Raw genomic sequence first — 42,158 nt, 5'->3', positions numbered from 1 at the left:
ACGCTGAGACACGAGACGAACGCACTACGGTGCGGAAGCCATTGATGCCCTGCTTCCAGGAAAAGCCTCTAAGCTTCAGATTACAAGTCATCGTACCCCAAACCGACACAGGTGGTCGGGTAGAGAATACCAAGGCGCTTGAGAGAACTCGGGTGAAGGAACTAGGCAAAATAGTACCGTAACTTCGGGAGAAGGTACGCTCTTGTTGGTGAAGTCCCTTGCGGATGGAGCTGACGGGAGTCGCAGTGACCAGATGGCTGGGACTGTTTATCAAAAACACAGCACTCTGCAAACACGAAAGTGGACGTATAGGGTGTGACACCTGCCCGGTGCCGGAAGGTTAATTGATGGGGTTAGCGCAAGCGAAGCTCTTGATCGAAGCCCCGGTAAACGGCGGCCGTAACTATAACGGTCCTAAGGTAGCGAAATTCCTTGTCGGGTAAGTTCCGACCTGCACGAATGGTGTAACCATGGCCATGCTGTCTCCACCCGAGACTCAGTGAAATCGAATTCGCCGTGAAGATGCGGTGTACCCGCGGCTAGACGGAAAGACCCCGTGAACCTTTACTACAGCTTGGCACTGAACATTGAACCTACATGTGTAGGATAGGTGGGAGGCTTTGAAGGCGTGACGCCAGTTGCGCTGGAGCCGTCCTTGAAATACCACCCTTGTATGTTTGATGTTCTAACGCAGGCCCATGAATCTGGGCCGCGGACAGTGCCTGGTGGGTAGTTTGACTGGGGCGGTCTCCTCCCAAAGAGTAACGGAGGAGCACGAAGGTTGGCTAATCCTGGTCGGACATCAGGAGGTTAGTGCAATGGCATAAGCCAGCTTAACTGCGAGACGGACAGGTCGAGCAGGTACGAAAGTAGGTCATAGTGATCCGGTGGTTCTGAATGGAAGGGCCATCGCTCAACGGATAAAAGGTACTCCGGGGATAACAGGCTGATACCGCCCAAGAGTTCATATCGACGGCGGTGTTTGGCACCTCGATGTCGGCTCATCACATCCTGGGGCTGAAGTCGGTCCCAAGGGTATGGCTGTTCGCCATTTAAAGTGGTACGCGAGCTGGGTTCAGAACGTCGTGAGACAGTTCGGTCCCTATCTGCCGTGGGCGTTGGATGATTGAAGGGAGTTGCTCCTAGTACGAGAGGACCGGAGTGAACGAACCTCTGGTGTTCGGGTTGTCACGCCAGTGGCACTGCCCGGTAGCTAAGTTCGGAATCGATAACCGCTGAAAGCATCTAAGCGGGAAGCGAGCCCTGAGATGAGTCATCCCTGACCCCTTGAGGGTCCTAAAGGGCCGTTGGAGACCACAACGTTGATAGGTGGGGTGTGTAAGCGCGGCGACGTGTTGAGCTAACCCATACTAATTACCCGTGAGGCTTAACCATACAACACCCAAGAAGTGTTCTAAGGCTTGTAGCAAATACGAACGAATTACTTACATCAGCTTTTTCAGATTGAAGATTTTTGCCTGGCGGCAATAGCGCCGTGGAACCACCTGATCCCATGCCGAACTCAGAAGTGAAACGCGGTAGCGCCGATGGTAGTGTGGCATTCGCCATGCGAGAGTAGGACACTGCCAGGCACCTAATTAGCAATAAGCTAGCCGAATGCGGAGCGGTAGTTCAGTCGGTTAGAATACCGGCCTGTCACGCCGGGGGTCGCGGGTTCGAGTCCCGTCCGCTCCGCCACTAAATAGAAGGCCTTCCCGATTGGGAAGGCCTTTTTGCTATGAGCGATTTGCCCGTTGGCTACGGCGCTGCACGCCTGAATAGACAGAAAAGCCCGGTTATCAGACCGGGCTTTTGCATTTTCAGCATCCAGCAGCCACTGAACAGTAGCTCTTGCCTGATGGCGGGGCGCACTGGCAGGCCCGCTATTCCCTCCTTTTGGTGTGTAATTGCGGTCATTTTTGGATGATTCGCAACCATTGGTACTGGATTACTCGTGGCCACCCGCCGCCTTCAATCAGATTTTGCCCTACAGAGAAGGGCCATATTGACCACACCCTCCTCCATCTGGACATCAATGGTAAAGCCGAGTCGCCTGGCGAGGGTCACCATGCCGCGATTGCTCGGCATGGTCATGCCTGATAAATCTGCGTAGAGCAAACAAATAGGCCTTCCCGTTGGGAAGGCCTATTTTCTTTATCTATCAGGAGATTGGGACCACTTTGTCGACTAATCAGGGTTTCTCTTTCTTGCCGAGGCTTAGACCCAGCTTGATGGAGAGTGCCGCCAGCAGCAGCAGCATCATGATCAGGGAGAAGAAGTTGCTGCCGAGTTCCGGGTATTGCACCTTGAGCAGGGCCGAGTGACCGAAGGCGCCGATAAAGAAGCAGAGCAGGGTGCAGATGGGGGTATTGCCCACCATGGGTTCGTGGCGATAGTGCTGGAACAGCTGATAGGCAGCCAGCCAGAGAGCGATCAGCGGAAAGAAGGAGAAGGGTACGACCGCGTTGGTCAGCACCGCCAGAGACGCGTCGCCACAGATGCCGATTAGCATCGCCATGGCGAGCGGTTTTTTGGGGATCACAAGCTGTTCAGTCATATCGTTCTCCGTCCTGTGGTCATGGATGGGGCTCACGGCGTTTCTGGTTCTGTACCTCGGCGCCCATGGCAATCATCCGCAGTTGGCGAATAGTGCGATCGGAGAGTGCCCGGCACTCTTCGCTGGTCATGTCGAGCGCATCGGCACCGGCGCTGAATACGATGGTAACCATGGCCTCGGCCTGGATATAGGCATCTTCCCGCGGTGCCTGGGTGGTGGCCTCCAGATAATCGGTCAGCTCGGCAATAAAGTGCTGGATCTCGCGAGCAACAGCCTGACGAAATGCGGCCGAGGTGCCGGAGCGCTCTCGCAGCAACAGCCGGAAGACGTTGGGGTTGTTCTCGACGAACTCCATGAAGGTCTGCACCGAGGTGCTGATGACGCTGCCGCCACCGGCAATGCGCTGGCGTGCCTGGCGCATCAGCTGACGCAGAGTCAGACCGCCCTCATCGACCAGGGTCAGGCCCAACTCTTCCATATCGCGAAAATGGCGATAGAAGGAGGTGGGGGCGATGCCCGCTTCACGAGCCACTTCCCGCAGGCTGAGATTGGAGAAACTCCGGTTGGCGCACAGTTGGCTGAATGCAGCATCGATCAATGTACGCCGGGTTTTTTCTTTTTGTTGAGCGCGAATACCCACGAAATCAGTCACCTTCAGCTTAACGAGGACAAATGATAACCCGAAGGCGCCTCAGGATCAGGTTTGTATCCTACTTTTTTACCATTGACCCTGGCGAAGTCGCCATGGAAAATGGCTAACAGCTGTTCGCTGAAAGGATGCAAGAAGATGGCTAGACCCCCGATTATTCTCACCAATACCCTGTTGTTCTCTCTCTCCGGACTGGTGGCGCTGGTTGCCGTGCCCTGGTATGGGATGAGCCACGGTTACGATCTCTGGCAGTGGGCTACGTTCCTGCTGCTGTTCTGTTTGAGCGGGCTCTCGATCACGGCGGGTTATCACCGCCTCTGGTCACACAAGGCTTACAAGGCTCATCCGGCGTTGCAGTGGCTGTTTGCCATCGGTGGTGCGCTGGCGTTGCAGAACTCGGCGCTGCACTGGTCGGCGGATCATCGCCGTCATCATCGTCATGTGGATGACAACGATAAAGATCCCTACAGCGCGGGGCGTGGCTTCTGGTACTCCCATATCGGCTGGATGCTGCGAGAGTATCAGGGGGAACAATATGGTGATTACAGCAATGTGCGGGATTTGCAGAACAACCCTGTGGTCATGTTTCAGCATCGCCACTATCTGGCGCTGGTGCTGGCGACCAATTTGGGCCTGCCGCTGCTGTTTGGCCTGATCCACGGAGACCTGCTCGGCATGTTGCTGCTGGCGGGCGTCTTGCGGATGGTGATGACGCACCACACCACTTTCTTTATCAACTCACTGGCCCATATCTGGGGCAGCCAGCCCTACACGGATCGCAATACCGCCCGTGACAACGGCATCCTGGCCTTTTTCACCTTTGGCGAGGGGTATCACAACTTCCACCATCTGTTCGAGAACGATTACCGCAACGGTATACAGTGGTGGCAGTTCGATCCGACCAAATGGCTGATCCGGTTTGCCTCATGGTGCGGGCTGGCGAGAGATCTGCGGTCATCGCCGGAGGAGCGTATCGAACAGGCCAGGCTGGAGATGCAGCTCAAACGGGCGCAGGCAAGGCTTGTCAAACAGGATGATCGCGAACTGTGGCAAGCACTGCTGCAGGAGGAGTACGCCAAGCTGAGTCAGCAGTTGCAGCACTACTATGCCAGTCGCAAGCGGCTGCTTGAGCTGCGCAAACGCAAGGCGCTGGCGCGCTATGACCGCCTCAAGCTGCAACTGGAGTACCGAGCCCTGCGGGACGGTTTCATCGCCAGCAAACGCAACTGGAGTCGCCTGCTGGCAGGTATTGCCAGAGCCCCAGTGTAAACAAGCAGAAAAGAGAAGACCGCCACTCGGCGGTCTTCTCTCTGGTGGAGCCTGCGCGCCGGTTTGGCGCCAGCATCTCTACTTATTCGGGGTGATCCTGCTCTTGCAGCTGGCTCAGGGTCTGTTGTTCCAGCGGGTTGAGCCCCAGTTGCTCGCACGCCTGCTCAAAGCTGATCCCCAGATGGCACATCATGATATCGATGGCGGGCAGATAGTTTTTCATAGCTTCTTCCATGGTGATCCTCCAGACCCGTCTCTTATGCCCTGAATGGTATGGCGCGGCAATTAGACTTTAGGCTTAGTCTCACCCTTTGATCCGCCCCCTGCCACTCGGTGGGGGAATTTGTTACCCTGCACCCAGATATAAAAACGGTTGCCGTATGACAGCGAGCAACGGGTGAGGAGCAGGGCATGTTATTGAGTTTCTTGATCATCGCTTCCGGTTGGTGGCATATCCGCGCCGCCTATGGTTCAGACAGCCGCCAGTTCTATATCAGCAAGCCGCTGACCATGCTGCTCATCATCGCGCTGGCGTTTGGCTATCAGGGCTATGACCACGATGGTTCCCACGCCTGGATCCTGCTCGGTCTCTGCCTCTCGCTGGCGGGCGATGTGCTGCTGATGCTGCCAAGCGACCGCTTTATTCAGGGCCTGGCGGCATTTCTTGTCGCGCACCTCTGCTACATCGTCGGCTTTGCCCAGGGGCCGCTGGTGCTCAATCTGGTGGATGGCTTGCTGCTCCTGCTCATCGCCGCGCTGGTATTTGGCCTGCTGTGGGGCAAGCTGGGAGAGATGCGCATTCCGGTCTTCTGCTACATGCTGGTGATCATCGGTATGGCCTGGGTGGCTGCGGGTGCCTGGCACGCATCGCTCACCGCAGGCAGTGCGGCTGCGCTGGCTGGTGCCCTGATGTTCCTCTTCTCCGACAGCATGCTGGCACTCGATCGCTTCCGCCGCCCTTTCCCCCACGCCAGAGCCTGGGTGATGAGCAGCTACTTTGCCGCCCAGTTCCTGATTGCGGGGTCGCTGGCGGGATGACGCCATGCAGTTGAATACAGGCAACAGATAAAGAAAAACGGGCGTTGGCCCGTTTTTCGTTTTATTTATCAGCTGCTTTTCACGCCTCTATCGGCTCGGCATCCGCTGCCCGCGGGGCGGGGGATTTGAGCAGCAGCATCAGACCGCTGGCGACCAGCAGGAAGATCCCCATGATGTAGAAGACCTGGTTGTAGGCCATGATGGCCGCTTCCCGGTTGATGGTGTTGGCGAGTATGGCGTGCGCCTGCTGCTCGGCCAGCTCGGGGCCGGAACCCTGTGCCATCATGCTCTGGGCCAGCTGCAGCAGATAGGTTTGTCCCTCGATACTGCTGGCAGGCAGGGTGCTGCCGATCTGGAGCATATGGGTGCGGGTATCGTTGTCGAGCATGGTCGCTATGATGGCGATACCAAAGGCGCCACCCAGGTTGCGCAGCACGTTGAGCAGGGTGGAGGAGGAGGGAACCTCATCATGACTCAGACTGGCGGTGGCGACCAGGGAGAGCGGCACCATGATGAAGGGCTGCCCAAGTGCCCGCACGATGAGCGCCTGAATAAGCTGCGGCCCGGCATAGTCGGCACTCATGTTGACGTTCATAAAGCAGCTGACGGCGAAGATGAAAAAGCCGAAGCTCACCAGATAGCGCGGATCGACCTTGTGGGTCAGTTTGGGCACCAGCGGCAGCACCAGCAGCTGGGGCAGCCCCATCCACATCAGCACTTCGCCAATCTCCAGCGCGTTGTAGTTGTGGATCTGGGTCATGTAGAGCGGCAGCACATAGATGGAGCCCATCAACGCCATCCCGAGGATCAGATAGGCGAAGCAGGCGAGGGCAAAGCGCGGGTTGTGCAGCAGCCGCAGGTTGACCAGCGGGTGGCGGCGCAGCAGCTGGCTGATGACGAAGAAGACCAGTGAGACGACCGAGATGATGGTCAGGCGCACGATGAAGGTCGAGCCGAACCAGTCCTCCCGGTTACCCTCCTCCAGCACCACCTCCAGCACGCCCAGGCCAAGCGCCATGGTGACGATGCCGATAAGGTCGACCCGCTTGATCACCTCCCAGTCCACCGCCTTCTTGTCCAGCCCGTGCGCCAGCATGGCCATCACCAGCAGCCCCGGCGGGACGTTGAGATAGAAGATGTAGTGCCACGACATCTGCTCGGTGAGCCAGCCGCCGAGAGTTGGGCCGATGGCCGGGGCGAAGGTGGCACAGAGACCGAACAGCGCCATGCCGGTAGCCCGCTTCTGCAGCGGCAGCAGGGTAACGATGAGGGAGAAGGCCATCGGAATAAGTGCCCCGCCGGTGAAGCCCTGCATCGCCCGGAAGACGATCATGCTGGTGAGGTTCCAGCTGAAGGAGCAGAGCACGGAGGAGACGATAAAGGCGCCCGTGGTCCACAGCAGGTAACGGCGCACGCTCAGCCCCCGGCTCAGCCAGCCACTAAGGGGGATGGCGATCATCTCCGCCACCAGATAGGAGGTGGAGATCCAGGAGCTTTCGCTCAGGGTGGCAGAGAGCGCCCCCTGAATGTCCTTCAGGGAGGCGTTGGTTATCTGGATATCGAGGATGGCCATGAAGGCGCCGATAAGGCCGCCGATGACCGCGATCCAGTGGCGACGTGGAATGGGTTCCATCAGTTGGCGGCCGTCATGGCATCAGGAGTACGGGTATCTACCGTTACTTCGCTGGAGAGACCCGGCAACAGCTTGCCGGCGAGCTGACCCGGCTCGGGGATACGGATTTTGACCGGTACCCGCTGCACAATCTTGGTGAAGTTGCCGGTGGCGTTCTCCGGTGGCAGCAGGGCGAACTTGGCCCCTGTGGCTGGCGCCAGACTGTCGATGACCCCCTCGACCGGCTGATCCGGATAGGCATCAAGCACCACTTCGACCTTCTGGCCGGGCTGCATATGGGCGAGCTGGGTCTCCTTGAAGTTGGCCTCGACCCACACTTGTTGCAGCGGCACCAGACTGGCGACCTGCATGCCGGACTGGACGTAGAGCCCCTCCCGCAGGCTGCGCTTGCCGATGATGCCATCGGCTGGTGCCCGCAGCTCGGTGTAGCCGAGCTCCAGCCTGGCCTGCTCCAGTTGTGCTTCACTCAGGGCCAGCTTGGCCTGATTCTGCTTGCGCTCGGCATCCAGTACCAGCAGTCGCTCACGGGCTGCCTGCAAGGCCGCTTTGGCTTCTTGTGCCTGTGCCTGATTGACCTGCAGACCAGCCCGCACTTCATCCAGACTGTCTTGCGAGCTGTAGTGGCGCTGGTTGAGCTGGCTGATCCGGGTTACCTGCTGGCTGGCGCGCAGCTGCTCGGCCTTGGCGGAGGCAACCTTGGCTTCGGCCTGCTGGATCAGGCTCAGCTGCTGGATGCGGGTAGCGGCCAGATTCTCGGCGGTTGCCTGATTGAGGCGCAGATCGGCCTCGGCCTCCGCGACCTTGGTCTTGTATTCGCGATCATCGAGACGGGCGATGAGCTGGCCCGTTTTGACCGGCTGGTTGTCGGTCACCAGCACTTCGCTGATATAGCCGGGCAGCTTGGAGCTGATCCCGGTTACCTCGCTCTGGAGATAGGCGTTGTCGGTGCTCTCGAAATAGCGGCCGTGGAGATACCAGTAGGCGGAGAAGAGGAGAGCGAGCAGGGCCAGGATCATGGCGGCCAGGAGAGGGATTTTCTTGTGTTGACTCATTTTGGAGATTCCTGAACGTAAGGGGCGCAGGCTAACACTGCTCGACTGTTTCGATTAGTATTGGTTCACGAGATATACAGTTTCACAGGTGCAACAATGGACCTAAATGCTGCGTTAATTCTGGTACGAATTGTCGACAAGGGCTCGTTTACTGCCGCAGCCCAGGAGCTGGGGATGACCAAGGCGATGGTCAGCCGGCGGATTGCCGAGCTGGAACAGAGGCTCGGGGTGCGGCTGCTTTATCGCTCCACCCGTCAGCTCACCCTGACCGAGGAGGGGGAGAAGTACTATCGGCACTGCAGCAAGGCGGTGGAGGCATTGACGGAAGCGGAGCTGATGTTGAGCGCCAGCCAGCAAGAGGTGACCGGCACTCTCAAGATGGCCGTGCCCATAGAGACGGGTCAGTTGGTGGTCGGGCGCCTGGTCGCCAAGTTTTTACAGGCCTATCCCGGCCTGCAGGTGGAGCTGGAGCTGACCAACCGGGTGGTTGACCCCATCAGCGAAGGGCTGGATGCGGTGGTGCGGATCGGCGATATGAGCGATTCCAATCTGGCCGCACGCCGCCTATGGAGCACCGGGAAGCTACTCTGTGCCAGTCCGGCCTATCTGGCGCGCAGCCCGGCGATCAAGCGGCCGGAGGATCTGGCCAACCATGAGCGGGTGACGGTGAGCAACGGCTTTCTCGCTTCCCACTGGTGCTTCGAGCTGGATGGCAAAGAGGTGCTGGTTGACCCTCCCTCCCGTTTTCGGGTCAATAATATTACCTGTGCCCGCGAGGCGGCCAAGGCGGGTCTCGGACTGGCCTCGATCCCGGCCATGCTCTGTCAGGAGGAGCTGGCCAGCGGCGAGCTGGTCGCGGTGCTGCCAGAGTGGCAGCAACCCAAGGTGTCGATCTACCTGCTGTTTCCGGAGCGACAACTTATGCCGCGTAAATTGCGGGCGTTCATCGATTTCATGGTGGAGAACGGGGCCGAGTTCGGCATCGACAAGCTGCTGTAAGGGGGAGCTATGGATAACTGGATCAATCTCTATCGCGCCTCTCACACTCTGGAGGCTCATGCTCTCAAGGGGGCGCTGGAGGCGGAAGGGGTGCCGGTGCGCCTCAATGGCGACGGCCTGTCAGGGGCCTTTGGCGAGCTGGCGGCGGATCTGCTGCAGGTGACCCTGATGGTGCGTGCCGAGGATCGCAGCAAGGCAGGGCGGGTGATCGAACGCTATCAGCAGCGCCAGGGTAACGGCTGGCTGTGCGGTCAGTGCGGGGAGGAGAACGGCGCCAACTTCGAAGTGTGCTGGCGTTGCCATCACGATCCCCACGACAACTAATCCTCCCTAGCGTAGGGGGACGTCGATATCTTCCCCGGCGTGTTCATCGTGATAGGTCGCCAGATCCAGCTCGTTTTCGCTGCGGGCGATCAGTACGGAAACCAGAATATCCCCCGAGACGTTGACCGCGGTGCGCGCCATGTCGAGCACCCGGTCAATCCCCGCAATCAGTGCAACCCCTTCCAGCGGCAGTCCGACCGCGGTCAGCGTGAGCGTCAGCAGCATCAGCCCGGTGCCCGGAGTGCCTGCGGTGCCGATACTGGCCAGGGTGGCGATGCTGATGATGGTCAGGTAGTCCACCAGATGCAGATCCACCCCAAATGCCTGTGCCACAAACAGGGCTGTGACCCCCTGATAGAGCGCCGTGCCATCCATGTTGATGGTGGCGCCGATGGGCAGCACTTTGGCGGTGATGGCGGGTGAGACCCCGAGCCGCTTCTCGGCACAGGCGAGGCTGATGGGCAGGGTGCTGCTGCTGGAGCTGCTGGTGAAGGCCACTGCCTGGGCATCGACGATGCTCTTGAAGTAGTGGATCGGATTGAGCCGCGCCAGCAGGAGCAGCAGGGTGCTGTAGACCCCGAGTACATGGAGCAGACAGCCGAGATAGACGGCGCCGATTACCTTGAGCAGGGGCAGCAGCAGGTCGATGCCATATTTGCTGGTCATCCAGGCCATCAGGGCACAGACGCCATACGGAGCCAGCGCCATCACCATCTGGGTCAGCTTGAACATCCCCTCCGCCAGCGAGGTGAAGAAGAGGATGGCGGGGCGGCCGCGGCGGCCACAGGCATTGAGTGCCACCGCCAGCGCCACGGCAAAGACGATCACCTGCAGGATCTTGCTGTCCACCATCGCCTCGACCGGATTGCTCGGCACCAGATGGCTCAGCACGCTGGCCAGAGTCGGTGGTGTGGTCATGCCGGGTCGTTGGTAGGGGCCCATGTCGGCTCCCATGCCGGGCTCCAGCAGCCAGCCCATCATCAGGCCGATGCAGATGGCGATGGCGGTGGAGCAGAGGTAAAGGCAGCTCGCCTTGATACCTATACGATCGAGCGCCTTGCCCTTGAGCAGTGAGGTGAGACCGGCGATGACCGAGCAGAAGATCAGGGGCACCATCAGCATCTGGATGGTGTTGACGAAGAGCACGCCAATGGGTTTGAGCTGCTGAGCCTGCTCCTCGAAGCCGACGCCAAGGGCGACCCCGGTCAGCATGCCGATCAGGGTCTTGAGCCAGAGCGGGCGACGGGTCCAGATCTGCCAGGGTTTGCTTGCCTCTCCATGGAACAGCATGGCGCCAATATCCTTATCAAATGTCTGCGGTGACCAAAAATGGGGCGCTAGTGTAGCGATCCCTGCAGTGGGTTGCCACATTATCGACAAAGCGGCGTCGCTGGCCACTCTCGCAGCAGGGTAATCCGTTATTTATTGGCCTATATCAAGATCCCTCCTGACGGGAGAGGATTTAATTGACATTAAATATGTTCATTATTGAGGTGCAAGATGTCGCAATCGGTACATGGTCACGAAGTGATGGAGATGATGCTGGAACAGGATGGTCAATTTACCCGTGCCAGCCTCAAGCAGGCGATGGCGCAGCGGTTCGGTGCCGATGCCCGTTTTCATACCTGCAGCGCCAGCGAGATGGATGCCGAAGCGCTGATCGACTTCCTGGCCGCTCGCGGCAAGTTCATCGAAGCGGGCGAGGGTTTTCAGACCCGTGCCGACAAGATCTGCAATCACGGATAACCCCCTTGGCGAGCGTGTGATGGCGCTCGCTCAACTTCTCGCCCTTTGCTATATTTCGCCCCCTCCCATTTCCCAATTCAAGGCGTAGCCCGGGCGTTGTATGGATACTTTTTCTGCCGCAGTCATGCTGTTTCTGATCATGGACCCGCTGGGCAACCTGCCGGTCTTCCTCTCCATCCTGCGCCATATCGATCCCAAGCGGCGGCGCAAGGTGATGGTCCGCGAGCTGCTCTTCTCGCTGGCCATCATGATGCTCTTCCTCTTTGTCGGTCAGCAGATCCTCGGCTTCCTCAACCTGCGGCAGGAAGCAGTCAGCATTGCCGGCGGTATCATCCTGTTCCTGATCGCCATCAAGATGATCTTCCCGAGTGAAGGGGGGGTGACCGGACTGGCGGCGGGCGAAGAGCCTTTCCTGGTGCCGATGGCGATCCCGATGATCGCCGGCCCCTCGATCCTCGCCTCTTTGATGCTGCTGGCCAATCAGGAGCCCACCCGGATGGTGGACTGGTCGCTGGCACTCTTCATGGCATGGGCCGCCAGCGCGGTGATCCTGATGTTCTACGAGGTATTCAACAAGCTGCTGGGTGAGCGTGGACTCACTGCGGTAGAACGGCTGATGGGGATGCTGCTGGTGATGATCTCGGTGCAGATGCTGCTGGACGGGGTTCACCACTACTTGCAGGTAACGGGCACCCCTTGATCGGCGCGTGACTCCAGCTGACTCAGGATCAGGGTCAGCAGGGTCTCCCGCAGCCAGCGATGGCCGGGATCTTCCTCATGACGCTGATGCCAGATGAGCAGGTGCGAGATGCTGTCCAGCTCGATGGGCAGCGGCAGTTGCAACAGTGGGTAGACCTGGGTCGCGTGACGTGCATAGAGCTTGGAGAGGGTAACGATCATATCTGAGTGCATGCCCATCCGCAGCGCCGCCTCGAATGAGGGAACACTCGCCTCGATACGCCGGTAGAGATCGTGCTCCGCCAGCTTGTGATCCAGCATCCAGCGATCCCGCCCTTCGCAGTAGGTCTGGACATGGGGATAGCTGAGGTAGTGGTCGAGATCCCAGCGTGGCTCCTGCAGAGCGGGGTGGTGCTGTTGCACCAGACAGGTGAGGCCATCGATGGCGAGCAGTCGCTGGCAGATGCTGCCGGGCAGGGTATCGAGACGGTAGTCTGAGTCGATGCAGTTCTCCCGCACCGTGAAGGCGATATCCACCTGCCCCTGGCTCATCTCGGTCAGGCTGTTCTCGGTCCACTCCTCATAGCGCAGCCGTAATCTGGGGGCCTGTCGCTTCAGTTCGCTCAGGTAGAGCGGGGCAAACAGGGTGAAGGCGCTGTCCATGCTGGCGATGACAAACTCCCGATCCGAGTTGGCCGGGTCGAACTCCGGCGGCTGGATCAGGTTGTCCAGCGACAGCAGGATGGGTTGCAGCTGCTGTTGCAGCACCAGTGCGCGGGGGGTCGGTTCCAGCCCGTAAGCGGAGCGGATAAAGAGCGGATCGTCGAAGGTTTCCCGCAGTCGGCCGAGCGCCTTGCTGACGGCGGACTGACTCAAATGCAGTCGTCTGGCTGCCTTGCTGCCGTTGCGCTCCTCCAGCAGAACCTGCAGGATAATCAGCAAATTGAGGTCGATGCGACCCAGTTGTTCCAGCAGCATGATATGAATCCTCTTCAATTCTAAGATGAATTTATACCATTTGTTTTCATATCTTGGCGATCTTATCCTCAAATTGTCTCTGGCTCGGATGAGCCACTGGTACAGGATGTAGCTGTTGAGGGGACACGTAGCACAATCAATATGGCGACCTTCGGGTCGCCCTATTTTTTGTAGTGATTTATTTGCTCACTTGCACCCGCCTTGATTTTGCCCAACAATTCTTGCGCTCTGTTTTGATACAACTGATAGATATCTCTCTTTGAGGAGCATCCCTATGGGACTCGGTGGAATTCATATCTGGCACATGTTGATCCTCTTGCTGGTGGTTGTGCTGGTGTTTGGCAGTAAGCGTCTGGCCAGTGCGGGTGAGGATCTGGGAACCGCCATCAGGGATTTTCGTAAAGCCATGCGTGACGATGAAAATCATCCGAAATAAGCAGTAGGAGTAAAAGTATGTCTGTTGACGAGAAAGTTGAACTGAACGAAACCTGCGACAGCTGTGGTTGTTTTGCCGAGATCGGCACCATCATCGGTGAAGGCGATGATGTGATGGAGCTGGTGATCGAAGCCGCTGCCGAGGCTGATGCCCGTGCCAAGCTGGCTGCCTATGAAGCTCTGGCCAAGCAGGTGACTGCCGAAGCCAAGAGCAGCAGTGAACTGACCCAGGGCGCCAACGGCGTGATCCTGAAAGCCCGCCTGCAATTTACCTGCACCGCTGAAAAACTGATCTTCGAAATGCGGGCCCGCTCTATCTGAGCCCTCTGATGACGCGGCAGGCTGGTCCTGCCGTGTTGACCCTTCTGCTGTGGGTCTGCGTTCTATAGTTACTCTATCCCACAGACGGTTTTGCCCGGCGCGAGTCGGCCAACAGAAGGCGACAACATCATGATGCGGCACTGGATCTGGGGCCTGCTGGCTCTCTGGTCTCTCCCCCTGCTGGCGGCCGATCTCAAGCCTCAGCGTCTTCCCCAACCCGGGGATCTCGAATCCATTTTGCAAAAGCGCGAACTCAGGGCTCTGGTGGTCTATGAGCGCGGTTTCTATTTCCTCGACAAGGGTGCCCAGTACGGCATTTTGGTCAATCAGCTGCAAGGGTTCGAGCGCTGGTTGAACAAGACCTATCTTGCCAGGGAGAAGGTGCCGCTCAAGGTGGTCTATATCCCGGTTCGGCAGGACAAGCTGCTCGATTATCTGGCGGAGGGGCGTGGCGATCTGGTGGCGGCCAATATGACGGTAACTCCCACCCGGCGCGAACAGGTGACCTTCTCCCGGCCGCTGATCTCCTCCATCGAGGAGTGGGTGGTCAGCCAGAACACGCTGCCCGCCTTCAACCGCATTACCCAGCTCTCCGGCCGGCGGGTTTGGGTGCGCGCCAGCTCAAGCTATTGCGAGAGTCTGCGCCAGCTCAACTGGTTGTTTCGCGAGTTGGGGCTGCCTCCTGTCTATATCGAGACGGTGCCCGAGTATCTGCAAGATGGCGATCTGCTGGAGATGGTGGCGGCCGGCATCATTCCGCTGACGGTGACCGACAGCTACAAGGGGCGGATCTGGCTGGGGGGGATGATCTCCGGCCTCAAGGCGCACAAGCTGATCCCCCTGCGCAGCAAGGGCACCAGTGCCTGGGCGCTGCGCAAGAACAGCCCCGACCTCCTTAAAGCGGTCAACCGCTATCTGGCGGGGGCCAGTCGCAACAGTCTCTATAGCGACATGACCCTGCGCCGCCTGCTGGCGCGCAGCGACCAGATGAGCAACATACTGGCACCTGACCCCATGGGGCGGCTGGCAACCATTCGCAAGGTGCTGGAGAAGTATGCCAAGCAGTACGAGCTGGACTGGCTGATGCTGGCGGCGCTGGCATACAAGGAGTCCGGCCTCAACCCCGCTATCCGCTCCGAGAAGGGGGCTGTCGGCATCATGCAGCTGCTGCCCAGCACCGGTCGCGAGGTCAATATCACGGGGGCCAGACTGACGACGCTGGATGGCAACGTCGAGGCGGCCTGCCGTTATCTGCGCCTGATCCTCGATACCTACTTCAACGATCCCAATCTGGATCTGCTCAACCGCCACCTCTTTGCGCTCGCGGCCTACAATGCCGGGCCGAACCGGGTTCAGGCCCTGCGGGACAAGGCGGGCAAGCTGGGGCTGGATCCCAATGTCTGGTTCGGCAACGTGGATCAGCTGGTGGCCAACGAGGTGGGGCAGGGGCCGATCAACTATGTCGGCACCATCTACAAGTACTATGTTGGCTATCGCTTCAGCCTGCCCCAGATCGAGGGCAAGGCTGCGGCTATCGAAGCGGCTCAGCCATAAGCCGATTGACCGGCTGAGCCTCCGGCGTGGTCGGTAGCGGCCAGCCACCATCCCTGTGCAGCAAGAACCAGTGGGCCGACTCGGTGCCGGGTGCTTGATCTGGCTGGTGGAGCTGGCCCAGATAGCGCAGCATAGGGGTATCGTGCAGTTCCATAGCAACTCCCTGTTTCGAGATACGAAAAGTGTCGATATACGAAGAGGCTTGCTGCGTTATGACACCTGGCCATGACAGCAGGATGACAAGATGATCCCCGGATCCTTTGCCCTGATCGACAACCCGGCCCTGGCGCTCAAGGTGCGCTGCCACTGGATCCGCTCCGCCCGCGAGCAGATCCAGGCGCAGTATTACAGCTGGGAGGAGGATAGCAGCGGCAAGCTGCTGTTGGGCGAGCTGCTCCATGCCGCCCGGCGCGGGGTCAGGGTACAGCTGCTGGTAGATGACCTCTATGCCGGAGACAACCGCTTTCTGGAGATGGTGGCTCACTGTCCCGGTATCGAGGTGCGGCTGTTCAACCCCTTCTGGTTAAGGGGTTGGCGGCCGCTGGCCCTGCTGCTGGAGGGGCTCTTCACCTTTCGCCGCATCAATCACCGGATGCACAACAAGCTGCTGCTGGTGGATGGCAAGCTGGCGCTTATCGGTGGCCGAAATATTGGTGATCGATATTTCGGGCTGGATCCGGATGCTCCTTTCGTGGATCTCGATCTTGCCTGTCAGGGAGCCATTTGCGAGCAGATGGCGGCGGGGTTTACCCAATTCTGGCAGAGCCGCTGGAGCCACCCGATCCGTCATCTGCTGCGCCGAAGATTGCAGCCCGCCGAAATTCGTGTGGTCAACGATTTCCTCCTCACCATGGCGGATCCCGCGGTCGCTGCTGCTTATGATCTGCCTGCCTCGCTGTTTGACGGCAACGAGCCTGCACTTGCATGGCATACTGGTCGGGCCGAGGTCTGGTTTGACCGGCCCGGCAAAGGGCTGGTTTCCCGCCCGGTGACCGCTCGCCAGCTCTGGCGACAGTTGGCTGAGGCTCCCTCCACGCTCCGCATGGTGACTCCCTATCTGATCCTCACGGGCGGTTTTCGGCGCCGTTTGCAGCGGTTGCGTCGGCAGGGAGTGGTGATCGAGATCCTCACCAACTCGCTGGCCAGTACGGATGTACCGCTGGTGCATGGGGCTTACCAGCGTCACAGGGGCTGGTTGCTGCGTCAGGGGATCCGGTTGTGCGAGTTTGATGAAGGGCATAGCAGCCTGCACGCCAAGCTGATCCTGCTGGGAGAGGATCGCGCTCTGTTTGGCAGCCTCAACCTCGATCCCCGCTCGCTCTTTCTCAATACCGAACTGATGTTGCAGCTGGAGTGTGCGCCCATCTGCCAGCAGTTGCAGGCGTGGTTGTTGCAGTGGCAAGGGCAGGGTGAACCACGCAAAGCGGAAGGGTGGTCACGGCGTCTGGTTGCCAGGCTCAGCAACTGGTTGCCACTGCATCGCTGGTTGTGAGCTGGCCATTTTTTGTGCGAGATCTCGCAAAGGCGTGTAGGTCTTTGCCGATGCACATCGCGGGTGAATAGCCATAAGAGAGTCTATCTAACTGTTTTATAACCAGTTCATGGTGGTGATAAGGCTGTTTTTTGTACCGATATGTGAATGGATTGGGCATAAAATCGTTTTTTATTTTGTTTTTCTGCGTAATATTTCAGTTGCAAGGACAAACACGGTGGCTTGCTGCCGTGTGGAAGAGGGTTGTAACGGGTTGCTGGCCACTTGTATCGCTGCAACTGGCGCTGACTTCTGATGGGTAGCGAACTTTCGGGAGGTTCGGAGAGGCGCCCGCGACGACCGGATTCCAATATGGAACATGCTTATTTGCGAGGGGGTGACATGGATATGTCACCCCACTTTTTTTCTGGCTGAAGGCGGGGGTTATCCCCTGGTATCAGCGCTTCAAAAAAGAGGGCCGCTGTCGCGGCCCTCTCTCATTTCTCATGCAGATGCGGGAATCCATCAGCTTGCGCTGACCGCCACGCGGCGACGCTGCAACCAGATGATGGCACCAAACAGCAGGAAGCCCGGGATCCACATCAGCTCTTTGCGCCAGCGGTCGGTCGGTGCCTTGACGGCAAGGATCTCCTGATCGAACTCCAACCCCATGGCGGCGGCCGGGCTGCCGAAGGCGACGCTGTCGATCAGCGTCTTGCCATCCTGCTCATAGAGGGTGAGCCCCAGATTGGCCAGCCGCTCTTCACCCGTGGCCCCTTCCGGTACGGGCACCAGCAGGGTGAACTGACGCGGCTTGCCGACCGCATCCTCTCCCATGACCCGGACGCGCAGGGGACTCTCCGCCTCCACCTCACCCATGGTCTGGGCCAGCTGGGCAGGCGGTGTCTGGCGATAGGGATCGTGGGCCAGATCCATCCAGAAGCCGGGGCGGAACAGGGTAAAGGCGACCAGCAGCAGCAGGATGCTCTCGTACCAGCGGCTCTTCACCAGAAAGTAGCCCTGAGTCGCCGCGGCGAAGATCAGCATGGCAATGGTGGCCACGATGAAGATCAGCACGCCGTGGGCGAAGTCCACGTTGATGAGCAGCAGGTCGGTATTGAAGATGAAGAGGAACGGCAGCGCAGCGGTGCGCAGGCTGTAGTAGAAGGCGGTGAGACCGGTACGGATGGGGTCCCCTTTGGAGACGGCCGCTGCCGCAAAAGAGGCGAGCCCCACCGGCGGCGTCACATCGGCCATGATGCCGAAGTAGAAGACGAACAGGTGCACCGCGATCAGCGGCACGATCAGCCCGTTCTGCTGCCCGAGCGTCACCACCACTGGCGCCAGCAGGCTGGAGACCACTATGTAGTTGGCGGTGGTCGGCAGCCCCATACCGAGGATCAGGCTGAGCAGGGCGGTCAGCAGCAGCATCAGCAGCAGATTGCCCATGGAGAGCATCTCCACCAGATCCGCCAGTACCAGCCCGACGCCGGTCTGGGAGACGGCACCGACGATGATCCCCGCCGTAGCGGTCGCAATACCGATGCCGATCATGTTGCGGGCACCGGCAACCAGTCCCTCGCGCAGATCGACCATGCCGTCGTTGAAGGTGCCGTAGTCGTGCTTGCCGTCGCGGCGCAGCCAGTTGAGCAGCGGTCGCTGGGTCAGCAGGATAATCACCAGCATCACGGTACCCCAGAAGGCGGAGAGGCCGGGCGAGAGGCGTTCCACCATCAGGCACCACACCAGCACCACCACCGGCAGCAGGAAGTGAAGGCCGGAGAGCAGCACGGTACGGGTGTTGGGCAACTCTTCAAGGGGCTTGTCCGGATCTTCCGCCGGCAGGGGATCATTGCTGGCGGCGATCTTCAGCAGACCCAGATAGGCGATGGCCAGCAGCAGGCCGATACCGGGCAGGGCATAGTCGCCCAGCGCCGGTTTGAGCCAGCCCAAGCCATAGTAGACCGCCATCGACAGTCCGCTGATGAGGGCCGCGCCAAAGGCAAAACCGGTCAGACGGTGCAGCCAGGGTTTCGGCTGATGGTTGCCGATGGGCTGCATGCCGAGCTTGAGCGCCTCCAGATGGACGATGTAGAGCAGCGCTATGTAGGAGATGGCCGCAGGCAGAAAGGCGTGCTTGATGATCTCCACATAGGGGATGCCCACGTATTCCACCATCAGGAAAGCCGCAGCCCCCATCACTGGCGGCATGATCTGGCCGTTGACCGAAGAGGCCACTTCAACTGCGCCCGCCTTCTCTTTCGAGAACCCCACCCGCTTCATCATGGGAATGGTGAAGGTGCCGGTGGTGACCACGTTGGCGATGGAGGAGCCGGAGATGAGGCCGGTGAGGCCGGAGGCAACTACCGCCGCCTTGGCCGGGCCGCCGCGCAGGTGACCAAGCAGGCTGAAGGCGAGCTGGATGAAGTAGTGGCCGGCACCGGCCCGCTCCAGCAAGGCGCCGAACAGCACGAACAGGAAGACGAAGCTGGTGGAGACGCCGAGGGCGATGCCAAAAACCCCCTCGGTGGTGATCCACTGGTGGTTGGCCAGCGCAGTGAAGCTCACTCCGCGGTGGGCCAGCAGCCCCGGCATCCAGGGGCCCGCCAGACTGTATGTGAGAAAGACGATGGCGATGACCGCCAGCGCCGGCCCCAGCGCACGACGCGCCGCTTCGAGCAGCAAAGGTATGCCGATACAAGCTGTCACCAGATCTGCCGTGGTGAGGTTGCCCGGTCGCTGGGCCAGTGCCTGATACATCACGAAGAGGTAGGAGGCCGCGCCAGCCGCGATCAGGGCGAGAGCGATATCGCTAAAGGGCACCCGATCTCGCGGTGAGGTGCGAAACGCCGGAAACACCAGAAATGCCAGCAGCAGGGCAAAGGTGAGGTGAATGGAGCGGGTTTCGGTGTCATTGAGCACGCCAAAGCCGAGCATGAAGGGGAGCGGCGAGGCGATCCAGAGCTGGAACAGTGACCAGGCCAGCGCCAGCAGGGTGATGATACCACCCATGGCACCAGCAGGGAGTCGTGCGCCCACATCCTGGGCGATCAGCTCCTCGGTAGAGAGTTGTTTGTCTTGCATAGGGTTAATTTGTGCCCACCAGTACAACAAGAGCGACACCCGCCCCCGCAATCAGGGGCGCGGCAGACGGGTGTCGGTGAGAGTGACAGCGGCCCGGGGGCCCGCGCTTAGATCCAGCCGCGCTCTTTGTAGTAGCGGGCGGCCCCTTCATGCAGCGGAGCGGAGAGCCCCACCTTGATCATGTCGGCCTCTTTGAGGTCGGCGAAGGCCGGGTGCAGGCGCTTGAAGCGATCCAGATTGTCGAACACCGACTTCACCAGCTGATAAACCACTTCTGGGTCGGTCTTGGCGCTGGTGGAGAGCACTGCCTTGCCACCGATGGAGGGGGTCGGCTGGTCACTGCCCTTGTAGATGCCGCCTGGAATTTCAGCCTTGGTGTAGTAGCTCTTCTCGGCCAGCAGCTTGTCGATCTCGGCGCCTGTCACCGGCACCAGCACGGCGTCAGTGGTGGTGGAAGCTTCCTGAATGGCACCATTGGGGTGGCCGACGAAGTAGCTCATGGCGTCGATGTTGTTGTCACCGAGGGCGGAGGCCTGTTCGGCCGGTTTCAGCTCGGAAACCAGACCGAAGTCGCCCTTCTTCCAGCCCTTGACCGCCATGATCTCTTCCATGGTGTCGCGCTGGCCTGAGCCCGGGTTACCGATGTTGACCCGCTTGCCCTTGAGATCATCGAAGCCGGCGACCTTGGCGTCCTTGCGGGCCAGGATGGTGAACACCTCGCTCTGCAGGGAGAAGACGGCGCGCATGTCATCCATGGCTCCTTCCGCCTGGAAGGGAGGCAGCCCTTTCATTGCCTTGAACTGGTGATCGGATTGCATGATGCCGAAGTTGAACTCGCCGCTGCGGATGCCGTTGACGTTGGCCACACCGCCGCCGCTGGCCGGGGCATTGCACTTGATCTGGTGATCGGACGCGCCGCGATTGAGGAAGCGGCAGATCGACTGGCCCGCCACGTAGTAGACGCCGGTCTGGCCGCCGGTGCCTATGGTCACGAAGCGCTCCTGCGCCTGTACCGGGCCACCAAACGACACGCCGACCAGAGCAGCCGACAGGGCGCATGCCAGGGATAATCCTTTCATGTTTTCCATCCTTTTCATTGAGTTATCTCACCCGTTCCACGAGTGAATTTATGGCGAGCCTGCGGCGGGAGCCGGGCTGGCCGATAGGGCCTCGTACGAGGAAAAGGTCGGGCTGTTACCCCCTCCCAAAAAAGCCACCATCATCCTGCGGTGAGATAACCGGCGTCCTGCCGGCAGAAGATAATTTGGCCCCTGAGGGGCCAAAGAAAAAGTTGTAACGGCTTCGATTAAGCACATCTCGCCAACAACAATCAAACAAAAGGGCAAAAAAGCAGCGTTTAATATCGAAAAGTTTGATGCCGATCATTAATTTGTTGATCGAGGATTAATTGTGCGGGAGTCGGGTGGGGAGTCGCGGCGGGTTTCTTTTGTAGCCCTTGCGTGGCAAGGGCTAGCGTCATATGAGATCAGTTTGCCGGGGCAGCCAGATCCAGGATAAAGGCGTACTCCAGCGCGATATCTTCGTAGGCTTTAAAGCGGCCCGACTTGCCACCGTGGCCGGCATCCATGTCGGTATTCAGTAACAACTTGTTATCATCCGTCTTCAGCTCGCGCAGCTTGGCGACCCACTTGGCGGGCTCCCAATATTGCACCTGGGAGTCGTGCAGTCCGGTGGTGACCAGCAGGTTGGGGTAGGCTTGCGCCTTGACCTGATCGTAGGGGCTGTAGCTCTTCATGTAGTCGTAGTAGCGCTTCTGGTTCGGGTTGCCCCACTCGTCATACTCCCCGGTGGTAAGGGGAATGGACTCGTCCAGCATGGTGGTGACCACATCGACGAAGGGCACCTGCGCCACCACGCCGCGATAGAGTTCGGGCGCCTGATTGATGACGGCGCCCATCAGCAGACCGCCGGCGCTGCCGCCCATGGCGTAGACCTGATCCCTGGCACCGTAGCCTTGCTCGACCAGCGCCTTGGTAACATCGATGAAGTCATTGAAGGTGTTCTGTTTTTTCAGCAGCTTGCCATCTTCGTACCAGGGGCGACCCAGCTCCTCGCCACCGCGGATATGGGCGATGGCGTAGACGAAGCCGCGATCCAGCAGGCTTAGGCGCGAACTGCTGAAGTCGGGATCCATGCTGGCGCCGTAGGAACCGTAGCCATAGACCAGCAGCGGATTCTTGGCCGAATCGGCGAGACCTTTCTTGAACTTGTCCTTGCGATAGACCAGCGAAACCGGCACCGATACGCCATCGCGGGCGGTGACCCAGAGCCGTTCGCTGGCATATTGATCAGCCTTGAAGCCCGCCACCGGCTGCTGTTTGAGCAGGGTGCGCTGGCCGGTTGCCATGTCCAGTTCATAGGTGGAGGAGGGAGTGGTCATGGAGGAGTAGCCATAACGCAGGGCGCTGGTATCCGGCTCCGGGTTGTAGGCAAGCCAGGTGACGTAGGCAGGGTCGTCGAAGGCGATCTCCTTCTGCTCACCGCTCTGCCAGTTGACTTGACGCAAGCGGGTCAGCCCCTTGCTGCGCTCCTCCAGCACCAGCCAATCCTTGAACAGGGCATAGCTCTCCAGCAGCACCTCGGGGCTCGGGGCAATCACCGGCTTCCAGCGATCGACCGGGCTCTCCTTGGTTTCGTAGAGGCCGAAGTTCTTGCCGTCCTTGTTGGAGCGGACATAGAAGCGGCCGCGATAGTGATCCAGGCTGTATTCGTGATCCACCTTGCGCGGCAGGAACAGGCGGGGCGAGTGCTCCGGCTGGTTGGCATCGATCAGCCGCGCTTCGCCGGTGGTAGTGCTGGAGAGGGCGATGACGATGAAATCTTCCGAGGTGGTGGCGTAGAGGCTGACGTAGAAGGAGTCATCCTTCTCCTCGTAAACCAGCTTGTCCGTGGCCGGATCCGTACCGAGCGTGTGGCGGTAGACCTGATAGGGGAGCAGGGTCTGCGGGTGCTTGCGCACATAGAAGACGGTCTTGTTGTCGTTGGCCCACACCAGATTACCTGAGGTGTTCTCCAGCGTGTCGGCGGCCCACTTGCCGCTCTCCAGATCGAGGAACTGGATCTTGTATTGGCGACGGGAGAGATAATCCTCCGCCACCGCCAGCCAGCGGTTGTTGCGGCTCACCTCAAGGGCGCCGAGGGCATAGAACTCGTGCTCCTCGGCCCGCAGGTTGCTGTCGAGCAGCAGGTTTGCCTGCTCCTCTCCCAGCCTGGTGCGGGAGTAGATGGCGTACTCCTTGCCCGGTTCATAGCGGGTCTGGTAGCGGTAGCCGTTCTTCACATAGGGAACCGACTCATCCTGCTGGGGGATGCGGGCCACCATCTCCTTGTAGAGTTGCTCGCGCAGCGGCTTGGTCGGCTTGAGCATGGCTTCGGTATAGGCGTTCTCGGCCTCGAGGTATTGCAGCACTTCAGGCGCCTGACGCTGGTCGTCACGCAGCCAGTAGTAGTTGTCGATCCGGGTGTCCCCGTGCTTTTTCAGCGTGCGGGGATGTTTGGCGGCCACGGGCGGCTGGATTGAGGTGTCAGGTGTCGTCATGGCAGGCTCTTCATTGGCATAAGTAGGGGGGAGAACTGTCAGAAAGGCTAGCAGCAGAACTCCTCGGGAAAAGGTAAACATGTCGCATCCTTGGCGCTGGAAAGGGTTGGCAGACCTGAGCATCGGCTCCATGAATTGGCGTTAAATCTGCCCCTTGTTGCCGATTGTTGCAAGCAATCCCTTGTTATTGAAGGAAAAGCAAACAAAAAAGGCCGCCATCTCGCGATAGCGGCCCCTTCTCTGGCCATGAGCGACAAGAGTCCGCTCAGGTGTGCCTCACATGATAGTGGTATGCCGGTTCATGGCCAGTTGTCGTCAGCCCGGGTAGCGCGACCAGCTGCTGGTCGTGCCCTCGTTGCTGATGCTCAATACCTCATAGGGCTGGCCGGGAATATCCATGCCCGGCGCACTCTGGGGCATGCCCGGAATGGTCAGGCCGCGGATGGCAGGTCGCTCCTTGAGGAGTTTCTTCACGTCGGCGGCCGGTACATGCCCCTCGATCACATAGCCATTTACGATGCCGGTATGGCAAGAGGCCTGTTCCGGCGCGATACCGTATTGCTGTTTCACTGCGCCGAGCTGCTCGGTCTCGATGACTTCCAGTTCGAAGCCATTCTGCTCCATGTGTTCGTTCCAGCTTTGGCAGCAGCCACAATATTTGGATTTGTAGACGGTCATCTTCTCGGCCGCGAGGGCTGAAAAGCTGACGGTACCGGCCAGCATGGCCAGTAACAGGGGTTTGTACATAACTCACCTCAGATGAAAGAAAAGATGCCCGATACGGGATGACTTTCAGGCCTGAGTGCGAGGGGGGCGTTCGAGCCGCTCCAGCGGCGCTTCCGGCATATAGAGAGAGGGGGAGGAGAAGTCGGGACTATCCGGTTCCAGCACCGCCACCATCAGGCTGTCACTGGCCAGCAGCGTCATCGAGAGCGCCGTGGTGAAGCTGCCGCAGGGCATCGCTTTTTCCAGCGAGCGTTCGCTCTGGCTGCAGTGGGTGGTTAGGGTACAGAGGTCGGTTGCGGCCCGGCTGCCAAACGACATCAACACCAGCACCAGACTCCACAGGGGGAGCCAGCGACGGGCGTGAGCGAGTTGGCGACGGGTGAGAACCATGGAGTGACTCGAAAATAACAAGGGGCACATGGTAACCCTGTGCCCCCGGGGAGGGTCAAGCCCTCCCCATAGTGCCCGTCAGCGCAGATTAAGGTTGCTGACGGGTGGCCGCCAGCACGATCTCGCGCACGCAGACGTTGGCCGGCTGGTTCCAGGCATAGAGCACCGCCTCGGCGATCACTTCCGGCGCGATGACGCCGCCCATCTGATCTTTCCAGTCGTGGTAACCGGCCTTGATGCTCTCGTCAGTGGTGTGGCTGAGCAGCTCGGTCTCGGCTGCGCCCGGAGCTATGGTCACCATCCGCACGCCGACATCGGCAACCTCTTCGCGGATGTTCTCGGTCAGGGCGTGGACGGCGAACTTGGTGGCGCAGTAGGCGGCATGGTTCGGGAAGGTCTTGCGACCGGCGATGGAGCTGATGTTGATGATGGTGCCGCTGCGGCGCTCCTTCATCCCGGCCAGTACCGCATGGACGCCGTTCAGCACCCCCATGACGTTGATGTTGAGCATCTGCTGCCACTCGGCCGGATCCTGCACGTCAGCCTGACCCAGCAGCATGACGCCGGCGTTGTTGACCATGCAGCCGACCGGGCCAAATTGGGCTTCCGCCTGCTGGACGGCGGCCTTCATGGCGGCGGTGTCGGTCACATCGACCCCGATGCAGAGGGTATTGGGCAGACCGAGTGCCTGCATCGGCTCGACCCGACGGGCCAGCAACAGCAGGGGATGGCCAGCGGCAGAGAAGGCGCGGGCGATGGCGGCACCGATCCCGGCAGAGGCACCGGTGATAACGACGAGAGCTTTGGACATGATTTTTTCCTTCAGATTCGATAGTCGGTTTGAGCCAACAAGCTGCTGGCCAGCGCGGAACAGGGTCACTATAGTCACTGCATCTATAAGTGATAAATATTGTTTTCCGCTGGTTATCATCTGAAAAAACTATGGTTGGGTTTATGCTGGATTTGCGACTGCTGCGTTTCTTCATCGCCATCTATGAAGAGAAGAACATCACGGCGGCGGCCGAACGCTGCCATGTCAGCCAGCCCTCTCTCTCGGCGGGGCTGCGCCAGTTGGAAGAGGCGCTCGGCGACAGCCTCTTCATCCGCGGCAAGAAGGGGGTGGAGGCGCGCGAACCTGCCCACTATCTCTATCCCCATGCGGTCAAGCTGGTGGAGGAGGCGCGCCGTCTGCCGGAGCTGTTTCGCCAGAAAGCGACGCGTGCGAGGCTCAATATCGCCATCATGCCCGACCTGAGCCGGCGTCGGGTGGCGGCGTTGCTGCAACGGGTACAGACGGTACTGCCCGAGCTGGATCTCACCCTCTCCGATTACGGCACGCCAGCCGACTGTCGGCTGACGCTGGACGCGCTGCGCCGGGAGGACGAGATCTTTCTGCCGCTCTGGGAAGAGGATTACGTGCTCTGCGTGCCGGTCGACCATCCTCTGGCCAGCCGCGAGAAAATTGAGCTGGCCGAGCTGCAACATTATGGTTTTATTGAGTGCCCGCCCTGCGAGGCCCATCAGCAGACCATAGGTCTGCTGGCCTGTGACCGGCTCACCCTCAATCTGGTGGCCAAGGCCGAGAGCAAGGGGTTGGTGATGGCGCTGGTGCTGGCCGGGGTCGGCATCAGCTTTCTGCCGGACGGGCTGGTGGAGGATGAGGCGGGGCTCTGTACCTTGCCGGTAAGCGGGCCGCGGATGTTTCGCCGGATCGGGCTTTGCTATCCCGCTCACCAGACCCTCAATCCGGCGCTGCGGGAGCTGATCCCCGAGTTGGCAGGCCACGGTGCTTCCTGATAAGGTCGCTTTCCTGTGCATCTTTACGATGCGTCTGTCACACCCCTTTTCTCTTTTATCGCGCCAGCTCTGGCGCTTGTTCGGGTGATGTTGTCATGAAACGCATTCTGGTTATTTTTTCCCATCCCGCCTTGCAGGGCTCGCGGGCCAATAAGCAGCTGTTGCAGGCGATTGAGGGATTGGAGGGGGTCACGGTTCACGATCTCTACCACCACTATCCCGACATGTTCATCGATGTTAAGCGGGAGCAAGCGCTGCTGTCGGAGCACGACATCATCGTCTTTCAGCACCCGTTTTACTGGTACTCCTGCCCGGCCATCATGAAGGAGTGGATGGATCTGGTGCTGGAGTATGGCTACGCATACGGCCCCGAAGCTCATGCCCTCAAGGGCAAGCAGTGGCTGAGCGCCATTACCACCGGCGGTGCGCCGGAGTCCTACTGTAGTGAGGGGTACAACAGCCGGCCGCTGCTCGATTTTCTGCTGCCCTTTCAGCAGGCGGCCAGATTGTGCGGCATGAACTGGTTGCCGCCCTTTGTGCTCCACTCGTTCCACAAGATCAAGGATCCCGCCGCCCTGCGCCGCTGCGGTCAGGATTATTGCCAGCTGCTGACGGCGTTGCGTGACGAGCAACTCACGCCGGAGCAGCTGGCCAGCCGCCCCTATCTGCGCGATCTGCTGGAGGTGCTCTGATGAAACACGGGCTGCATTTTGGCCGAGCTTATGAGCCGGATCAGACGTTGAAACGGAGGGCTGACTGATGGGCCACGGGATCCTGTTTGATGCCTTTATCTATCTCTCGGCGGCGGTTATCGCGGTGCCGCTGGCCAAGCGCTGGGGGCTCGGTTCGGTGCTCGGCTATCTGCTGGCGGGGATCATCATAGGCCCCTTCCTGTTGGGGTTGGTGGGGGAGCAGAAGGATGTGATGCACTTCGCCGAGTTTGGCGTGGTGCTGATGCTGTTTCTGGTCGGTCTTGAGTTGCGTCCGGCCCTCTTGTGGCAGCTGAAGGGGCCGATCCTCGGCACGGGCGGCCTGCAGGTGCTGCTTACCACGGCAGCTCTGACCGGCGTGGCGCACCTGATCGGTTTGCCGCTGCAACAGGGGTTGGCCATCGGCCTGATTCTGGCGCTCTCCTCCACCGCCATCGTGTTGCAGAGCCTGCAGGAGCGCAAGTTGATGCAGAGCGAGAGCGGTCGCTCCGCCTTTGCCGTGCTGCTGTTCCAGGACATTGCCGTCATTCCGATCCTGGCGATCCTGCCGCTGCTGGCCATGGCGCCGGTGAGCAACAATGGCAGCTCCGAGCTGGCGGGCTGGCAGCACGGCCTGCTGGTGGTGGCGGCTATCTCCGGCATCGTGCTGGGTGGCCACTATCTGATGCGGCCGGTGTTCCGGGCCATTGCCCAGTCCCACATGCGGGAGATCTTTGTCGCTGCCGCCCTGCTGCTGGTGATCGCCATCGCCGTGTTGATGGAGTCGGTCGGCCTCTCGCCCGCGCTCGGCTCTTTCCTCGCGGGCGTGGTATTGGCCGACAGCGAATACCGTCATGAGCTGGAGGCGGACATAGAGCCGTTCAAGGGGCTGCTGCTCGGCCTCTTCTTCATGTCGGTGGGGGCGGGCATCAACTTTGGCCTGTTTGCCGAACACCCTTTCCTCATCCCGACGCTGGTGGTGGGGCTGATGGTGCTCAAATGGCTGGTGTTGATGGCGCTTGGCTTCGTCTTGCGCATCTCGCCGAGCCAGCGCTGGACCTTCGGGCTGGCGCTCGCCCAGGGCGGTGAGTTTGCGTTCGTGCTCTTTTCGTTTGCCGCGCAAAACCGGGTGCTGCCCGGCGAGACCATCTCTCTGCTGACGCTGGTGGTTGCGCTATCCATGGCGCTGACCCCGCTGCTGCTGATCCTCAACGATCGGGTGATCCAACCCTGGTTCGATTACCGTAACCAGAGCGAGGTACCGCAGCATGAGCAACCCGAATTGGTGGAGCATCCGGTGATCATCGCGGGCTTCGGCCGTTTCGGTCAGATCGTGGGGCGTCTGCTGCACGGGCATGGCATCGGCACTACTATCCTCGAGCAGGACGCCAGCCAGATAGAGACGCTGCGCAAGTATGGCTATCAGGTCTTCTATGGCGATGCCAGTCGCCTTGATCTGCTGCATGCCGCAGGAGCGCACAAGGCCAAGTTGCTGGTGCTCTCCATCAACGACAGCGCCACTTCGCTGGCGGTGATCGAGATGGTGCAGAAGCACTTTCCCCATCTGAAGATCCTGGCGCGGGCGCAGGATCGTCCCCATGCCCACGAGATCCTGCGCCACGGTGTCGACAGCGTATATCGGGAGACGCTGGGCTCCGCCGTGGATCTGGGGGTGGAGGCCCTGACTCAACTCGGTTTTCGCGCCAATCAGGCCTGGCGGGCGGGCCAGACCTTCAAACAGCACGACAACTGGTTGCTGCGCGAGCAGGTCAACTATCTCGACGACGAACACACCTATATCAACAAGAGCCTGCAATACCGGGAGATCCTCTCCGATCTGCTGCAAGACGATGAGGAGGGGCAGGAGCGTATTCATGCCCACAACTGGAACAGCGGGCTACCCGACGACGACAAGGAAGCAAAATGATTGCCTATTATCCCATGCTCAAACACCTGCACATGACGCTGGCGCTTGTCAGCCTGCTGCTGTTTGCCTACCGCTGGAGTCTGGCACTGTCCGGCAGTGCGCGGTTGCAGCAGAAGTGGCTGAAGATCCTGCCCCATATCAACGACACCTTCCTGCTGCTGCTCGGTGTTCTGCTGGCAGTGGCCTTGCAGCTGAGCCCTGGTCAGCAACCCTGGCTGCTGGCCAAGCTGATTGCTCTGGTGCTCTATATCGGTCTGGGTGTCATGGCGCTCAAGCGTCCGGCCCGTGGCCAGAAGCTGGTGGCCGGCTTGGCTGCACTGGCAGTGTTTGGCTATATGGTTGGCGCCGCTGTCACCAAGTCGCCCTGGTCATGGCTGATGTAAATCCGGTGAGGAGGAGAGCTTTCTCCTCCTCTTTTTATACGATTGGCTGCTAATCATTGATTGAATGGTTTTTTATGCTGCCTCATTCATTTGGCACAGAGCTTTAATTTGATGTTTTTTCTGCAAATCTTTTCAGTTTTTAGCCTTTCCTACTGATTGTTTTTATTTGTAAATCAATAACATAGTGCATTTTGTATGAAAATGGCGACAGTTGTCGCGGCAAAACTTGCGACATAGACTGTCGCAAGATGCCCTTAGCATACAGTCAACGCTAAACCAGTGAAGGCATGCACCATGAGTAAGAAGCTGTTACGACAACTGACCTTGGCGCGTTGCATCCCGCACCGCCCTTACAAGCTGACCGCCAGCCAACTTCAGGTAAAACTGGAAGAGGAAGGTATCCACGTCAGTCTGCGTACCGTGCAACGGGACCTGGAAGAGATGTCCGGCATGGGACTGTTCGACCTCACCTCGGACGAGCGCAGCAAACCCCATGGCTGGTGCTTCGAGCGCCACGGCCTCAATGACTTTGCCAACATCATGCCGCTCTCGCTGGCCGTTGCGCTGAAAACCTGGAGCGACCAGGCCAGCCAGCTGTTGCCCGCGAGTGTGCTGACCGAATTGAACCCGCTGGTCGACAAGGCCAGCCAGGTGATCCGCGACAGCCAGAGTGAACTGGCCGAACGCTGGCTGGAGAGTGTGCACCAGTCGCCGCGCCCGTTTGCCGGCAACCCGGAGATCCGCCGCAGCACCCTGATCCGCGATGCCTTGTGGCGTGGCCGCAAGTTCAGCGCCGAGATCCAGCGGGTGATCAAAGAGCGCACAGTGTGGCTCTGCTACGACCGTATCAATCCGCTCGGCATTCTCAATCAGCCGGATGGTCCGATCCTGCTCTGCACCCTGTCCGAGTTGGATCCCAAGGTTTACGGCATTCCGTTCGACCATATCAAGAACGTGGAGCTGACCAACTTCAGCGCCACCCAGCCGAAGGATTTCAATATCCAGAAGCTGATCCGCGATCAGGGCTATCAGGATGTGAGCGGCCCGATCCGCTTTGTCGGCCGGATCGATGCCAACAGCCAGTCGCTGGTGGATAACCAGATCCCGGGCAACAACCCGCGGATGACCCGCTATGACAAGCGCAGCGTGGTGGTGGAGACCGAAGTGCAGGACACCCCGGAGTTTCGCAGCTGGTTGAACAATATCGGTGGTGAGCTGGAGGTGCTGGCACCCGAGTCGCTGCGCAGAGCCTATCTCAACCCGGGCAATCGGGTGAGCTGAACGGTACGTTTGGCACCATAGTGAAAATCGCAAATAGCCGGCCCCAGTGCCGGCTTTTTTTTGCGGTTTTTTTGAGCATATTTATTCAACTTATTTTTAAGCTTTTACGGCGAAATTGAACCGTTTTCCCTGGCCATTCCGGTGCAGGATTGCCGTGTAAGAGATCTGCCATAGCTGCTGTAGGAGGCTGGCGCTTTAACCCGTGCGCGAAGCTAGTCAGGGTGGAGTCCACTTTCCATTGAAACTAAATAAGTCGTTGATTTTAATCTATTATGTTTGCAGTCCACTTTGTCTGATAAACGGTTGGCAGGATCTTTCTCCAGAAATCCCCCTTGTTCTGATCCGGCAACGCTTTACTATGGGTCTCACAAGGATGGAGCTGGTTCTGCAGGACGCAGAGCAGCGCATAAAGATGGAATAGTTCGCAGGATGCGAGCAAGGACACCTCAGGATGAGTTCGATGGTCTGGATGACTGTCGTCACGGATGAACGAGGGAACACCGCGGGATGCGGCAGGGATACTCTCAGGACGAGAGCAGGACGAACAGGACATCGTTCTTCAGGATGAGCAGGAACTCGCTGGATGCGGGCAGGATTCTTCAGGATGAAGCGAGATAACCCGGATGGTTATCGGTCAGGAAGACGCAGGGAACCCCACAGGACGTGGTAATGGACACCTCCAGGACGGAGACAGTGAAGCAGTTCGGGATTAATTGCCAAGCCAGGAAGGCTGAGGACACGCCAACGGATTGGAAAGGGGATATTCCAAGGGATTAGGATAACGTCAGGGATTGCAGGGAGCATTGCAGTTCTACGGACAGGACGACACGACTATAGGGGACGGCGAAAGCCGTCCCCTTTTCTTTTATGCCTGATCCTGATTTTTTGGTCGCTGGGCAGCACTGACAATCTCCTGCAGGCGATGGCGAATATCCATCATGCCGAATACGCCGAAGACCAGCACGCCGACAAACTCGGCTTTGGTCACTTCGAAGTAGCGTTTGCAGGCAGCCTTGATCATGCTGGCCTGTAGCCAGTGGAACAGGGCGACAATCACGCCGCAGACCGGCAAAAAGCCGTTCAGTTTGCCGGGCAGGGGGGCGATCAGGCTCATCAGCACGCCAAACCAGAAGAACAGCACCAGCCCCATCGCCAGCAGATTAAATACCCGCTTCATTGTTTACCTCCCTTACATAGAGTTGATAGCAGACCTGACCGGCCTGTTTGTCCTTGAGTAGTTGCCAGCTGGCGGGTAGCGCCAGATCGGCCATCTCTTTTTCCCGCTCCAGATAGATGAGGGCATCGGGGGCCAGCCAGCCGCGCTGTTCCAGCAGTTCACAAACTTGCGGCAGCAGATCCCGACGAAATGGCGGATCGAGGAACACTAGGTCAAACGGTGTCGCCGGGCCTTGCAGCCAGCTCACTGCATCGGTCTGGAATACCTGACCCTGCGTGCTGCCGAGAGTGGCCAGATTCTTTTTGATCTGCTCTGCCGCCCCTCTGTCCATCTCGATCAGGGTGACCTGCTCGGCATAGCGGGACAGCGCCTCCAGACCCAGACCGCCGCTGCCGGCAAACAGGTCGAGGCAGCGGGTGCCGCGGATGTGGGGAGCCAGCCAGTTGAAGATGGTCTCTTTGACGCGATCCGTGGTGGGTCTGAGCCCTTCCACATCCTTGACCGGCAATTTGCGGCCTCGCCACTGGCCGCTGATGATTCTTACAAAGCCTGATTTTCCTTGCGGGGCAGGGCTTTTGCTCGGGTTGCTACGGCTGGATTTCACTCTGGGCATCGCGTTTCATCGTCAGAAAATAAAGTGGTAGTATAAGGCGGTTCATTTTTATGCCGACCCGCCAAGGGACGGCTATCTTAGCAGTCAGCCAACGAAGTGAGTATTTTTTAGATGGCAAAAGGTTTGTTTTCCTGGCTGGGTTTCGGCCGCAAGAAAGAAGAGGCTGAGGCTGTCCAACCACAGACACCCCAAGCCACCCCGATTACCGCTGAGCCTGAGGTCGCTGCTACCCCCGCTCCCGTTTCCGATGTGATGGTTTCCGATAGTACGCCGGCCGTTGCACCCGAAGTGCCCGCCAGCGCACAGAATCCCGTTTTGCACGACGATTGCTGCCCGCCAACCGAGCTGGATGGTCATGGCCCGCTGGTGGTGGAGGAGTGTGCCTCCGATCTGGAGCCGGTGATCGTCAACGAATCCCTGATGGCAGAAGAGGAGCGTGCCGCCGCAGAGGCGCAAGCTGCCGAAGCTGCCCGTGTTGCCGCCGAGGTTAAAGCCGCAGAAGAGGCTCACATTGCTGCTGAAGCTCACGCTGCGGAAGAGGCGCGTATTGCCGAAGCTCGCGCTGTGGAAGAGGCCCGCATTGCTGCCGAGGTTCGCGCTGTGGAAGAGGCCCGCATTGCTGCCGAAGTTCGCGCTGCGGAAGAGGCTCGTATTGCCGCTGAAGTCCGTGCGGCGGAAGAGGCTCGTATTGCCGCCGAGGCCAGTGCCGCAGAAGAGGCTCGCATTGCTGCTGAAGCCCGCGCAGCAGAAGAGGCTCGTATTGCTGCTGAAGCTCACGCTGCGGAAGAGGCGCGTGTTGCCGCTGAAGCCCGTGCGGCGGAAGAGGCTCGTATTGCTGCCGAAGCCCGTGCTGCGGAAGAGGCGCGTATTGCTGCCGAAGCTCGCGCTGCGGAAGAAGCTCGCATTGCTGCTGAAGCCCGTGCGGCGGAAGAGGCTCGTATTGCTGCTGAAGCCCGCGCTGCAGAAGAGGCGCGTGTTGCCGCTGAAGCTCAGGCTGCGGAAGAAGCCCGTATCGCCAAAGAGGCCCAGCGAGCGGAAGATCTACGTCTGGTCGCCGCGATGGAGGCTGAGGCCGCCGCCCTGGCCGCTCTGCCGCTGGCCGCCAAGGTGGACGACGATACTCAGGACAAACCGCAGCGGGAGGGCTTCTTTGCTCGCCTCAAGCGCAGTCTGGTGCGCACCAAGGAGAATATCGGTTCCGGTTTCTTCGGCCTGTTCCGTGGCAAGAAGATCGACGATGAGCTGTTCGAAGAGCTGGAGACCCAGCTGCTGACCGCCGATCTCGGCGTCGACACCACCACCCGCATCATCGAGGGGCTGGTGCAGCACGCGGACCGCAAGCAGCTGAAGGATGCCGAGGCGCTCTACGGCCTGCTCAAGCAGGACATGGGCGAGATGCTGGCCAAGGTGGAGCAGCCGCTTGTGATCGACACCAGCAAAAAGCCTTACGTGATCCTGATGGTCGGTGTGAACGGCGTCGGCAAGACCACCACCATCGGCAAGCTGGCCAAGCAGTTCCAGGCCGAGGGCAAGAGCGTGATGCTGGCCGCGGGCGACACCTTCCGTGCCGCTGCGGTCGAGCAGCTGCAGGTGTGGGGTCAGCGCAACAACATTCCGGTGATTGCTCAGCACACCGGTGCCGACTCCGCTTCCGTTATTTATGACGCCATCGAGGCTGCCCGCTCCCGCGGGGCTGACGTGCTGATCGCCGATACAGCCGGCCGCCTGCAGAACAAGAGCAACCTGATGGAGGAGCTCAAGAAGGTGGTGCGGGTAATGAAGAAGCTGGATGAAGAGGCGCCCCACGAGATCATGCTGACTCTGGATGCCGGCACCGGCCAGAACGCCCTGAGCCAGGCCAAGCTGTTCAGCGAGGCGGTAGGCCTGACCGGTATTACCCTCACCAAACTGGATGGTACTGCCAAAGGCGGCGTCATCTTCGCGGTAGCCGACAAGTTCCAGATCCCGATCCGCTATATCGGGGTGGGCGAGGGGATCGACGATCTGCGTCCCTTTGTCGCCAACGACTTTATCGAGGCCCTGTTTAGTCGCGATGAGTAAACATCCCATGCCCCGACTTCGGTCGGGGTTTGTCAATGTCAGGGAACCGTTATGATTCGTTTTGACAAGGTCAGCAAGGTATACAGCGGTGGCCATCAGGCGCTGCAGAAGGTCAGCTTTCACCTGCGCAAGGGGGAGATGGCCTTCCTGACCGGACACTCGGGGGCGGGCAAGAGTACCCTCCTCAAACTGATCAGCGTGATGGAGCGACCGACCGATGGTCGCGTTTTCTTTCATGGCGACGATGTCAGCCATATCCAGCGCAGCCAGATCCCCTATGTGCGCCGCCAGATCGGGATGATCTTTCAGGATCACCGGCTGCTGATGGACCGCACCGTGTTCGACAACGTGGCGTTGCCGCTGGTGATCGATGGCTACAGCCATGCGGACATCAACAAGCGGGTCGCTGCGGCGCTCGACAAGGTGGGGCTGCTCGGCAAGGAGCGCTACCAGCCGCGCATGCTCTCCGGTGGTGAACAGCAGCGGGTCGGCATCGCCCGTGCCATCGTCAACAAGCCGCCGTTGCTGCTCGCTGACGAACCGACCGGTAACCTGGATCCCCAGCTCTCCATGGATATCATGCGGCTGTTTGAGGAGTTCAACCGCTTCGGCGTCTCCGTGCTGATCGCCACTCACGATCTGGGGCTTATCGCCCGCATGCGCTATCGCACCCTGACCCTCAAGGCGGGGCGGATGTATTCGGCAGGGGAGGAGCTCTGATGGCTATCGTTCGTCACAAGCAGCCGCCGCTGCGCCGTTTGATGATGTACGGGGTTGACCACGTGCGTCAGGCGTTTGCCAGTCTGGGTGAGCTGTGGCGCAACCCGCTCGCCTCCCTGATGACGCTGGCGGTGCTTGGCGTCAGTCTGGCGCTGCCCTCCTGCTTCCACGTGTTGCTGAAAAATGCCGAGGTGGTGGAGGGGAGCTGGCAGACCAGCTCCCAGATCTCCCTCTATCTGCGCAAGGATTTGCCGGAGCAGAGCATTCTCGACCTGCAGCACAGGATCCTGCTCTACCCCGAGGTGGATTCGGTGACCTATATGAGTCGCGACGATGCGCTGCGGGAGTTTCGCGAGATCTCCGGCTTCGGTGATGCCCTCGACTACCTCGACAGCAACCCGCTGCCGCCGGTGCTGAGCGTCATTCCGGATCCGCGCTGGCAGAATCCGGAAGGGGCCGCCGAGCTGCTCGGCAAGCTCAACAACGAGGATGGTGTGGAACAGGGCAAGCTGGATCTGCAGTGGCTGACCCGTCTGCAGGGGATCATGAACCTGCTGCGCCACACCATTACCGGCATCGCGGTGCTGCTGCTCTCCGCCGTGCTGCTGATTGTCGGCAATACCCTGCGCCTCAACATCCTCAACCAGCGCTCCGAGATCGAGGTGCTGAAACTGGTGGGGGCGACCGATGCCTTTATTCACCGTCCTTTCCTCTATACCGGCATCTGGTTCGGTGTGATCGGCGGCATGCTGGCCTGGTGGCTGACCGAGGTGATGGTGATCTGGAGCGAGGGGGTGGTGAAAGAGCTGGCGGGCTTGTATAACAGTAACTTCCAGCTGGTTGGCATGGGTCTGGTGGACGGGGTGAACCTGATCCTGCTGGGCGCTCTGCTGGGGCTGATTGCCTCCTGGTTCTCGGTTCACCGCCACATTCGCGACATCGAGCCTTCCTGATTAATTTATCAACATTGTGAATTGCTGGATTTTGCGAAGCGGATCAAGTAAAAGAGTGGCCGTTTCTGGCTTGGCCACTCTTCTCGGAGTATTCTGAATAACGGCGATCTTCAGGATCTTTGCTGGATCCTGTGAACCTTCTGCTTTATAAGCAGTCAAATAGCTGAACGAATTTATACGAGTGTGGCCCCTATGCCTTGCTCGTCAGACTTGGCAAGCATGTGAAGGTTGCGAGCTCCGCAACAATGGACTTAGCATGCTACTTTTCGGGGGTCCTTCATTGTGACCCCCTTTTTTTGACTGTTCATTCATGATTCATCCTGCGGGCATAAGATAAGCCAGTCTAAAGCTGGGCTTGTGATCTATGATGTAAGCCGCAGAATGAGACCCGGTCAGTAGACAGTCCCTCTTGGGGTGTTAGACTGGTTCGATTGAAAAGTAAGAGGTAACAGATGGGAACTTCATTGCAGCGCACTATGGCTTTGATTCCGCAAGGTAGTCTGGAAGGCTATATCCAGGCAGTAAACTCTATTCCGGTGCTGAGCGCAGAGGAAGAGCGTGAGCTGGCTGAGCGTTTGCAGCAGGATGGCGATCTCGAGGCTGCCCGCCAGCTGGTTATGTCGCACCTGCGCTTTGTCGTTCATGTCGCCAAGAGTTATGCCGGTTACGGTCTGCCGCAGGCCGATCTGGTACAGGAAGGCAACATCGGTCTGATGAAGGCGGTCAAGCGCTTCGACCCGAGCGTCGGTGTGCGTCTGGTCTCCTTCGCCGTGCACTGGATCAAGGCCGAAATTCACGAATATGTTCTGCGCAACTGGCGCATGGTCAAGGTGGCAACCACCAAGGCCCAGCGCAAGCTCTTCTTCAATCTGCGCAAATCCAAGAAGCGTCTGGGCTGGCTGAACCACGAAGAGGTGAAGGCCGTGGCTGCTGATCTCGGGGTTTCCGAGAGCGACGTGACCGAGATGGAAGCGCGCATGAGCAACTACGATCAGGCGTTCGATCTGGTTGGCGATGATGAAGATGAGGGCGGTTTCGCACCGGTTCACTATCTGGAGGACAAATCCTCCGATCTGGCCGCGACCATCGAGAACGACAACTGGGACGATCATGCGACCCGCCGTCTGAGCTCGGCGCTCTCTTCTCTCGACGAGCGCAGCCAGCACATCATCCGCGCCCGCTGGCTCGACGATGACAGCAAGACTACCCTGCAGGAGCTGGCCGATACCTACGGCGTCTCTGCCGAGCGAGTGCGTCAGCTTGAGAAGAACGCGCTCAAGAAGCTGAAAGATGCCATGGAGGCCTGATGCCTCCGCGCTGAAAACAGGGCCTGATGGCCCTGTTTTTGTTTCTGCCGCCGGTAATCGGGGCTTGCCCTGATAACCCTTGGGTATGTTATGTTGCCGCCACAGCCACATGATGGAGAGCAGAAGTGAAACTGTTGAAGGACCTGTTTACCAATAACCGTGAGTGGGCCGAGCGGATCAAAGCGGAAGATCCCGCCTTCTTTGCCACCCTCTCTGCCCAGCAGGCTCCCGAATACCTCTGGATCGGCTGCTCCGATAGCCGGGTGCCCGCCAACCAGCTGATGGGGCTGCTGCCGGGGGATGTCTTCGTTCACCGCAACGTCGCCAATCTGGTGGTACATACCGATTTCAACTGCCTCTCCGTGCTGCAATACGCGGTCGAGGTGCTCAAGGTGAAGCACATCATCGTCTGCGGTCACTATGGCTGCGGCGGGGTCAAGGCGGCGATGCAGAATCAGGAGCTGGGGCTCATCGACAACTGGCTGCGCAACATCAAGGATGTCTACTTCAAATATGGCGAAGAGCTGGAGGCCATCGAAGATGAGCACGAGCGCTTCGACTATCTGTGCGAGCTGAACGTGGCCGAGCAGGTGGCCAACGTCTGTCATACCACCATCATCCAGAACGCCTGGCGCAAGGGGCAGGAGCTGGCCGTCCACGGCTGGATCTACGGGATCAAGGATGGCTTGCTGCACGATCTCGATCTCTGTATCAGCGGGCCGGATCAGATCCCCGATGTCTATCGCGCCTGGCCGGACATGCGTCCGCCCCACCGTCGGCGCTAAGGAGCACCCCGTTGGCGCCCGCCCTCTACCTGCAGATCAAGCAGCATATTCTGGACCGGATCCGCGAACGCCACTATCAGGCAGGGGATCAGATCCCGACCGAAGCGGCCCTGTGCGAGCAGTTCACCGTGAGCCGGATGACGGTCAACCGGGCACTGCGTGAACTGGTGGCCGAGGGGTGGCTGGTGCGCACCGCCGGGTCCGGCAGCTTCGTGGCGGACAGGCGTACCGAATCGCCGCTGCTGGCTATTCGCAACATCGCCGACGAGATTGCCGAGCGGGGCAGCGAATACAGCGCCCGGGTGATCCGGCTGCAGCGGCTGGCCGCCGACGAGAAGGTGGCGGTGCAGCTTGGGCTGCGGGTTGGTGCCCCCATCTTCCACAGCCTCATCGTCCATCAGGCCGATGGTGAGCCGTTGCAATTGGAGGAGCGGTTTGTCGATGCCGAGCGGCTGCCGGGTTATGGCGAGCAGGATTTCACGAAGCAGACGCCCAACCGCTATCTGATGGAGCTTTGCCCCCTGTCGGAGATGGAGCACGTGGTGGAAGCCGTGTTGCCGAGTGCCGGTGAGGCGGGATTGTTGCAAATTCGCGTGGATACACCCTGCCTATTGTTGCACAGGCGCACCTGGTCGGAAGGACATCTGGTCTCCTACGCCAGATTGCTCTCCCCCGGTTCCCGCTACAAGCTGAGCTCCAAGGCACAGCTGTCTTAATTGTCTATACAAATCGATTCTTTTCAAGCCCACCTCTGGTGGGCTTTTTGTGCTTAAACTCTAAGCGTGATGCTGTTATCAGGTTGTGAATCCTGTTCTTTCTTTCGCCGGATGGATCGATTATAAGGATATGTATATACATATGAGGGCGCTATGAACAAGGAACTGTTGAACTGCGAGCGGGTCTGGCTCAACGTGACGCCCGCCACCCTGAATGCCGGACTGGCCGATTACGGTCTGCTGCCTCGCCATGCCATCGGCGTGAAGGATGGCAAGATCCACGCCCTGGTGCCGATGGCCGAGTTGAAGGGGCCGTATCCCGCCCATTGGCAGGATATGCAGGGCAAGCTGGTCACCCCCGGCCTTATCGATTGCCACACCCACCTCATCTTTGCCGGCAGCCGTGCCGAGGAGTTCGAGCTGCGCCAGCAGGGGGTGCCCTATGCCGAGATCGCCCGTCGGGGCGGCGGCATCATCAGCACGGTGCGTGCTACCCGCGCCGCCAGCGAGGATCAGCTCTTTGAGCTGGCGCTGCCGAGGGTGAAATCCCTGATCCGCGAAGGGGTCACCACGGTGGAGATCAAGTCCGGCTATGGCCTGACGCTGGATGATGAACTCAAAATGCTGCGGGTGGCCCGCCGACTGGGAGAGGCGCTGCCGATCCGGGTCAAAACCACTCTGTTGGCGGCCCATGCGGTACCGCCGGAGTATCGCGACGATCCCGACAGCTGGGTCGAGACCATCTGTCAGGAGATTATCCCGGCCGCCGCCAAAGCGGGTTTGGCCGATGCGGTGGATGTCTTCTGCGAGCATATCGGTTTCTCGCTGGCCCAGACCGAGCAGGTCTATCTGGCGGCGGATCAATACGGCCTGCCGGTGAAGGGGCATATGGATCAGCTCTCCAACCTTGGTGGCAGCACGCTCGCCGCCAACTTCGGCGCCCTTTCGGTGGATCATCTGGAGTATCTGGATCCGCAGGGGATCCTGGCGCTGGCCCAGCGCGGCGTAGTCGCTACCCTGCTGCCCACCGCCTTCTATTTTCTCAAAGAGACCAAACTCCCGCCGGTTGCCGCCCTGCGCAAGGCGGGGGTGGCGATGGCGGTCTCCTCCGACGTTAACCCGGGCACAGCCCCCATCGTCTCGTTGCGGATGGCGATGAACATGGCCTGTACCCTGTTTGGCCTGACTCCGGTGGAGGCGATGGTCGGGGTGACCCGCCACGCCGCCAAAGCGCTTGGCGAGCAGGAGCACCTTGGCCAGCTCAGGGTGGGGATGGCGGCCGATTTCCTGATCTGGCACTGCGCCCATCCGGCCGAGCTGAGCTACATGGTCGGCGTCGATCAGCTGGCAGGCCGCATCTTCAACGGCGAGGAGACCCTCCATGGATAAATTCAACCCGGTCGACATGTCGCTCTGGCAGGGACGACAGGATCCGGAAGATGGTGAACTGGCCCTGCGCTGGCACGACAAGGTACAGCCCTGGGCCGCCGGGGCACAAGAGGCAGCAGGTGTAGTGTTGCTCGGGTTTGCCTGCGATGAAGGGGTGCGCCGCAACAAGGGGCGTGTCGGCGCCGCCGGGGCGCCGCTGGCGGTGCGCAAGCTGTTGGCCAACACTGCCTGGCACTTGAACCGTCCCGTCTACGATGGCGGGGATGTGAGCTGTACCGATGGGGATCTCGATGCCGCCCACGGCCGTCTGGCCGAGCGGGTCGCCGCGGCGCTCGATCTGGGCCACTTCCCGCTGGTGCTGGGGGGCGGTCACGAGGTGGCTTTCGGCAGCTGGAGCGGCCTGAACCGTCATCTTGGTGGTGAGGGGCGGGTCGGGATCATCAATTTCGACGCCCACTTTGACCTGCGGATGAAGCAGGATCTGGCAAGCTCCGGCACCCCCTTCTTCCAGATTGCCGAGCAGTGCGCCGCTCAGGGCACACCGTTTCACTACGCCTGCCTCGGGGTGGCCGAGATCGCCAATACCCAAGCCCTGTTTGCCCGCGCCAAGGCGCTGGGAGTGTGGCATGTGCTGGACGAGGCGATGACCCAGACCGGGTTGCCAGCCTTGCTGGCTGGGCTCGACACCTTTATCGCCGATTGTGATCACCTCTATCTGACCATCGATCTTGATGTGCTGCCCGGCAACCTGATGCCGGGAGTGAGTGCTCCCGCCGCCCGTGGCGTGGAGTTGGCGGTGATCGAACCACTGATCGCCCACATCCGGGCCAGCGGCAAGCTCAGGCTTGCCGATCTGGCCGAGTACAACCCGACGCTGGATCAGGATAACCGCAGTGCCCGCGTGGCCGCGCGACTGGTTCATCTGTTGACCCGTTAACCCCTTTGGCCGCTCGTCGCCGAAGGCACCCTATTGATACAACAAGGAGTGTGTATGTCTGTGCAACAGCAGGATCCCCGTCATGATCCGAACCGCGTGATCCGTGCCCCGCGCGGCACCGAACTGGCCGCCAAGAGCTGGCTCACCGAAGCGCCGCTGCGGATGCTGATGAACAACCTGGACCCCGAGGTGGCCGAGCATCCCCAGTCGCTGGTGGTCTATGGCGGTATCGGTCGCGCCGCCCGCAACTGGGCCTGCTTTGACAAGATCGTCGAGGTGCTGACCCGGCTGGAGGAGGACCAGACCCTGCTGGTGCAATCCGGCAAGCCGGTCGGGGTGTTCCAGACCCACAAGGATGCGCCGCGGGTGCTGATCGCCAACTCCAATCTGGTGCCGCACTGGGCCAACTGGGAGCACTTCAACGAGCTCGATAAGAAGGGCTTGATGATGTACGGCCAGATGACTGCGGGTTCGTGGATCTATATCGGCACCCAGGGGATCGTGCAGGGCACCTACGAGACCTTCTTCGCGGTGGCCAATCAGCACTTCAACGGTGAACCCAAAGGCCGCTGGATCCTGACCGGTGGTCTCGGCGGCATGGGCGGCGCCCAGCCGCTGGCCGCCACCATGGCCGGCTTCTCGATGATCGCGGTGGAGTGCGACGAGACCCGCATCGATTTTCGTCTGCGCACCCGTTATGTGGACAAGAAAGCCCACAGTCTGGATGAGGCGCTGACCATGATTGAAGAGGCCAAACAGAGCGGCAGCGCCATCTCCGTCGGCCTGCTCGGTAACGCCGCCGACGTCTTCGCCGAGCTGGTGGCCCGTGGTATCACGCCTGACGTGGTGACCGACCAGACCTCCGCCCACGACCCGGTGCACGGCTACCTGCCGCAGGGCTGGAGCGTTGCCAAATGGCGCGAGCTGCAGCAGAGTGCCCCGCAGGAGGTAAATCTGGCC

40 protein-coding genes, 1 tRNA gene and 2 rRNA genes (2 of these 43 running past the window's edge) are annotated in these 42,158 nt (G+C 59.9%); 27 read left to right on the top strand and 16 right to left on the bottom strand.

Features of this window, described 5'->3' with window-relative positions; translation table 11 throughout:
* From I6L40_RS00725 to I6L40_RS00715, 3 genes are all read left to right on the top strand, one after another.
* Positions 1-1,395: ribosomal RNA gene (locus I6L40_RS00725) — 23S ribosomal RNA — on the top strand; it begins 1,495 nt to the left of the window's first position.
* 82 nt (positions 1,396-1,477) lie between these two features.
* A 5S ribosomal RNA gene (rrf, locus tag I6L40_RS00720) occupies positions 1,478-1,592 on the top strand.
* Between the two features lie 29 nt (positions 1,593-1,621).
* Positions 1,622-1,698 (top strand) — tRNA-Asp (locus I6L40_RS00715).
* 493 nt (positions 1,699-2,191) lie between these two features.
* Here I6L40_RS00715 and I6L40_RS00710 read toward each other — a convergent pair.
* Positions 2,192-2,557, bottom strand: coding sequence for a YijD family membrane protein (locus I6L40_RS00710; protein ID WP_071914047.1), 366 nt, complete (start codon positions 2,555-2,557; stop codon positions 2,192-2,194).
* A gap of 19 nt (positions 2,558-2,576) precedes the next feature.
* Positions 2,577-3,197 carry an HTH-type transcriptional repressor FabR gene (gene fabR, locus I6L40_RS00705; protein WP_033112608.1) on the bottom strand — a complete coding sequence of 207 codons (621 nt, stop codon included), beginning with the start codon at positions 3,195-3,197 and terminating at the stop codon, positions 2,577-2,579.
* A gap of 147 nt (positions 3,198-3,344) precedes the next feature.
* On the opposite strand from fabR, the gene I6L40_RS00700 reads away from it, so the two are divergent.
* Positions 3,345-4,475, top strand: a complete 1,131-nt coding sequence (locus I6L40_RS00700; RefSeq protein ID WP_071914050.1) for a fatty acid desaturase — start codon at positions 3,345-3,347, stop codon at positions 4,473-4,475.
* 82 nt (positions 4,476-4,557) lie between these two features.
* Here the strand turns inward: I6L40_RS00700 and I6L40_RS00695 are convergent, their stop codons facing one another.
* Positions 4,558-4,698: a hypothetical protein gene (locus tag I6L40_RS00695; RefSeq protein ID WP_216995460.1), complete on the bottom strand. Its 141-nt coding sequence runs from the start codon at positions 4,696-4,698 to the stop codon at positions 4,558-4,560.
* Between the two features lie 188 nt (positions 4,699-4,886).
* On the opposite strand from I6L40_RS00695, the gene I6L40_RS00690 reads away from it, so the two are divergent.
* Positions 4,887-5,513: a lysoplasmalogenase gene (locus tag I6L40_RS00690; RefSeq protein ID WP_041209586.1), complete on the top strand. Its 627-nt coding sequence runs from the start codon at positions 4,887-4,889 to the stop codon at positions 5,511-5,513.
* A gap of 79 nt (positions 5,514-5,592) precedes the next feature.
* Here the strand turns inward: I6L40_RS00690 and I6L40_RS00685 are convergent, their stop codons facing one another.
* Both I6L40_RS00685 and I6L40_RS00680 read right to left on the bottom strand, forming a co-directional pair.
* Positions 5,593-7,146, bottom strand: a complete 1,554-nt coding sequence (locus I6L40_RS00685) for a DHA2 family efflux MFS transporter permease subunit (RefSeq protein WP_071914052.1) — start codon at positions 7,144-7,146, stop codon at positions 5,593-5,595.
* Positions 7,146-8,198, bottom strand: coding sequence for an HlyD family secretion protein (locus I6L40_RS00680; protein WP_071914055.1), 1,053 nt, complete (start codon positions 8,196-8,198; stop codon positions 7,146-7,148). The genes I6L40_RS00685 and I6L40_RS00680 overlap by 1 nt, the downstream gene beginning before the upstream one ends.
* Before the next feature lie 96 nt (positions 8,199-8,294).
* Between I6L40_RS00680 and I6L40_RS00675 the strand changes: the two genes are divergently transcribed.
* Together I6L40_RS00675 and I6L40_RS00670 are read left to right on the top strand one after the other, a co-directional pair.
* On the top strand, positions 8,295-9,197 hold the full coding sequence (locus I6L40_RS00675; RefSeq protein ID WP_041209589.1) for a LysR family transcriptional regulator: 903 nt from the start codon (positions 8,295-8,297) through the stop codon (positions 9,195-9,197).
* Positions 9,198-9,206: 9 nt separating this feature from the next.
* Complete coding sequence (locus tag I6L40_RS00670; protein WP_042032285.1) at positions 9,207-9,521, top strand: DUF2007 domain-containing protein; 315 nt, start codon at positions 9,207-9,209, stop codon at positions 9,519-9,521.
* Positions 9,522-9,527: 6 nt separating this feature from the next.
* Here the strand turns inward: I6L40_RS00670 and I6L40_RS00665 are convergent, their stop codons facing one another.
* Entirely contained in the window at positions 9,528-10,811 is a 1,284-nt protein-coding gene (locus tag I6L40_RS00665) for a dicarboxylate/amino acid:cation symporter (RefSeq protein ID WP_216994861.1), read from the bottom strand.
* Between the two features lie 210 nt (positions 10,812-11,021).
* Here I6L40_RS00665 and I6L40_RS00660 point away from each other — a divergent pair, with 210 nt between their 5' ends.
* Positions 11,022-11,267, top strand: coding sequence for a YecH family metal-binding protein (locus tag I6L40_RS00660; protein ID WP_033112600.1), 246 nt, complete (start codon positions 11,022-11,024; stop codon positions 11,265-11,267).
* Positions 11,268-11,367: 100 nt separating this feature from the next.
* On the top strand, positions 11,368-11,967 hold the full coding sequence (locus tag I6L40_RS00655) for a YhgN family NAAT transporter (protein ID WP_216994860.1): 600 nt from the start codon (positions 11,368-11,370) through the stop codon (positions 11,965-11,967).
* On the opposite strand, the gene I6L40_RS00650 is transcribed toward I6L40_RS00655, so the two are convergent.
* Positions 11,940-12,923, bottom strand: coding sequence for a LysR substrate-binding domain-containing protein (locus I6L40_RS00650; RefSeq protein WP_071914057.1), 984 nt, complete (start codon positions 12,921-12,923; stop codon positions 11,940-11,942). The genes I6L40_RS00655 and I6L40_RS00650 overlap by 28 nt on opposite strands.
* Before the next feature lie 274 nt (positions 12,924-13,197).
* On the opposite strand from I6L40_RS00650, the gene tatA reads away from it, so the two are divergent.
* The 3 genes from tatA (at position 13,198) to I6L40_RS00635 (ending at position 15,233) form a co-directional block, all read left to right on the top strand.
* Complete coding sequence (tatA, locus tag I6L40_RS00645) at positions 13,198-13,359, top strand: twin-arginine translocase TatA/TatE family subunit (RefSeq protein WP_033112597.1); 162 nt, start codon at positions 13,198-13,200, stop codon at positions 13,357-13,359.
* A 17-nt stretch (positions 13,360-13,376) separates the two neighbouring features.
* Entirely contained in the window at positions 13,377-13,679 is a 303-nt protein-coding gene (locus I6L40_RS00640) for a YfcZ/YiiS family protein (RefSeq protein ID WP_033112596.1), read from the top strand.
* Between the two features lie 129 nt (positions 13,680-13,808).
* Entirely contained in the window at positions 13,809-15,233 is a 1,425-nt protein-coding gene (locus I6L40_RS00635; RefSeq protein ID WP_041209593.1) for a lytic transglycosylase F, read from the top strand.
* Here the strand turns inward: I6L40_RS00635 and I6L40_RS00630 are convergent.
* Positions 15,211-15,387 (bottom strand): hypothetical protein, encoded by a 177-nt coding sequence (locus tag I6L40_RS00630; RefSeq protein WP_182927006.1) that lies wholly within the window; start codon positions 15,385-15,387, stop codon positions 15,211-15,213. The genes I6L40_RS00635 and I6L40_RS00630 overlap by 23 nt on opposite strands.
* Positions 15,388-15,477: 90 nt before the next feature.
* Between I6L40_RS00630 and I6L40_RS00625 the strand changes: the two genes are divergently transcribed.
* Positions 15,478-16,725: a phospholipase D family protein gene (locus tag I6L40_RS00625; RefSeq protein WP_216994859.1), complete on the top strand. Its 1,248-nt coding sequence runs from the start codon at positions 15,478-15,480 to the stop codon at positions 16,723-16,725.
* A 504-nt stretch (positions 16,726-17,229) separates the two neighbouring features.
* On the opposite strand, the gene I6L40_RS00620 is transcribed toward I6L40_RS00625, so the two are convergent.
* The 6 genes from I6L40_RS00620 to I6L40_RS00595 form a co-directional block, all read right to left on the bottom strand.
* Complete coding sequence (locus I6L40_RS00620) at positions 17,230-19,788, bottom strand: TRAP transporter permease (protein ID WP_216994858.1); 2,559 nt, start codon at positions 19,786-19,788, stop codon at positions 17,230-17,232.
* A gap of 107 nt (positions 19,789-19,895) precedes the next feature.
* Positions 19,896-20,867 (bottom strand): TAXI family TRAP transporter solute-binding subunit, encoded by a 972-nt coding sequence (locus I6L40_RS00615; RefSeq protein WP_216994857.1) that lies wholly within the window; start codon positions 20,865-20,867, stop codon positions 19,896-19,898.
* Between the two features lie 407 nt (positions 20,868-21,274).
* A complete protein-coding gene (locus I6L40_RS00610) occupies positions 21,275-23,428 on the bottom strand; it encodes a S9 family peptidase (protein WP_216994856.1) in 2,154 nt (717 codons plus the stop codon).
* Between the two features lie 234 nt (positions 23,429-23,662).
* Positions 23,663-24,094 carry a DUF411 domain-containing protein gene (locus tag I6L40_RS00605; protein ID WP_216994855.1) on the bottom strand — a complete coding sequence of 144 codons (432 nt, stop codon included), beginning with the start codon at positions 24,092-24,094 and terminating at the stop codon, positions 23,663-23,665.
* 45 nt (positions 24,095-24,139) lie between these two features.
* Positions 24,140-24,463: a hypothetical protein gene (locus tag I6L40_RS00600; protein WP_201931019.1), complete on the bottom strand. Its 324-nt coding sequence runs from the start codon at positions 24,461-24,463 to the stop codon at positions 24,140-24,142.
* An 88-nt stretch (positions 24,464-24,551) separates the two neighbouring features.
* Positions 24,552-25,274: an SDR family oxidoreductase gene (locus tag I6L40_RS00595; protein ID WP_216994854.1), complete on the bottom strand. Its 723-nt coding sequence runs from the start codon at positions 25,272-25,274 to the stop codon at positions 24,552-24,554.
* Positions 25,275-25,417: 143 nt separating this feature from the next.
* Here I6L40_RS00595 and I6L40_RS00590 point away from each other — a divergent pair, with 143 nt between their 5' ends.
* The 5 genes from I6L40_RS00590 to I6L40_RS00570 all read left to right on the top strand — a co-directional run bounded on the left by I6L40_RS00590 (position 25,418) and on the right by I6L40_RS00570 (position 30,540).
* Positions 25,418-26,260 carry a LysR family transcriptional regulator gene (locus I6L40_RS00590; RefSeq protein WP_216994853.1) on the top strand — a complete coding sequence of 281 codons (843 nt, stop codon included), beginning with the start codon at positions 25,418-25,420 and terminating at the stop codon, positions 26,258-26,260.
* 95 nt (positions 26,261-26,355) lie between these two features.
* Positions 26,356-26,952, top strand: a complete 597-nt coding sequence (locus I6L40_RS00585; RefSeq protein ID WP_041209600.1) for an NAD(P)H-dependent oxidoreductase — start codon at positions 26,356-26,358, stop codon at positions 26,950-26,952.
* Positions 26,953-27,019: 67 nt separating this feature from the next.
* Positions 27,020-28,876, top strand: coding sequence for a monovalent cation:proton antiporter-2 (CPA2) family protein (locus tag I6L40_RS00580; RefSeq protein WP_041209601.1), 1,857 nt, complete (start codon positions 27,020-27,022; stop codon positions 28,874-28,876).
* Positions 28,873-29,259: a SirB2 family protein gene (locus tag I6L40_RS00575; protein ID WP_033112584.1), complete on the top strand. Its 387-nt coding sequence runs from the start codon at positions 28,873-28,875 to the stop codon at positions 29,257-29,259. Before I6L40_RS00580 ends, I6L40_RS00575 begins: the two co-directional genes overlap by 4 nt.
* Positions 29,260-29,553: 294 nt before the next feature.
* Positions 29,554-30,540, top strand: a complete 987-nt coding sequence (locus tag I6L40_RS00570) for a YafY family protein (protein ID WP_033112583.1) — start codon at positions 29,554-29,556, stop codon at positions 30,538-30,540.
* Positions 30,541-31,405: 865 nt separating this feature from the next.
* Here I6L40_RS00570 and I6L40_RS00565 read toward each other — a convergent pair.
* Both I6L40_RS00565 and rsmD read right to left on the bottom strand, forming a co-directional pair.
* A complete protein-coding gene (locus I6L40_RS00565; protein ID WP_216994852.1) occupies positions 31,406-31,717 on the bottom strand; it encodes a DUF1145 domain-containing protein in 312 nt (103 codons plus the stop codon).
* A complete protein-coding gene (gene rsmD / locus I6L40_RS00560; protein WP_041209602.1) occupies positions 31,701-32,330 on the bottom strand; it encodes a 16S rRNA (guanine(966)-N(2))-methyltransferase RsmD in 630 nt (209 codons plus the stop codon). Before rsmD ends, I6L40_RS00565 begins: the two co-directional genes overlap by 17 nt.
* 111 nt (positions 32,331-32,441) lie before the next feature.
* Here rsmD and ftsY point away from each other — a divergent pair, with 111 nt between their 5' ends.
* The 9 genes from ftsY to hutU all read left to right on the top strand — a co-directional run.
* Entirely contained in the window at positions 32,442-34,391 is a 1,950-nt protein-coding gene (gene ftsY, locus I6L40_RS00555; RefSeq protein WP_216994851.1) for a signal recognition particle-docking protein FtsY, read from the top strand.
* A gap of 51 nt (positions 34,392-34,442) precedes the next feature.
* Positions 34,443-35,111, top strand: a complete 669-nt coding sequence (gene ftsE / locus I6L40_RS00550) for a cell division ATP-binding protein FtsE (protein WP_033112579.1) — start codon at positions 34,443-34,445, stop codon at positions 35,109-35,111.
* Positions 35,111-36,064: a permease-like cell division protein FtsX gene (gene ftsX / locus I6L40_RS00545; protein WP_041209605.1), complete on the top strand. Its 954-nt coding sequence runs from the start codon at positions 35,111-35,113 to the stop codon at positions 36,062-36,064. The genes ftsE and ftsX overlap by 1 nt, the downstream gene beginning before the upstream one ends.
* 452 nt (positions 36,065-36,516) lie before the next feature.
* Positions 36,517-37,371 (top strand): RNA polymerase sigma factor RpoH, encoded by an 855-nt coding sequence (gene rpoH / locus I6L40_RS00540; protein WP_041209606.1) that lies wholly within the window; start codon positions 36,517-36,519, stop codon positions 37,369-37,371.
* 125 nt (positions 37,372-37,496) lie between these two features.
* Positions 37,497-38,156 (top strand): carbonate dehydratase, encoded by a 660-nt coding sequence (gene can / locus I6L40_RS00535; protein ID WP_033112576.1) that lies wholly within the window; start codon positions 37,497-37,499, stop codon positions 38,154-38,156.
* A gap of 11 nt (positions 38,157-38,167) precedes the next feature.
* A complete protein-coding gene (gene hutC / locus I6L40_RS00530; protein WP_216994850.1) occupies positions 38,168-38,872 on the top strand; it encodes a histidine utilization repressor in 705 nt (234 codons plus the stop codon).
* Between the two features lie 153 nt (positions 38,873-39,025).
* A complete protein-coding gene (hutI, locus tag I6L40_RS00525) occupies positions 39,026-40,261 on the top strand; it encodes an imidazolonepropionase (protein ID WP_254204067.1) in 1,236 nt (411 codons plus the stop codon).
* Positions 40,254-41,198 carry a formimidoylglutamase gene (hutG, locus tag I6L40_RS00520; RefSeq protein ID WP_216994849.1) on the top strand — a complete coding sequence of 315 codons (945 nt, stop codon included), beginning with the start codon at positions 40,254-40,256 and terminating at the stop codon, positions 41,196-41,198. The genes hutI and hutG overlap by 8 nt, the downstream gene beginning before the upstream one ends.
* A gap of 54 nt (positions 41,199-41,252) precedes the next feature.
* A protein-coding gene (gene hutU / locus I6L40_RS00515) for a urocanate hydratase (RefSeq protein ID WP_216994848.1) crosses the window boundary here: on the top strand, positions 41,253-42,158 show its 5' portion. It continues 804 nt past the right edge of the window; the window shows 906 of its 1,710 coding nt (coding positions 1-906); it begins with the start codon at positions 41,253-41,255; the stop codon falls past the right edge of the window.

The organism is Aeromonas sp. FDAARGOS 1410 (genome assembly GCF_019048745.1).
Lineage (GTDB): Bacteria > Pseudomonadota > Gammaproteobacteria > Enterobacterales > Aeromonadaceae > Aeromonas > Aeromonas jandaei.
The sequence above is the reverse complement of the archived record's forward strand: the minus strand, read 5'-3'. Positions and strand labels throughout refer to the sequence as shown.

What these genes read in the sequence shown, in the direction of transcription:
- rsmD (WP_041209602.1), bottom strand. Translation starts at nt 32,330, where the DNA reads ATGCCCAGAGTGAAATCCAGCCGTAGCAACCCGAGCAAAAGCCCTGCC.
- I6L40_RS00670 (WP_042032285.1), top strand. Translation starts at nt 9,207, where the DNA reads ATGGATAACTGGATCAATCTCTATCGCGCCTCTCACACTCTGGAGGCT.
- I6L40_RS00605 (WP_216994855.1), bottom strand. Translation starts at nt 24,094, where the DNA reads ATGTACAAACCCCTGTTACTGGCCATGCTGGCCGGTACCGTCAGCTTT.
- I6L40_RS00600 (WP_201931019.1), bottom strand. Translation starts at nt 24,463, where the DNA reads ATGGTTCTCACCCGTCGCCAACTCGCTCACGCCCGTCGCTGGCTCCCC.
- I6L40_RS00590 (WP_216994853.1), top strand. Translation starts at nt 25,418, where the DNA reads ATGCTGGATTTGCGACTGCTGCGTTTCTTCATCGCCATCTATGAAGAG.
- I6L40_RS00690 (WP_041209586.1), top strand. Translation starts at nt 4,887, where the DNA reads ATGTTATTGAGTTTCTTGATCATCGCTTCCGGTTGGTGGCATATCCGC.
- I6L40_RS00700 (WP_071914050.1), top strand. Translation starts at nt 3,345, where the DNA reads ATGGCTAGACCCCCGATTATTCTCACCAATACCCTGTTGTTCTCTCTC.
- I6L40_RS00680 (WP_071914055.1), bottom strand. Translation starts at nt 8,198, where the DNA reads ATGAGTCAACACAAGAAAATCCCTCTCCTGGCCGCCATGATCCTGGCC.
- rpoH (WP_041209606.1), top strand. Translation starts at nt 36,517, where the DNA reads ATGGGAACTTCATTGCAGCGCACTATGGCTTTGATTCCGCAAGGTAGT.
- I6L40_RS00685 (WP_071914052.1), bottom strand. Translation starts at nt 7,146, where the DNA reads ATGGAACCCATTCCACGTCGCCACTGGATCGCGGTCATCGGCGGCCTT.
- ftsX (WP_041209605.1), top strand. Translation starts at nt 35,111, where the DNA reads ATGGCTATCGTTCGTCACAAGCAGCCGCCGCTGCGCCGTTTGATGATG.
- tatA (WP_033112597.1), top strand. Translation starts at nt 13,198, where the DNA reads ATGGGACTCGGTGGAATTCATATCTGGCACATGTTGATCCTCTTGCTG.
- hutG (WP_216994849.1), top strand. Translation starts at nt 40,254, where the DNA reads ATGGATAAATTCAACCCGGTCGACATGTCGCTCTGGCAGGGACGACAG.
- I6L40_RS00710 (WP_071914047.1), bottom strand. Translation starts at nt 2,557, where the DNA reads ATGACTGAACAGCTTGTGATCCCCAAAAAACCGCTCGCCATGGCGATG.
- I6L40_RS00575 (WP_033112584.1), top strand. Translation starts at nt 28,873, where the DNA reads ATGATTGCCTATTATCCCATGCTCAAACACCTGCACATGACGCTGGCG.
- I6L40_RS00565 (WP_216994852.1), bottom strand. Translation starts at nt 31,717, where the DNA reads ATGAAGCGGGTATTTAATCTGCTGGCGATGGGGCTGGTGCTGTTCTTC.
- I6L40_RS00640 (WP_033112596.1), top strand. Translation starts at nt 13,377, where the DNA reads ATGTCTGTTGACGAGAAAGTTGAACTGAACGAAACCTGCGACAGCTGT.
- I6L40_RS00615 (WP_216994857.1), bottom strand. Translation starts at nt 20,867, where the DNA reads ATGAAAGGATTATCCCTGGCATGCGCCCTGTCGGCTGCTCTGGTCGGC.
- I6L40_RS00620 (WP_216994858.1), bottom strand. Translation starts at nt 19,788, where the DNA reads ATGCAAGACAAACAACTCTCTACCGAGGAGCTGATCGCCCAGGATGTG.
- I6L40_RS00660 (WP_033112600.1), top strand. Translation starts at nt 11,022, where the DNA reads ATGTCGCAATCGGTACATGGTCACGAAGTGATGGAGATGATGCTGGAA.
- I6L40_RS00695 (WP_216995460.1), bottom strand. Translation starts at nt 4,698, where the DNA reads ATGAAAAACTATCTGCCCGCCATCGATATCATGATGTGCCATCTGGGG.
- I6L40_RS00625 (WP_216994859.1), top strand. Translation starts at nt 15,478, where the DNA reads ATGATCCCCGGATCCTTTGCCCTGATCGACAACCCGGCCCTGGCGCTC.
- ftsY (WP_216994851.1), top strand. Translation starts at nt 32,442, where the DNA reads ATGGCAAAAGGTTTGTTTTCCTGGCTGGGTTTCGGCCGCAAGAAAGAA.
- I6L40_RS00665 (WP_216994861.1), bottom strand. Translation starts at nt 10,811, where the DNA reads ATGCTGTTCCATGGAGAGGCAAGCAAACCCTGGCAGATCTGGACCCGT.
- I6L40_RS00635 (WP_041209593.1), top strand. Translation starts at nt 13,809, where the DNA reads ATGATGCGGCACTGGATCTGGGGCCTGCTGGCTCTCTGGTCTCTCCCC.
- I6L40_RS00650 (WP_071914057.1), bottom strand. Translation starts at nt 12,923, where the DNA reads ATGCTGCTGGAACAACTGGGTCGCATCGACCTCAATTTGCTGATTATC.
- I6L40_RS00610 (WP_216994856.1), bottom strand. Translation starts at nt 23,428, where the DNA reads ATGTTTACCTTTTCCCGAGGAGTTCTGCTGCTAGCCTTTCTGACAGTT.
- I6L40_RS00585 (WP_041209600.1), top strand. Translation starts at nt 26,356, where the DNA reads ATGAAACGCATTCTGGTTATTTTTTCCCATCCCGCCTTGCAGGGCTCG.
- hutI (WP_254204067.1), top strand. Translation starts at nt 39,026, where the DNA reads ATGAACAAGGAACTGTTGAACTGCGAGCGGGTCTGGCTCAACGTGACG.
- I6L40_RS00655 (WP_216994860.1), top strand. Translation starts at nt 11,368, where the DNA reads ATGGATACTTTTTCTGCCGCAGTCATGCTGTTTCTGATCATGGACCCG.
- I6L40_RS00570 (WP_033112583.1), top strand. Translation starts at nt 29,554, where the DNA reads ATGAGTAAGAAGCTGTTACGACAACTGACCTTGGCGCGTTGCATCCCG.
- I6L40_RS00630 (WP_182927006.1), bottom strand. Translation starts at nt 15,387, where the DNA reads ATGGAACTGCACGATACCCCTATGCTGCGCTATCTGGGCCAGCTCCAC.
- ftsE (WP_033112579.1), top strand. Translation starts at nt 34,443, where the DNA reads ATGATTCGTTTTGACAAGGTCAGCAAGGTATACAGCGGTGGCCATCAG.
- I6L40_RS00580 (WP_041209601.1), top strand. Translation starts at nt 27,020, where the DNA reads ATGGGCCACGGGATCCTGTTTGATGCCTTTATCTATCTCTCGGCGGCG.
- I6L40_RS00675 (WP_041209589.1), top strand. Translation starts at nt 8,295, where the DNA reads ATGGACCTAAATGCTGCGTTAATTCTGGTACGAATTGTCGACAAGGGC.
- I6L40_RS00595 (WP_216994854.1), bottom strand. Translation starts at nt 25,274, where the DNA reads ATGTCCAAAGCTCTCGTCGTTATCACCGGTGCCTCTGCCGGGATCGGT.